This is a genomic window from Spirochaetae bacterium HGW-Spirochaetae-1 (genome assembly GCA_002839375.1).
In the GTDB taxonomy this organism is placed as follows: domain Bacteria; phylum Spirochaetota; class UBA4802; order UBA4802; family UBA5550; genus PGXY01.
This window is the reverse complement of record PGXY01000010.1, coordinates 115343-173013: the sequence shown is the minus strand read 5'-3', so window position 1 is coordinate 173013 and position 57671 is coordinate 115343. Positions and strand designations below refer to the sequence as shown.

Sequence of the window (57671 nt, the reverse complement as noted above, 5' to 3'; positions counted from 1 at the left end):
TTGAACCAGTCCACATCCATCATGGCTATGGAGCATCTCCTTTTATACCTGCGCCTTTTATGTATCTCTTCCTCGAGACGCCGGTAAGAATAATTATGATTATAGAGCCCCGTAAGCCCATCGGTAATGGCCATCTCCCCCAGGAGCTTATTCTTGTTCTCGATTTCGCTCATAAGAAGAAATGTTCTCACATGGGACATGATTTTGGCCATCAGCATGTTGGCATCCAGGGGTTTCATCAGGAAGTCATCGGCCCCGGCAGTGAGTATATTCGATATTGCACGATAATTATCTATTGTGGATATGGCGATTATCACACAATTCCTGTTCTGTTTTCGCACTTCAAAAATTATCTGATCACCGGAAATCCCCGGCAGAATGATATCGATTAAATATACCGAATATGCCGTTGCAACTTTTAAGAACTCACCTGGATCGGTGAAATAATCCGCCGTTAAAATGCCATGATCCTGAAAAATCCGTTCAATATAATTCAGTGATACGACACTGTCGTCCAGGACAGCGATTTTCATATTCATAAGCTTCTGCTTGATGCCGTCATCCTGCTTGAGTTTGTCGATGTAATTAAGTATCTGATTATAGGATATGCCCTTGGGCATAAAATAGGATATGCCATGGGAATATACTTCCGTTCTGAATTCCAGTGAATCATTGGATGAAAGCATGACAACGGGTATATGGGCATATTTACTGTCATGAAGTTTATCAATGAATTGAAAACCGTTCCCGTCATCGAGTTCATACGATGTAATTATCAGGTCGATCTCTTTTTCCTCGAATATTTTGAACGCATGTGCCATGGTAAAGACAGGCGTATAAAATATTCCCTTTTCCGAGAAAGCCTTTTCAAAAATAGTTATAAAAACAGTACTATTGTCGATGTGGAGCACATTTTTCATCGCCGACCATTTTACTTTATAATAATATAGCAAACCAAGGGTTGTGGTAAGATTGTACTACAGGATGTGCCCGTATGTCAATATGCTAAACGCAATTTTGATCTTGCGGGAGAAACCGGCACCGCTTAACAGGCCTGATTCCCACTCAGTCTCCCGTATGGCAGGGTATTATTGATAAAAACATGACAGGGCAAAAAGAAATTGTGCAGGACCGTAGGTTGCCCAGGTGATGACCGAGCTGTGAGGTATTTTCTTTTTAAAGGCATTGTAGGCAAGACAGGTATCGGAGATGGCAAAGAGTGCGCCTCCAATAGCTACGAGGATCCCGGCAGGATTGCCGTTACCCAGATGTGAAAAGGCAAAATATATCATTAAAGCCAGCACAACGCTGTACACAAAGACCGGAATTCTGAGCTTTCCACCATGGCGCCCAATGCGATAATAAAACAGTATCACGCTCGCTAACAGAAATGCGCCGATTACGGCATTCCACGGCTGAAACTGATACCCGACCGAGAAAGCGAATATGTACACGACATGGGCAAGGAGAAAATATACGATTCCGTATTTCAGGAGGTCTATTTCTACAATCATCAGCATAACATCGGCTATCATTGAAAGCATTAATGCGGTAATTATAAGTATACTGTACCGGTCAATGCCGGTATACCATACCGCCATGATTACCATCCCGGCAAGCATTGCCGGAATGGATGGCGTGAGCAGATATTTCAGGGGAAGAATATTCCTGAATGTTACGTACTCCCTGGCCAGAAAAACAATGGCAAGGGGTATGAACAGGTATATCAATGGCTCATGGATAATATATTTCATTATTTTTTATTCTTATCCTTCGGAAACAGATCTGAAAGATCCCGCAGTTTGGCAGGGTCGAACTGCGATTTGACGGCCTCTATATTCTGTCCCTTGATTTCATCGTAAATCTCTTTCCTGTGGACAGTCACTTTTTTAGGCGCCTTGATACCGAGCTTTACCTGGTCGCCCTTTATATCAATGATGACGACTTCGATTTCATCGCCAATCATGATGCTTTCATTCAGTCTTCTCGCCAGTACTAACATGCCCTCACCCCCCAGCCTCGGATGTTTTTTCCATCTCATCCAGAATTCTGTGACGGACATGATATTTATCACTGAGGGAAATAGCCTGCCTGCCGAGCTTTTTATCGGGATTTATTATAACGGGCCCCTGAAGGTTTGCCGTCATATCCGATGGGTTGGCGGGTATTGTCACAATGGCAAGAACCAGGAGCCCGTCGGGTTTTTCAGTTCCCACGGCTTCCAGGTCATTCTGCGAAATGACCAGTTCATACACACTGAGAAAATCCACTGGCCTGATCACGACAAAGGCCAGATCAGGTTCATCGAAGGCCTGAAGCCATTTAAATGGAGATCCTGAATCATCTGAGTCAATCAATACAAATTTTTTGATGTAATCAAATCCCAGAATCCCTTCGGGAAAATCAACGATCTGTTTCTCGTTGATTTCCATGTCCCCATAGGGTCTTGTTTTTATTATCATTCCCAATAAAAATACCTCTCAATAATTATTCTGACGCGTAACTATTCCTCGGGACACCATATACTTATCTGAGAAAATCCATCAGAGTGGGCATGATTGACTTTGCCCCCACCGACAGGGCATACTGGTGCACCGTCTCCAGCCATTTAAAATTCATGATCTCCTCGGCATAATCGACACCCTCCGATTTGGCTATCATTTCCAGAACGGTCCCCTTCTCATATTCCGATCTCCGGACCAGTTCCTCGGACCTGCTCTGCTTGGCCCCCACGGCAGCCACATGGCGGAGCACGTTGTCCAGGGCCATATCAATGAGGCCCAGATCGCGACCGCCCACCAGTTCCTGATCGCCCCTGATCAAGTCGTCCCTGAGGGTTATCACGGCCTCAAAGATCGACATGCCGCCCACAGTGACCGTAGGTGACAGGTTATTGGGTGGATGGGGAAAATTGGTATTGACCATTCCCAGGTCCTGGAGAACTTTACCGCTGCCCATATCCTCGAGCCATATCTGGTGGGGCGAAGTGGTTTCCATGATCAGGTTGTTTCTTCCGCCCTTGGAGGCACGGACACTGATCCCGGCATTATTTATCTTATCTATGATGATGTCAATATTGTCACCGGCCGAAATATTTATTTCCGTGCCGTCGATACGGAGGCTCTGATTGGCCGATACCGCATATCCCGTAACATCCTGGTTGGAGGTAAGGATCTGGTTAGTGGCCCAGAAGATTTCATTCCCCGGGACATTCACCGACATATATTCGCCCTTGGCGATTTCCCTCATCATTTTACCCGTATTTCCCCGGTACTCCACGCCAATCATGGCATCGCCCTGGTTCCCTGCAGTCAGGGTCTGGTAGATTGCAACAAAGGGATTGGGCTGATCTTCAGTCCCGGTCTGATGCCCGCCGAAAATAGGGCGGCCCGTGGCTCCCTTGGTGTTGGCGATGTTGACCAGTTCCTCCAGGAGCTGATTGATTTCCGTGGCCGCGGCTTCTTTTCTCTCGAAGTTTGAATAGATACCATGGGCACCCTGGACAGTGAGGACCCTGAGCCGCTGGAATATTCTCAGTGTCGACTGAACCGCCGTATCGACTTCATCGAGCCGGGATTTTCCTTCATCTATGTTCTTGATGTACTGTTCCACCTCGGTAAGCCTGGAGTTGTACAGCATCTGGTTTGTGGCGGCAATTGGATTATCCCGGGGCATCTGCACGTTTTTTCCCGTGGCAAGCCGGTTCTGCGAGGCATCCATTTCAGTCTGGTGCCTCTGCAGGTTATACACCATGGTGTTATTAATCATATGATTTGTTATGCGGTTCATGTTATGCACCCATCCTGTTTATAATCGTATCCAGCATCTGATCCATGGTATTGATGACCCTGGCAGCGGCATTGTAGCCGTGCTGGAACGCCACCATGTTTGCCATTTCCTCGTCGAGGTTTATGCCCGATACGGATTCCCGGAGATTGGTAAGATTTTTCAGAAGCGTTTCCTGGTTTTTTACACGATCCTTTGCCTCTTCCCCCTGTGTTCCTATCTGGGATACGAGTGCGACATAAAAATCGTTAAATGTCGTATTGTTGTCAACCATGCCATTTTTATGCCTGAGATGGGCGAGCCGGAGGGCATTGGTTCCATCTCCGATGCCATTGCCCGTGTTAACATCGCCCGTGCCGCCCACATCCCTGCCCTGGGCTGCAGCTATTTTATCTACATCATTAACGATTGAATCGGCAATCTGCATGTAGGAAGCCGGGTTGAATTTCGGAGCGATGGTGATATGCTCACGCGACGGAAGAAATTTTGCGATGTCATTCAGCCGGCGGTAATCAAAGGAGCCCTGGGGCCCGCTCTGCTTGAGTATGCCGGAGAAACCCACGAGAAACTGTCCCGAATCCTCCAGGTGCCGAATCATGAAGTTCTTCTTGTCCACATCCTTCGCCACGGTGGCCTTCATGGCCAGCTGGCTGTTATGATCCAGGTAGGCTACTACTCCCACCTTGGCGTCGTTTATTTTTTTAATGATGGAATTGACCGTGTCCTTGCTGTTGTAATCGATCTGGGCAGTCGATTCCAGCTCATCGTTTGTGACAAAGGTGAGGGTTCCCGTGATGCCTATTGCCGCCGATGCGTCGAGCTTGTTTGAGCCGGCGACCTTGAAAATGGCCGATACATCATCGACCCCGTCATTGTTCAGGTCAAAGTTACCTTCGGTATTATCACTCACCAGCATGTGCTTGAAAAAGTCCGCGTTGGTTTCACCGCGTCTGCCGAATCCGTCGCGGTGTACTTCATTGGTCATGTCCACGAGGTTTATGGCAAAGGAGTTCATATCGTTGATATTCTCACGAAGTATTTTATCCCGCACTTCTATGAGTCCGTAAATCTCACCGTTCTTGATAGTGACATCCCGTCCGCTCTCCTGCCAGACTACCTTGAACATGCCGTTATTTTCCATGTCCATCTTAGCCTCCAGGGGATGAAAAATCTCCCCCTGGACCAGATTTTCACCGCTGATATACACGAAAACCTCGTCCTTATCGTTTCTTCCCACGGACACATTGACAATTGTAGATAGTTTTTCGATGAGGGCGTCCCTTCGATCCTTCAGGTCATTGGGATTGTCTCCCAGGGCCTCGGCCTTGAGTATGCGCTCGTTCAGGTCGCGAACGTCTCTGGCGTACATATTTATCTGGTCAACCCGGTGAGCAACCTGGCGATTGGCATTGAGACGGAGGTCATAGAGCTGCCGATAGACAAGGTTTACCTCGTTTGAAAGATTCACCGCCTTCTGCTTCACCACCTCCCTTGTTGAACGCTCCTCGGGATATTTTGACAGCTCTTCCCATGACTGCCAGAGTTGGTCCAGCTTGCTCCGCACCGATTGATCCGACGGCTCATTATAGACAGCCTCGATCTGGTAAACAAAATCGTTCTTGGTCTGCCAGTAACCCATGGTGTTTTTCTCGGTAATTATCCGGTCATCGATAAAGGCATCGCGGATTCTCTCCACCGATGCTACAACGGATCCCTGGCCGATGTTTCCCGGCGTGTTGGCCCGGTTCAGGGCAGGAACATAGAGTGGGTCCGCCGAGGTTATCACCACCCTCTGCCGTGAATATTCCTTGTTTTCGGCATTTGATATATTATGCCCCGTTACATGAAGGGCCTGTTGATGGGACATGAGTCCCTTTTTTCCGATTTCGAGTCCCATGAATGTTGAATTCATAATGTATCCTCCTGGGCCGTCTCTTATGCTGTTTTGTTAAATAGAAGTGAACCGGCCGTCTTGCTGTTTTCCTTGCCCGCGCTGTTGTATCCGGCCTGTATGGACGTGCTGTTTCGCAGCCCCGACATGAGCATATTAAAAAAATCAATATTATCCTTGATCAGTATTTCGTTGGTATGCTGCAGATTGCTGAGCCGCCTGAGGGTATTCTTCAGGTCCATGCCAAGCTGCCTGAAATGACGGGATGAACCCTCATCCATGAGCCGTACTATCTCCTGCAGTGTAACGGTTCCCGAAAGGTCCTGCAGGTTGTTAATGCGGATATAATCCTCTATTACCCGATCTCGTTTTTTTTCCAATACGGAGAGATTTTCCAGTAGTTTTTCCTGTATCAGGGACAGCTTTTCAAGCTGACGTCCGTCTCTGTCCAGGATGGCGCCTTCTTTTTTCTCTTCAAGAGCGTATATTTCTTCATAAATCTGTTTTTCATCGTTAAGAATTGCTTCCAGGTCTATAACGGGCTTCATCATGTGGTATCCCTCCGTGGATTTCCGCAAATAGTATATGAATGCTCAGTAAATCTATCGGTCAGATGTAAATTTTTGATAAGAAATAAAGTTATATCACCGATATAACTTTTCCTTTCGTAACAAATCATCATCATCCATGACTTAATTAAGTGAAATAATATTGACATTTGCCCTCATTCCTCTTTTACTTAAACAAATCTCAAGGGCCAAAAGGAGAAATCACCGAAATGAACACAAAAAAAGCCGCAATACTGCTATTCTCAGCGCTGTTTTTATTTTCATGCGCATCCAAGGACAAAAAAAAACCCGATTCTGCAGCGGGTGACAAACCCCCGGTTTTCAAGGGAGAAGTCATGGAGCTCTACTATCCCTCGGGAGCCCTTCTCGGAAAAGGAGGATTCAGCAAAATGACCGAAGCGGGAACGGAAAAGGTCCTGAAGGAAAACGAATGGAGCTTCTATTACGAAGACGGCAAAGGAACCCTGGTGAAGCAAAAGGGAAATTTTAAGGCCAACAAACAGGAAGGCCCCTGGATTTCCTATTTTAAAAGCGGAAAAATCCAGGCCGAGGCCGTCTATGGCGGCGGCAAGCTCAACGGCCTTGTCACTACCTATGATGAAACAGGCCTGAAACAGTCGGAAATTTACTACGTCGACAACAAGGTAGCCGGAGAGAAAAAAACCTACTTCCCCAAAACTAAAATAACACAGAAAATTGAACACTACCTGGCGGGAAAGAAGAACGGCATCTGCCAGGAATTCTACATGGACGGCAAGTTGAAGTTGTCTTCATTTTATAAAGATGACAAGCTTCACGGAGCCTGGTATGAGAACTATCCCGACGGCAACAAAAAAATGCTGGGACAATATGCCGACGGCATGAAGACCGGCACCTGGACCGTATACCATGAAAACGGCAAGAGAAAAATGACGGGGAAATTCATCAATGATAAGATGGAAGGCCTCTGGCAGACATTTACGCCCGAGGGAACCCTGGAATCGGAAGGCCCCTATGTTGACAACTCCCAGAAGGGGATATGGAAGTATTATGAAAAGAACGGCAAGCTAAAAATACGCTATACCCTTGAAGGCGGCATGGCAAACGGCACGGGCTGGATTTATGAAAACGGGAAGCTCATCGGCGAGGGGAATTTTACGGGCCTGCCCCACAACGCTAAGATCAACGGTACATACAAGGAATACTATCCCAACGGAACAGTCAAATCCGAGGGTGAATACATGCTGAGCAAGAAAACCAAGGCCTTCAAGGAATACTATCCCACGGGAGCTCTCATGGCCGAGGGAGAATATATGAATGACAAACGCAACGGCCTGTGGAAGTTCTACCAAAAGGACGGAAAGACCAGGGACCAAGAGCTTTCAGGCTACTACATGATGGGGACCCTGAATAAAAAGCTGACCCCGGCCGATTTCTGACGGACCCATGAATGAAATAAAAGAATTTTTTTTTACTGCAAATATCACCACGATCCTGAAGTGGGTGATAACCATCCTGGTGTCGGGATTTATCGCCCACTTCGGAAGAATGCTGGCCGAACATCTTATCAATCGTTCCAAGCGAAACAAAATAAATCACGAAGAAAATTCAGGTGCGGGGGAAAACAAGTCTCCTGCTCCTGCGCCATTGACAGCGCCTGAGAGTAACGGGAAGCTGGAAAAGAAAATGATGAAGGCCGGACTAAAGAAAGAGAAAAAGAAAAAGTAATGGAACGGGCTGTCAGATGCCGGCCTGGTCGAGATATTCCTCCACATTAGCCCAGCTTGTTTTATCCATCTGGTTGACTTCCATGCCCACCTTTATCACGCCGCCTTCCATGAAGGTTATGTTGCGTATAACGGCTCCAATTACGGCCCTTTTCTGGGTAGGAAGCATGGTTTCAAAGCTGATGGTGCTGCCCTTCCTGAAATAACCCGTGAGTCGCCGGTCCTTGAAGACAATACCCAGACCGCTGCGTGAGATATCGGAAACCAGGAATTTGGCATTGATAGGGGTAAAAATAGTGTTTTTGATGAACAACTGATCGACAATAATGGCCATCCTCTTCACGACCTCGAATATACCGTCGCTCATGGCCGAGGAATTATTTACCTGGATGTATCCATAAGGAATGAGTTTCCGGAACATGATGGGCACCGTGGCCTCAGACACATATTTGTGCCCCCGGTTGAGCTGAAAATCCTTTTTATAGATCGTGTTCAGGTAATTATTGAAAGCCTCCTCCTGGTCCGGCGGCGGCTGGCTGTTCAGGTCGGGAATGTATATGTATTTCCTGGTAGCCAGGATATATTTCAGGCGCGAGTCATTGATCCCGGCTGCTATAAAGTTTATTCTGACATTCTCAAACTTCTTTTTCAGTTCAAACTCGGCAATCTCGATGATTTTCTCCACTTTCTTGCTCTGCATGCTGATGGCGTTCTGTATCACCGTATCGGATATGATATCATAGATGTAGAGCACGGTTTTTCCGCCCCCATCGTCGCCAACAAGCTTCCGGTCTTCCTTCCGTGATTCAGCCACGACCTGGATTTTCACCGGCACGAAAACAAAGGTATCCTCGTTTTTTTCAAAGAATTTCAGGCTCGCATAAATTGTATTGGTGCCATGGCGCGTCTGCACGGTTATTGTATCAGGTATGTTTTTTACCGAGGGGATGCGGAACGCCACATGGTCATTGCTGATACCGAGAAACTGCAGCAGCAGGTTGCCGTTCTTTGTCCGCAGGTATACTTCATTCCCGGCAAAATAGGTATTGAATATATGAGGGAAATGCTCCCTGTCGGTTATTGTTTTAATAACATCTGCCATATTTCACGGTTCCGGGACGGGGTGCTCCACGGGATTCATAATCTTTCCGTCTATGATTGAGATAGTCCGCTCCGTCCGCGAGGCTATGCTCATATCGTGGGTCACGATGACGATAGTGGTGTTCCGCTCCCTTCCCAGGTCCAGAAGGATATCCGTCAGGTTCTGGGAATTGGCACTGTCCAGGCTCCCCGTGGGTTCGTCGGCCAGGATAATTTCCGGTTCACCGATGATCGCCCGGGCAACGGCCACGCGCTGGCACTCGCCTCCCGACAATTCCGGCGGTTTATGGTGGGCGCGATCCGAGAGATTGAACCTCTCCAGAAAATACATGGCCTTCTCACGAGCCAGTTTCTTTTTTTCGCGCCGGATGAGTAGGGGCATCATAAGGTTTTCCACGGCGGTGAATTCCGGCAGGAGATTGTGGAGCTGGAATATGAAACCTATGTGTCTTCCCCGAAAGCTGGAAAGCTCATCCACGCTGAGATGAGACACATATCTGTCGAGTATTTTCAGTGTACCGTTCTGGAAGCCGTCAATACATCCCACCAGGTTCAACAGCGTTGATTTTCCCGCGCCCGACGGACCCACGATGGATACCACTTCACCGCGATTAATGGAGAAGGATACGCCCTTGAGCACCTTCAGGGCGCTGTGACCGTATCCGTAGATCTTCTCTACATTCTCCGCTTCTATTATTACCTCTCGTTCCACATTTCCTCCTTATTCATACCTTATCGTTTCCACGGGATTCTGCCGTGAGGCGTGCCATGCCGGAAATATGGCTGATACCGTGGCGAGGAAAACAGCGAAAATGGCAATAAAGGCCACGAACTCGGGTTTAACCTCCGTTGGGATGGAATCAATATAATATACATGGGTGGGGACGATGGATATTTTATAAAATATACCAAGATTGAAAGCCTGATAGATTCCCGCCATAACGGCATTGATGCTTTTTTCTATCCAGAGAATAATAGCCTCCAGATTAAGCGAAGCCGCAAGACCGGCTATGACGCCCGTTACGGCACCGATCACCCCGATGAGAAAGCCCTCCATGATAAAAATAACCATGATAGAGGTGGGCCTGGCTCCCATGGACTTGAGGATGCCGATGGCCTTCCTCTTTTCCATTACAACCATGACCAGGGTTCCCATAATGGTAAATCCCGCCGAAATGATGACCAGGAAAAGAATGATGGTCATGATGAGCTTCTCCAGCTTCAGGGCGTAGAAAAGGTTCTGATTCTTCTCCTCGGCGGTCATAGTCACGTACTGAAAACCGATGACTGACTGGATTTTGGACGAAATTCTGTTGAGCTGGTTATAAACATCTTTAACCTTGATGCCGATACCCCAGGCCACATTTCCCACCTCAAAGAGATTCTGCGCCTCAGCAAGAGACATGATGACAAGCTTTGTATCAAAATCATAGTATCCCGTTTTAAAGAATCCCAGTACCTTGAACCGTCCAATACCGGGTGTCACTCCCTCCGTAGCCGTGAGCTGACCCCGTGGAACGATAATTTCGATATACTGGTCCCTCTTTATATTATAGTTCAGGGCCATTTCAGAGCCGATATAGACGCCCTTTTTAACGGCAAAATCATCGCCGCCCTCGGTAATAAATTTTTTAACTTCGGCCGGGACATTTCCCCGTGAACCCATGCCCCTGATCATGACATAGCTGATATAAGAATGATGCCGCAGGAGCCCCTGCCCCTGGATGAAGGGATTAACGGAAACAATACCGTCGATACTCCTGATGCGCTCCCCCAGGCTGTTGTATTCGGTGATGGAATTACCTTTGATATCGCCATAGATATTGCTCACGGTGATATGGGAATCTACATCGAGAATTTTATCCTTGATCTGGGCCTGGAAACCGTTCATGACCGAAATAACCACGATGAGGATAAAAACCCCGATTCCCACAATGAGCACGGAAAGAAGCGTATTAAAAGAGATGAAACCCTGGCTCTTTTTCGATTTCAGATACCTGAAACCGATGAACAATTCATATAATTTCATTATATAATTCCTGGCATGTATTTGTTCTACTCCTGAGGAATATGCATGAGGGTCCTGTTGGCCATGAGCCAGCCTTCCTTCTTCCTCTCGCCTTCAACAAACCTGATAAAAAAAACCTCACCCTTGATGGGATGCTGCACTTTTCTGTCCCTGCGCTGAACCTGTTTGCATTCAAAAACCACATTTCTCTTTATAAAAGAATTATCGTCAGGGTCCTTCTTTATATCCTTCTCCGAAAGGGGGCCGATAGTTACCACCGAAATGCCGCTGAGATAGAAATCCCGGTACATCTCACGGAATACATCCTTTTCCTTGGGATAGGCCTCGCATTTCCGGTATTCAAAGTAATCCAGGCGTTCAATGGCACCGGCCCATTTTCTTAAAATAATTTCCGGCTCGAGAAATTTCTCCTTCTTTTTGCATGAAGGTAATACCACTACAAAAAGCATGAAAATGACAACAACTTTTTTCATATCGCACCTGCTCATTGATATTGTCTTATTTATACGGAAGGGAGAAACCACTATATCAGGCCAAGTTCCTTTTCGCCGAAGACCTGCGCGGAAAACTTTTCAATTTTCGTGGCTGGATCCTTCCAGGCGTTCCCGGGAAGCCCGGCCTTGTAGCAGGTATGCTCCAGGAACTGCGGCAGTTCCCATCCCTGCTCCGTGGCGACCTGTGGAAGAAGAAGTCCCTGGTGAGGTCCGCGGGAAATAATGATGCCGTCGCGTCCCACCGTGATATTCTTAACGTCACGTACCTCCTCAATAGGGGAAAGGACCGATATTTCAATATCAATGCCGGAATATTCGCCTTTAGACAGGGGACGAAACCGCGGGTCCCTGAATGCCGCCGACAGGGCCATCTCCTGTATAGTCTCCGGTATGGTTTTCATGCCGATTATATACCCGATGCATCCCCGGAGATTTCCCCCGATATGAAGCGTAACAAAGGCACCGCACTTTTCCAGGAAAACAGGGTGGGAAAAGTCGCCCGATGCTATTTCGCATTCAACGCCCAGCTGGTCCGCTATGGTCTTCCGTGCGAACCCCAGTAAGGCGATCTGCTGTTCACGATTCAAGTCCTCCATGGAGTCCTCCTTATATTGCTACCGCATGATGGCGGCGGAAAGATATCCCACCACCTGGTTTTTGTCCCCGGCCGTATCGCCCGATGTGGCATATTTCAAAATCTCAACCCTGCCGGCGCCCAATTTTTTACTGAGCATCACACCGGTCAGCACCGGCCCCTCACCACATGCCTCGGCCCCATGCTTCAGGGCCTCCTTTATCTTCTGCTCACTGAAGGTCCGAAGACCGTCCATAAAAATCGCATCCAGGCTCTTCGCCGATTCATAGGAGTGGTAATGGGACAGGTCCGTTGAAATTACGATGGCAATTTTCCGTGCATCCCCGTCAATGGCTTCGGCAATTCCCCCGGCCAGTTCCCGGCACACGTCCAGATCGATGGTCCCGATAACCACCGGTACCAGGGTAAAACTGTCAATAACGCTCTGGAGGAAGGGAACCTGCACCTCAAGGGAATGCTCCATCTGATGGGCCTCCTTGAGGAACGAAAAATGAGGCTTTTCCACGAGTTTGCGGCCTATGGTCTCGTCGATTTTTACATTTCCAAGAGGAGTCTCATATTCTCCCCCGGGGATAACCGAGGCACCGTTGAAACGGCCCCGGTGTGAGGGAGCCAGCACTATGACAACCTCGGGTTTCAGCTCTTTTAAAAGCCGGTACGAATAGGCCGCCACCGGCCCTGAATAAATATATCCGGCATGGGGGGATATGACCGCCACCACTTCACCCTGAACCTGCGACGCATCGGCATCGTCGAGATACCGTGTAATCACGTGCTGCAGTTCCGATTTTTCCGCAGGATAGAACGCCCCTGCCACAACGGGTTTTCTGTGCCACATGATCCGACCTCCTTCCGGTGAAAGATACCTGCACGCAGGGCATATACTACTTTCAATATACGGCACTACAACGATCTTTCCAAGAATTTGAAAGCATGACATTTTTCTTAGTGTGAAAGCTGCGTCTCGATCCGGTCAAATATTTTTACCGCCACATCGGCCTTGGACAGAATGGGAAGTTTTATCCTGACACCGTCGCGGTTGAATATGACGATTATATTGGTTTCCGTACCAAAACCGGCACCCTTGCGGGACACGTCATTGAGGCATATCATATCCAGGTTCTTGCTTTTCAGTTTACCCAGGGCGTATTCTTCAACATTGTCGGTTTCAGCGGCAAATCCCACGACAAAGAGGTGATCAAGGCCTCCCTCCTGTCGCTTTACGGCCACATTTTTGAGAATATCCGGCGTCTTTTTCAGTGTAAGGGTTAACTCATCTTCAGTTTTTTTAATCTTGGTTGCAGAAGGGGATGCTGCAGTATAATCGGCAGGGGCAGCCGACATGATGAGAAGGCCATAGTCCCTGATTTCATCCATTACGGCCCTGAGCATATCTCCGGTGCTCTCAACTTTCACGGTGCGGTACGGTTTGTCTTCCACGAGTTGCATATCGATGGGACCATGGATAAAGACCGTTTCACCGCCGCGCCTGAAAGCCTCGTCAGCCAGGGCGATGCCCATTTTCCCCGTTGAGGGGTTGGATATGAACCGAACCGGATCCAGCCATTCCCGTGTCGGTCCACCCGTTATTATGATTTTCCTGTCCTTAAAGTGCATTTTTTGCCGCCTTGAAGATGGTTTCAATGTCCGCCAGTTTCCCCTGCCCTTCATCACCGCAGGCCACGATGCCCGTTTCGGGTTCCACGAAGAGGACTCCCCATGACTTCAGCTTCGCCATGTTTTCCTGCACGGCCCGGTGTCCGTACATATTGGGATTCATTGCCGGAGCAATCATGACGGGACAATCAACGGAAAGGAACGTGGTGCTGAGCAGATCATCGGCGATGCCGCCCGCGAATTTCCCGATTACATTGGCCGTGGCCGGCGCCACCAGGAAAAGCGAGGCATTATCCTTCAGCGAGATATGTCCCATCTCACGCCTGTCCTGCGCGTAAGAATAGGTATAGACGGGATTCCCCGTAAGCGTTTCAAAAGTAAGGGGCGAGACAAGATTAAGCGCGTTCTCCGTAAGCACGGTATGAACGGAAAAACCGTCCTTGACGAAGAGACGCGCCAGGTCATAGGCCTTATAGGCGGAAATGGATGAGCTGACTCCAAGAATTATTTTTTTCATTATCTTTTAAATATCCTCTCAAGATCTTCTTTCCTCAGGGCATGCACGAAGGGGCGTCCATGGGGACAACGCAGTTCATGCTCGCCGCTGAATATCCTGTTTATCATAACGGTCATCTCGCTGCGGCTGAGCAGGTCCCCGGAACGTTTCGCCGCATGACAGGCCGCCGATGCCGCAATGGATTTTCTCACGTCCCTTTTCCCGCGCTCATCGCGTATCTCATCGATGCATTCATGGACAAAGGCTTCAATATCCACTTTGCCCGCAACGGCAGGAAAGGTCCGTATGGTGATTGTTTTATCAGAAAACTCCCCGATGTCAAACCCAATTTCGGAAAATCTCTCAATACTGTCCATGACAACATTGAAGTCATCCAGGGGCAATTCCATCATGACGGGAAACATGAGCTCCTGAATCTCCATGGTGTGACCAGGTTTCATGAGAGCATCGAAAATAAAACGTTCATGGGCTGCATGAAAATCGATGAAACTGAGAGAGTTATCCTTTTCCACCATGATATAGGTGTCAAAAACAGTTCCCAGTATGCGGTAATCTTCCTGCCCGGTGAGAGCCGTGTACAGGCCCGGAAGCTCTCTCAAAGGAAGAGACTCCGTTTCGACGGGAGAATCTGCAGTGAATTGGCGGTACGTCGGCTGTTCATCACGGCGCGGGCCTGCCGGCACGGAGATATCCTCGTCGCTTCTTCCGCCTTCTTCTTCCTCTATGGTGTCGGGCCTGCGAGCCGTTTCCCTGAAGAGGGAGGCATCCATGGCATGGGACCGGTTCAGGGCCTTTTCAGCCAGGTGCAGCACCAGACTGTCCATGTAGCGCTGATCAAAGAGTTTCACTTCCCGCTTGGCCGGGTGTATATTCACATCAACGAGCTGCGGATCGATTTCGGTAAAAATAATAGCGGCGGGATATTTGCCTTTCACGGCAACGGCCTCATAAGCCCGGGAAAGGAGAAAGCCCAGGTAACGGTTTTCCACGGGACGCCCGTTTATGTAATAGAGCTGCATGTTTCGTGATGACCGGAGAAAATCGGGCTTCGAAAAAAATCCGCCGACGGACACCTTCAGGTCCTGAAGCGTCTCATAGTACAGCTGACCGAAAACTTCATCGCCGTAAATCTGGCGGACCCTTTCATCGATGGTCCCGGCGGCCCTGAGGGTGATATTGCGCTTCCCGTCCACATCGAGAGAAAATTCGATGCCATGATTGGGCAGGGCCAGGCGAAGAAAGGTTTCGCGGAGAAGCTTCATCTCCGTATTGCGGGCCTTGAGGAATTTCTTCCGTGCCGGTACATTAAAGAACAGGTTCTCCACGATGACCGTGGTTCCGGCAAGACCGGCATAGGGGCTCACGGTATGCGCGCCTCCCTCGTTGGTGATACGTGTTCCCGAGGACTCCGACATTGAACGGGAAAGGATGGTCATTACTGAAATGGAGGCAATGCTGGACAGCGCCTCTCCCCTGAAACCGTAGGAACCGATATGCTCGATATCATGAACGTCGCGGATTTTGCTCGTGGCATGGTCGCACAGGGCAAGCTCCATATCCTCACTGAAGATGCCGTGACCATTATCGGTAACCGTGATCTTTTTTAAACCGGCCTCCAGGACCTGGACCTGTATGGCCGTGGCCCCGGCATCAATGGCGTTCTCCATCAGTTCCTTGACCACGGAAAAGGGTCCCTCGACGACCTCACCGGCGGAAATCTTATTCTTTATGTTTTCAGAAAGTAGCTGTATCCGTTCCAAGACATGTCTCCCGTCATGTACCCTTGACGGCCTGCACCAGGAGGGGAAGCATTTCACCGGCCCGCCCCTCGATGAAAATATCGGTTATGTGACTGGAGAAGGGCGTTCTTTCCACGTTGACCTCGATTATAACGGCGCCGTTCTTTTTTGCTTCAAAGGGGATTCCGGCGGCTGGATACACGATGGCCGATGTCCCCACGACAAGTACGGCGTCGGCCATCTGCGTGAGAACATTGGAATCCAGGAGCGCGCTGCGGGGTATCATCTCGCCGAAGAAAATAACCGCCGGTTTCAAAATCCTGTTGCACTTCGGACAGCGGGGGATTTCTTTTTCCGCGATATTGAAGGATTCCATGCCGAATCCCCCATGACATCCCAGGCATTCCAGCCTCGTGGCATTACCGTGGTATTCCACCACCCGGGTGCTCCCGGCGCGCTGGTGCAGGTTGTCGATGTTCTGGGTGATAATGCCTTTGAGGTAACCCAGGGATTCCAACTCGGACAGGGCATAGTGCCCCGGATTTGGTTCCGCTCCGGCCGTAACATCGATCATGTCAAAAATCATATCCCAGGACATGCGGGGATCTTTTTTGAAGGTTTCGATCGTGGCATAGATCGCGGGGTCGTATTTTTCCCAGAGACCTCCGGCGCTGCGAAAATCGGGGATACCGCTTTCCACTGAAATACCCGCCCCGGTCAGAGAGATAAGGTTTTCCGACCCCTTGATGGCCTCTGCGGCCTTTTTGATAGCGCTATCCATATATTTTTCCTGTGCTGGCCCTGATTTTTATATATTTTTAACAACATTCGAACTATCTTTATTAAAACGGATACTGAAATACCGGCGCCTTTTATCAATGAAAAACGATTCGGGCCGGAACAGGCCAACATATTTCCCATGACTGAAGTAATGTCAATGAAAAAAGCATGGCAGCCATGATTATACGTGATTATAAGAGAATATTGTTTAATCCTTTTTTAATTGACAATACAGCGATACCCTCGACATGCTCTTCTTCATTCTATATAATAGTGCAAGGAGATTCATATGCGCGTACGTTTCGCACCCAGTCCCACGGGATTTCTGCATATCGGCAACGCAAGGACCGCCGTAATAAACTACCTGGTTTCCAGGAAATACGGAGCTAAGATGGTGCTCCGCATCGAGGACACGGACATGGAGCGAAGCACCGGGGAATCGGAGCTTTCCATCATGGACGACCTGCGCTGGATGGGCATCAGTTGGGACGAGGGTCCCGACAAGGGCGGTGAATACGGGCCATACCGGCAGTCGGAACGATTCGATATATACCGCCAATACACGGAAAAACTGCTCGCCGGGGGCAAGGCCTATCACTGCTACTGCACCAAGGAAGAACTCGAAGAAACCCGCAAGGGCGCCGACGGCAGTACGGCCTCCTTCACCTACAATGGAAAATGCAGAAACCTGAGCAGGGAGGAAACGCAGCGCTTCATAGATGAAGGACGTAAACCCACGGTGCGTTTCCATGTACCCGAGAACGAAACTGTCACCATTAAGGACCACCTGAAGGGTGACACGCAGTTCAACTCCAATAATATAGGCGGCGATTTTATCATTGTCCGGTCCGACGGCGTACCGGTATATAACTACATCGTGGTCATCGACGATGCCCTGATGAACATAACTCATGTGGTTCGCGGCGAAGACCACTTGTCCAATACGCCCAAGCAGATACTCATCGGAAAAGCCCTGGGGCTGCCCATTCCCGAATTCGCCCACATGCCCCTCATCCTGGGCCCGGACCGCTCAAAGCTGAGCAAGCGGCACGGCATAACCTCCGTGGACCTCTACAGGAAAGAGGGATACCTTCCCGAGGCGCTCATGAATTATCTAGCCATGCTGGGATGGGCCACGGAATCGGGCGAGGAAATACTCCCCTTTGACGAACTGCTGAAACATTTTGAGCTGGACGGCCTGGGCAAAAGCGCTACGGTCTTTGATTTCCAGAAACTGCGCTGGATGAACGGCCAGTACATACGCAGCTACGCAATCCCGGCCCTCACGGATCTCATGATTCCATATATCGAGCAGGCAGGCTTTAGTCCCTCATCGGTTCCCCGGGAGAAACTGGAGTCCATCATCGCCCTCCTCCGGGGCAGCTGCGAGGTCCTCTCCGACATCGGCAGATTTATCCCCATCTTCCTTGAGGACGCGACCATTCCCGACGAAGAAGCCGATGCCATGCTCAGGGAGGATTACGCCCGGGAGATCATCACGGCAGCGGCGGATCTTATCGATAAAGAAATCAACGCTGAAAATTTCGCCGCGGAACTGATCCATAAAATAAAAGATAACAGCACGCAGAAGGGGAAAAAGCTCTTCATGCCCGTAAGGGCACTGGTTACGGGACGGCTCAAGGGCCCGGACCTGGAACAGGCCCTTCCCCTCATCGGCTATGAAAACATCAAAAAACGGATCTCATACTGCATTAAAACATATTGCTCGTAACGGGAACGGTTTTTATGCCAATCAACAGTGAATGGGACCTTCTTGACAGAATAACAAAGCAGATACGATCGGGACTGCCGGAACACCTGCCTGACCTTTTGACCGGCATTGGTGACGACTGCGCCGTGTACCGGCTCGGCCCGGACCGGTTCGGCCTTTTCTCTACGGACATGAGCGTCGAATCGGTCCACTTCATTACCGGTAAAAGCTCGCCGGAAGACATCGGCTACAAGGCCATGACGGGCAACATTTCAGACGTCAGCGCCATGGGCGGCGCCTGCAGGCTTGCCCTGGTGGCCCTGGGCGTACCGCCCGGCACCGAAGAGGATTATATCGCATCGCTGTACAAAGGAATGACCGAAGCGGCATCCATGGCAGGCCTGGCCATTGCCGGCGGTGATATTTCAAGTTCAAAAGAACTGGTCATCAGCATCAGCATCTACGGGGAAACGGCAGGATATGATCCTGTCCTACGAAGCGGCGCGCGCCCGAACGACACCATTTATATAACGGGAAGCCTAGGCGAATGCCGGGCCGGACTGGACCTCCTCATGAACGACGACCCTGCGGGAATGACCGCGTACCGCGGACTTACGGAAAAACATGACCGTCCGCCCTGCCGCGCATCCATAGTGGAACCGCTGATGAAACTCTTTAAGCCCACGGCTATGATCGATATATCCGACGGCCTCCTCTCGGACCTGGGTCATATTGTGAAAGAGAGCGGCAGGGGTTTCCTGCTAAAAGAAGAATTATTTCCCTGTACGCCCCTCTTAAGGTCCTATTGCGCCGAAAAGGGCCTGGAGCCGGAAAATATCTTTCTCAACAGCGGCGAAGAGTATGAGCTCCTTTTCACCTCAGCGGCAAGACCCGGCGAGGCGGCAGGTGAAATAAATGGAGTAGCCGTGACCCCCATCGGCACTATCCTGGACAAGGAATATTTTATCGAAAAACAGGGCGCCAAGATACCGGTGACGCTTTCGGGTTTTGACCACTTTAAGAAATGACCGTGGAGAAGATGTCATGTTAAAAAAATTATCATTCATTATTATACTGTTCCTTGCGGCCCTGCAGTGCGGGAAAAGCGCCCCAACAGCCATCCCCATGGGATCATGGAACTACCGACTGCTCATGAACGGCGTGGCTATCGGCAAAGCCACCATATCGAATGAACTTAAAAACGGCATATACACCTCGGGCATGGAGATGACCATGGAAATGGGCCGCATAAAAAACACGGCCCGGCAGGTAACGGTTGAAACCGATTCATTCCAGCCCATAAAGCTGGAAATACTGAACACGGTCGTTAACGGCAGCGACGTACAGAAAATGCATACCACGGCACTTTTCTCGGGTAAAAACGTGACGGTCAACACCGATGGGATGGAATCGACCGTCACTATTGAAAAACCCTTTATCCTGGACGGCAACTTCTTCATGTCGCAGCTGCTGAAAGAAAAGTTCAAGCCGGGAGCCAGGGTCTCGGCATACCTTTACGATCCGACGTTTGAACTTGAAGAACCCGTGCGGGTCATTGCCAGGGTCATGGGCAGTGAGAATATAAGCATTGATGGAAAAACCATTTCCGTCATTCATATTGTACAGGCCATAGAAAACTTCAAGAATATCGATATATACATCGATGAAAGCGGCGTCACACAGAAGGCAGTCATCGTCATGCTCAACAACAAAATTGAGCTTCTGAAAGAACAATAGCAATGAAGACCCTGGCTATCATACTTTCCTCTCTATGCTGCGCCTGCGCTCTCACAGAGGCATCGCCGCAGTCCGTAGACTTCTCATCCTTTTCCGTGGAGGTAAAGGATTTCACCGCGAAAGTCTATGGAGAAAAAATATCGGAATACATGCTCCATTCCACAGACGAAGCCTTCGAACCCGAGACAACGCCCTTCCAGAAAATTGTAAAGCAGTATAAAAGCAACGGTAAGACCGTAATACTGCGCTGCGGCGATTTCTCTTCGCATACCAGTGCGGGCACTGATATGAAAAAATACCTGGGCGATACGAGATTCCTGAATCTAACCTCGCCGGAGGTAAAAAACCTGGCCCACCGGTTTCTTGCGGGCAAAAACCAGCCTGTTAAAGTAGAACGCTTTGTCTCGGAATTTATCGATAGGAAAACCCTGGGCATTCCCCTGCTTCCCGCCGTAAACGTCATACGGAGCCGCAGCGGCGACTGCACGGAACACACGGTTCTCACCGTGGCCCTGCTGCGGTCCCTGGGTATCCCTGCCAGGGCCGTCATGGGCATGATTCTCGTTCCCGAATTTGGCGGCCGCCGCAATATCTTTGTCTACCACATGTGGGCCGAGGCCTTCTACGGAGGCCGCTGGCATCTCATGGACGCCACGAGGCCCGGAGAAAAGGACCACAACCGATACATTGCCTTCGCCTTCCACAGCCTTGCCTCGGAGATGCCCCTCTCCTATTTTCGCGTAATCGCCGCGATCCAGGACCTGGAAGTGCGTTACCTGAAAGGGAAGTAAGCGACAGCATTCTACCAACATGCTTTCATAACTTCATTCCCTCACATGCTTTTGAAATGAATTTTTTAAAAGAGCACCACGGGGAAAGCACAGGGAAAGAAAAAGAAAAAAGAAGAAGTGTGGTTTTTCTATTCATAGCTAAATCAATTTTGGTTTATAAACTACAGGTATCCGGAAGCTTGATTTTTTTTGGCTCATTCCGTATTGTTGGAATTTTGCCATAATACCTGAAATCAGGTATAAATTAAAGAATGTAATCACGCAAAGGCGCTAAGACGCAAAGTGTTATGCTGGATACAACATGCGTATATCGCATCCTGATTTAAAGGTTATCAAATGAAACCATTTAAAAACTTTGCGCCTCTGCGACTCCGCGTGAATTATTATTACCTTTTTTACCCGGGTATAGTTAAATGCAAAGCGATATAATTATTCTTTACATTCATTGGCATCTATCCCTCTCCGGTGGAATCAAAAATCCCAGGAATCCGGAATGAGTTATTTTTTTAGATATATTTTTTCAATGGCGTTTTTTCTGGCTGCAGACTATAAACCCACTCTCCCCACCCCCTGTGCCTCTGTGACCCCGTGGTTGCATTTAAAAAGTTTTATATTTTTAATAATTTTATTGCAATATCACCGGTTTTCTGCAAGCATGTCTAAAAAATGGCGAATCACAACAACAGCCAATGCCTGCAGTGCGGGAAATGCTGTCTTGCCAACGTCTTTTCTCTGTATACCGAAAAAGATCTGGAGCGATGGAAACAGGAGAAAAGGTATGATATACTTCATGTGATGGAACACTGGCAGCCCATATGGGCCGGGGACCATCTCATTTCGGCGGGAACGGGCATGTACCTCCACGGGTGTCCCTTTCTGAAGTATATGGAAGACCACACAGCCTGTTCCATATATGAGACCCGGCCCAAGATATGCCGCGACTATGAGCCGGGTTCAAGCAGGATATGCCCTACCTGGGAAGCCGGGGACAGTGAATAGATCCTCCGGCCCCGCTGCCTTAACTATCGCAGGCGCATATCCATAGGCTTGCGTTTCTCGTCTTTTTTCCTATCCTGCGTATTATCAACATTGCTGCCGGTAAAGAATACATATTCCGCACCGAGGCCCACGGCCAGAATTTTCTTCTGGAAGGCTTCCTGTCCTGTGACCTCTTTCTGTTTGGCAAAAATCGTGGCTGAAAAACCCGCGTTCAGCGTCAGGTCCTGCAGGGGCTTGTAAGCCACGCCCACACCCACGGTATGGCACGACAGGGAAAATTCCAGGTCATTATAGGTATTCTTGTTACCCGTCGTATTGGTGTACTGGTATCCCGTGCCGAACTTCAGCCAGTTGAAGGGCTTGTATTCTATACCGAAGGAAACATCAAAAGGGTTGCCGTAATCGTCGTCGTAGACGTTCACATCTTCGGCCGTATCCTCGGCGTTGTCGGCCATCTTGAGGAAATAATAGGTGAAGCTCACGCTGGCCGAGAGCCACGACATGATGTCGTAATGCACGCCCGCGGCGATGAGCATGGGCAGGTCACGATTGGTCTTGCGGCCGTCGACGAACATGCCGGCGAAGTCCTTTCCATCATTTACTTTCTCTTTGAACTTCAGCACCGTGGCGTCCTCGAAACGGAGACCCACGAGCAGGCTCTCCAGATTGAAAGCCTTTATACCGAAGAGCTGAAAGGGACGCACATCTAATCCGATGATCTTGCCGAAACCCAGGGCGCTCGTGGAAGCGTCCAGTTCCACGCGTTCGGTTTCATTTTCTGCATCATTTATACCGTTTGCAACGGTAGGACCGTAAAGTCCGCTTCCAGAGGCAATAGGATCTATAATATATGCTGAATATCCCTTATACGTGTTGAGGGCATACATGACGCGAACACTCAGAGACAATGACAGCGCATCCATGGGTTTCACGGCCATCCCAACAGTGCCTGCCAGATACATGGAGCTGCCTTCGATGGCGCCGCCATCCCAAGTAACTGTTGTGCCGGACAAATCAACATTATTCTGGACTTCTTCCAGGGCGGATTCATAGGTGAATAATGCCCCGATTATAGGGAAAGTATCAAGTTCTTGAGCAGCCTGATCCTGAATGATGGGAATCGCCGCCTCTTTCACCAGCGATACATACATGGGCATCATGGGTACCCCGCTTTTATAATTCACAGAACCGCCGCCGGCCGGGACATTGAAGGCGCCGAAAAAGGCGATGTTCCCCTTCTTGTACACGGCATAGAGGTCCGGCAGGAGCCACACGGGCTTCTCGGACTTATACTCCTGTCCCTGGTAGGTGATGATATAATCGAGTTTGGGAACGATCTGGTTCCCGGCATTGATATAGAGACCGTCCCTCAGGAAAACCGTGCCTGCCGGGTTGTAGTTCACGATGTCTGCGGCATCCGTAGCGGCGTTCCTGCTTATGGTGCGGTGATATTCGGCGCTCTGATTGGGAAGATAATCGATATTCGCGAATCCATGCTGCACAGATATCAGCGCGGAAAAAATCAGTAGAATTAATAGTACCTTTACATACATTTTGCTGCCCATACACATCCCCTTTTTCTGTTTGATTGAAAATTGACCCTATAATGTCATTGATGCACCATACGGCCGGTCTTTTTTTTCAATAATGTAAACACTGTTCATTTTGTCAATTCTCTTTGTCCTCATTGGAAATGCCATTTTCTGATTTCAATAAAATTTTTCAAAAATAGAAATCACCGATAAATCTTTATGTCCCCTCAATTATGCTTGATTTTATGCCGGGTCTGGTCATCTATTGCACATCATTTCAGGGGCAGAAAAGGCGCCGCGGCATTTTCCCGTCGTTCCCATAGACATCGCTGCACCCCTGCCATGTTTCGGGGGATGTATGATAACAAAGCAATCCACTCCGGCCTCGGGCTCGGGGCTTTACACTGACGAAGCCATTAAAAAGGGGACTATCCTCTTCAGCTATGATGACTGGGTCGAGGATGAGAAGGAGGGATGGGTAACCCTCACAACTACGGAGATGCAGTCACTTACCGGTGAGAAGAGATCGCTTTTTCTCCGGTACTGTTATGACCTGGATTTCGGCAAAATCATCGGCACCTTCGACTGGACCTGCGCCCGGCACATAGCCAATTACATGAATCACAGTTGCGACCCCAACATGATCTACGATTCCCGCGACAATATTATCGCCCGCCGCGACATAGCACCGGGCGAGGAACTCACCGTGGATTACGGAACCTTCATCGCCAATTTTGACCAGGAATTTGTCTGCTCCTGCGGCGCACATAACTGCAGGAAGAAAATAACGAAAGATGACTGGAAAACCCTGGTGCCCGTCTACGGCATCCATTTCGCCGCCTTCATGCAGGAAGAAATCAAAAAACTGCGGAAGGAAAGGGCATAGGAAAAGGAATCTTTTCATGGGCCCCCGGGAAGAAAACTCCATGACAGACCACGCCTTCGGAATTTTCAACATTGAACTGACCAACCGGTGTCCAATGCGCTGCGTCATGTGCCCCAGGACAAAATCTATGACCCGCCCGCAGGGATTCATGGATTTTGAGCTGTACAGAAAGGCCATCGATGAACTGATCAGCGTGAATCCCCGGTTCGCCGGAACACAGATTCTCTGGCTTCACCACTTCGGCGAGAGCCTGCTCCACCCCAGTTTTGATCTTTTTATCAGGCATGCCAATGCACAGGGTATACACACGGGCCTCTCCATTAATCCCTGGATGCTCACAGACCCCGTTTCAGAGAAACTGATCCATGCCGAACCGCATACACTGTACATTTCCCTGGACGGCCATGACGATGAATCCTTCATGAAAATCCGCGGCATGGAAAAGGCCTATACCGTATCCCATGAACGGCTCATGCGCTTTCTTCACCTTAAAAAAGAGATGAAGTCCGAAACCACCGTCATTCTTTCCATGATTGATTTTTACCGGAACAGTAAAAGCATCGATGCACGCAGGGAATACTGGGAGTCCATGGAGGGAATTGATTCCTTTCTGCCGAAGACTTTCATAACCTGGGACGGTTCCTGCAAAGAAATCAATGAGCTTACGGAAGGGGAAAGCGGTTATAACAAACCGGAAAAATCTCCAACGGTGACCTGCACATTCCCCTTCGAACGGATGACCATCACCTGGGACGGCACGGTCGTCCCCTGCTGCTTTGATTTCAACAACAAGTATGTCTGCGGCGACCTCAAAATACAGTCTCTCCGGGAAATCTGGACCGGTGAGAGGATGGAATCGCTGCGGAAAGAATTCCGCGAAAACAGGGTCACGAACCCTCTCTGCCGCAGTTGCGAAAAGCTGTATGAAAAAATTTAGAGTAATTATTTACTTTACTATTGGCAAAATTATGATTATATTTGTCGCGGTCAGAGGCGTCTGGACATGTTAAAAGGCCGACACATAAAAACACTTATTGCTTTCTTTACAGCACTGTACCTGTTGGGGTACAGTCTTGCATCGGCCTACCCTGTTGAGAACTCCCGGCAGCACAGAGACGACCACAGTTCCGAAATTGTTTTCATCAGCGAAGCGGCGCCGGCGTCAATTGTTTATCTGCATAAGCTTATCATAACCGTGCATGCCTTAGCCGATACTGTCCCGATGCCCGCTCCTTCGATAAAAAGCAGAAAGGGATTTTCAGCAACTATTCAAATATTTCTTCAGAATAAATATCCCCGATGGAGCTCCTCCACTTTTCTCTGACTCATCTTCATGTTTCCCTGCAATTATAACTATTAAAACATGGAGAAAACATATGAGTCCTCTTGGCGTAACACTGTTTACAGCGGCCTTTGCCGCAGTGTGTATTTTATTTGGAGATTATTATGGCAAGCTTCATTTCTCATACGGGGCATGGCTTATTATAACCATTATAACCGCTGCTGTTTTTGTAGCAGATATAATCTTCGAACAATTTATACAGAAGGATAAAAAGGAAATAAAAGAATAATGTTTCAATGACGCCGTAGACGCTTTAAAAGCGGCTGCGGCGTTAAAACAATCCGGCTCTTAACCCACTGGTCCTTATCGATTTAAATACTTGACCGTTCCCCCTTTTCACTGTATACTTCAAAGCAGCCGAAAGATAGGGGCTCCAATCAGGAAATGAAAATGAAAACGGCCTTAACATTACCCGCCATAGTACTACTGCTTGGCATTGCCATAACCCCGGCCCGGGTCATGGCATCGACAATAGAACTTACCGGGGAAGAAAAGCAGTGGCTCCATGAACATGACGGTAAAATAATCCTGGCCCCCGAAACCAATTATCCTCCTCTCCATTTTCTCGATGAATCAGGCTCTTTCACCGGTATGGCCGAAGATTATCTAATTATACTGGAAAAGCGGCTGGGGTTCCATTTTAAAAAGGTGACGGTACATGAGTGGGCATCCATGCTGAGTATGGCCAAAAACCGGGAAATCGACGTCATCATGACCATTGTTAACACACCGGAGCGGCGGGAATACTTCAACTTTACCACGCCTTTCTTTCATTCTTCCACCATGATAATCGTACGACAGGATGACCAGTCCATCAACAGCATGGAAGATCTTCCCGGTAAAAAAGTAACCGCGACAAAAGGTTACCAGGTAATCAATTATGCAAGCGAACATTTCCCAAAACTTGACATAATCCAGGTACCCGATGAGCAGACTTCACTGAAGATGGTGTCTGAAGGAAAAGCCAGGGCAGCTCTTGTGCAGCTTGATGTAGCCTCGTATTATATAGAAAAGCTGAATATAAAAAATCTGCGCGTGGCGGGGGAAACGGGACACACATACGATTTTTCCATCGGTTCCAGGAACGACTGGCCTATACTGAACCGTATACTGGAAAAAGGACTCGCTTCAATTACACCCGATGAACGCGAGGAAATCTACAGGAAATGGATACATCTTGAACAGGCATCGTCCCATATGGAACGAAACCGGCTCAGGTCACTGGTCATACTCTTGTCTGCCGGCATAGCAATGATCCTGGCCATAATCCTTTTCCTTAAATTTCTAAAAAAATCCATGCATGTTGCGCGCCGAAATGATGGGCCCGCGAGCATTGTATCCATCCGGCAGCTTCTGTCGGGCAAATATCTTTATCTCACCGTTCCCTTAATTGCCAGCATGTTCATACTGGCCTTTCTGATCTTAGCCGGTTTTTATTATTATATGACTGCGGACAGCCCTGAAATAAAACTCACCGACGAAGAACAACAATGGCTGATGAACAATAATAACAAGACAACTCTTGCCGTGAATCCCGTATGGGCGCCTATAGAGTTTATCGATGAAAATGGCGTCTACACCGGTTATACCGCCGATATAATAAACAAAATTGAAAAAAAACTTCAGTTTTCCTTTAAAATCGTCCCCATGAGCAGTTGGGATAATACAATCATCAGCGCTAAAACCGGTAAAGTTGATGTCATTGGGTTAATCAGCCAGACTCCGGATCGTTCCCTCTATCTATCCTTTACCAAACCTTATTTAACGGTTCAGAATGTCATCCTGGTCAGGAAAAATTTAAAAAATAATCTCACACTCGCCGATCTCAGAAATTTCAAAACAGCTCTCGTCAGAGGAACAGCTCTTGAGGGTTACATTAAATCCCGCTTCCCCGGGGTGCCGATCAATCTCGTCAACAATGAAACCGAGGGTTTGCGAAAATTGTCTTTCGGTGAGGTTGACGCAATGGTTACCAGCCTGCCGGCAGCGTCATGGATTATAGAAAGAGAAGGACTTATAAACTTCCGTATTGCCGGTGACGCAGAATTCAGCTACAGCCTGTCAATAGCTTCGCGGAAGGATATCCCCATACTGCACAACATTCTCGAGAAAGCCATGAACCACATAACTACCAATGAACAACAGCAATTGAAAAAAAAATGGTTGGGCCTGAACTATGACATTGAATCGGACCATAACTTCTTCATTATGCTGATGGTATCTACCGGCATTTTTATATTCATAATAATCTTAATCCTCCAATGGAACAGGAGCCTTAAAAAACTGGTGAATATCAGGTCGCAGGAACTGGCCCGGGAACTGGCTGAACGGACCAAGGCTCAACAGGAAGCGATGCAGCAAAGCGATTTCAATAAAATATTCATTCAAGCCTCGCCGCTATTTTATGTGGCCCTGGACGGGAACGGCCGTATACTGATGATGAACGATGCGGCGCTTAGGGCCCTGGGATACAACCTTGATGAGGTAATGGGCGGTGATTTCATCTCCCTCTTTGTTACTGAAGAGGACAGGGATGCTGCGCAGGAGGTTCAGTGCGGGCTATCTTCCTGTCCGTCGGAATCGACAAGACAATTCGACATCATTTCTCGGAGCGGCCGCATTCTCACCGTGGAATGGTATTCCTGCTCACTTTTCAGGAGGGACGGATCGTTCGATTTTTTATTCAGCATGGGAACGGACATCACGGAACGTAAACGCACCGAGGAAATAATGCTCCAGACGGAAAAAATGATGACAGTGGCCGGACTTGCCGCGGGCATGGCCCATGAGATCAACAACCCACTGGGAATAATAATGCTGGCTGCTGAAAGCGTCAAGCGACGCTTTGATATAAACAACGCCCAAAACCTTAAGACAGCTGAATCGCTCCACCTTGACCTCCCGCAGATGCACGGTTATCTGGAGAAACGTGAAATTTACAAATACCTTGAGAGCATACAGAATGCCGGTTCCCGCGCCGCAAAAATCGTAAGCAATATGCTTCAGTTCAGCAGAACGGCCGGCACGGAAAAGACATCCACGGATATAAACAAGCTCATCAATGATTCCATCGAACTGGTTTCCAGCGATTATGATATGAAGAAAAACTATGATTTCAAACACATTATTATAAAAAGGGAATACGACATGGCCCTGTCCAGGGTTCTTTGTATAAGAAATGAGATCGAACAGGTTATTTTTAATATACTAAAAAACGCGGCCCATGCTCTCAATGAAAAAAGAGATGAAGAATTCGAACCCCGTATTACCATCAGGACCATGGAGCAGGCGAACAGGGCCGTCATCCATTTATCAGATAACGGCCCGGGCATGGAGGAGACTGTGCGCTACAGAATTTTTGAGCCCTTTTACACGACAAAACCCGTGGGCGACGGAACCGGCCTGGGACTCTCGGTGTCCTATTTCATTATAACGCAAAACCATCACGGATCCATCAGCGCCAGTTCACAGCCCGGCGAAGGAACCACCTTTACCATCACCCTGCCCTTCAGCTGACAGGCAGCTTTGCTACGCCTGCGGGGTTTCCTTCATGGACTTCTCTATCTTGGCCCAGGTATCACGCAGCGCCACGGTCCTGTTGAAAACAAGCCGTTCACCGGTTGAATCGGGATCAACACAGAAATATCCGTGCCTTAAAAACTGGAACCTGTCTCCGGTTTTGGCACTGCCCAGTCCCGGCTCCAGCATGCAGTTGTCCAGCACGACAAGAGAATCGGGATTGATATTATCCAGGAATGTCTTCCCCTCTTCCGCTTCATCGGGATTCTCTTTGATGAAAAGGTGCTCATAGAGCCGCACCTGGGCATTCACGGCATGGGGAGCCGATACCCAGTGCAGCGTCCCCTTCACCTTTCGTTCCACGGCCCCCTCACCGCTTTTCGTGGCAGGATCATAAGTACAGCGGAGTTCCGTGATGCGGCCCTGGCCGTCTTTTATCACTTCCTCGCACCTGATGAGATATGCGTGTTTAAGCCGGACCTCCGCTCCCGGGGCCAGCCTGAAAAATTTCTTCGGAGGATCCTCACGGAAATCATCCTCTTCAATATAGATTTCCCTGCTAAAAGGAATTTTTCTCGTTCCCATTGACGGGTCTTCGGGATTGTTTTCCGCCTCCAGTTCCTCCACTTTCCCTTCAGGATAATTTGTGAGCACCACTTTCAAAGGACGGAGTACGGCCATGGCCCGTATCGCTTTTTTATTCAGATCTTCCCTCAGACAGAATTCAAGAAAAGCAATATCAACGGTGCTGTCCGCCTTTGCCACACCGATCCTCTCGGCGAAATCCTGGATGGCTTCGGGAGTATATCCACGCCTGCGGAGCCCGGCGATGGTAGGCATGCGCGGATCGTCCCATCCCTTTACATGTTTTTCCTTAACGAGTTGCAGGAGTTTCCTCTTGCTCATGACCGTGTAGGTGAGATTGAGACGAGCGAATTCTATCTGCTGGGGATGATGTATACCCAACTCACGGCAAAACCAATCATAAAGAGGACGGTGAATCTCGAACTCCAGGGTGCAAATGGAATGGGTAATATTTTCAATGGAATCGGATTGCCCGTGGGTATAGTCGTACATGGGATATATGCACCACGTATTCCCTGTGCGGTGATGTTCGGCCTTCAATATGCGATACATTACGGGATCGCGCATATTGATATTACCCGATGTCATGTCTATTTTAGCCCGCAGGGTCTTTGACCCGTCGGGGAACTCTCCGTTTTTCATTTTCTCGAAAAGATCGAGGTTTTCCTCCACGGACCTGTTCCGGTAGGGGCTCTCTTTGCCCGAAGAGGTGAGGGTCCCGCGGTGCTCCCTGATTTGATCGCCCGTAAGATCACAAACATAGGCCTTCCCGGCCTTTATCATCTGTACAGCCCATTCATAGAGCTGCCCGAAGTAATCCGATGCAAAATAGAGATGCTCTCCCCAGTCGAATCCCAGCCAGCGAACATCGGCCTTGATGGATTCCACATACTCATCCTCTTCCTTCACGGGATTGGTATCGTCAAATCGAAGGTGGCAGCGTCCCTTGAACTCCCGGGCAAGACCGAAGTTCAGGCATATGGATTTGGCATGACCAATATGAAGATACCCGTTCGGTTCCGGCGGGAAGCGCGTAACGACCTGCCCATTGTTTTTATTGTTCCTGATATCTTCGCGGATAATATCCTTGATAAAGTTGGAAGGAGTGGTTTTCTCTTTCTCAGCTTCACCTGCGGCATCGGTTTCACCGATTTTCCCATCACCGTCGGATTTCATTTGGCACCTCTTTTACAGCAATTTATTAGAAAAATCAACAGGGACTTTACATAAACAACTATGAGCATGTCCCATTTACTACAAAGGTATTATACGGCTAAATATTATCAATAGTATTGTCCGTATCCTGTGTTACAAATTTGTAAAAAGAAAGGGCTGTGCTGCCGTAATCCCTTCTTTTTATGAAAGAAAAGCCCCGTATATTCCGGTCAAGCTCATTGGCGCTGAAATGCTGGAGTACGACAACGGCCTTTTCACAAATATCGCGGTAGCGCCCCACTTCATCGAGAATTTCAACATAGACCGGAACCTTGCCGCTGATTTTTTCATAGGGCGGATCGATATAGATAAAATCGAAATACCGTTCACGGTTGTGGAGAAACCTGAGAGCCCGGAACGCCGGGTAATTCAGGACCTGGGGCCTTTCAGCTTCAGGGAACTGCGTGGCATAATGCCGGATAAACTCATATCGCCGGCGGTCCGATTCATTTATGACCACCCCTTTGGCACCCCTGCTCACGGCCTCAAAACCGACCTGTCCTGAACCGCCAAAAAGGTCGAGGAAATATTTCCCGTTTATATCGCCCAGAATGGAAAAAAGGGCCTCCTTTACCTTCTGGGGGGTGATATCAGCGTCATTGAACTTCCTCACGTCGAAGGGAATAACTCTTCCCCGGTAGCTGCCGGCAATAATACGAACCGACTTCATGATCCCGGTCGCATGGCCTTATTCAGTTCTTCGACAAAAACCTTCACATCAATTCCGTTATTGACGGCCACCTTCATGATGGTATCCTCGGCAGCCCCTTTACAGCCGATACAGTAAAGATTATATTTCCTGAACACCTCGGCAGCCTTCTTCGATTGCTTCAGAACATTTGCCACTGTCATATCAGCCGTTACCTTCATGAGCCCCATACCCCTGCATATTTTTCAAAAATATCTTATCTCTTGTATAGCAATAAAAAAAATGCAATGGAAAAATGCAATACAAAAGATATTTTCCCGCATCTTTTTACAAAGATCCCTGGATAAAATTCACGAAATCTTCATATTTCCCTGAGAATATCATGACATAAAAGAATTATTTATCAGGTAAATAAAGACTTTTAATAAATCTTTATACTTTTTTAACAAATGCGGAGACCCAATGGAATTCAACCAGACTTTTAACAAAACTCTCCTTACGGCACTGGACAGCTATCTCACTGAACAGCGAAACCGTTTTCCCGTGGAAAACACCCTCACCATTGACCTGCACTGTCACGACCACAACAGCAATGTCCCCGATGAAATACTGGGACGGATACTGAGAGTGCCCGAAACCTGGCTCTCCACGGAACAGTTGCTGACCACGTTGCAGAACCATGGCTGCGACACCTTTACGGTCACGAACCATAACAATGCCCGTTCCTGCTATGAACTGCGGGACAAGGGACACGACGTGGTTACAGGGGCAGAATTCAGCTGTACAGTTCCGGACTTCAAGGTGGGTATTCATATCCTTACCTACGGGTTCACGCCGAAACAGGAAATAGAACTGGAAAAACTGCGCCGCGACATATACAAATTCCAGGAATATACATTTGAACACGACATTCCCACCATCTGGGCCCATCCCCTCTACCATTACAAGGCAAAGGGGCTCCCGCCCATGGAATTCTTCGAAAAAATGGCGCTGATATTTGAGCGCTTCGAGGCAATAAACGGTCAGCGTGACACATGGCAGGATATGCTGGTGAAGACATGGGTTGATACGCTCACCACTTCAAAAATCGATGACCTGGCAAAAAAACACCGCCTAGCTCCGGATCGATACTGCCGCGACCCCTACAAAAAAAGCCTTTCAGGGGGATCGGACAGCCACATGGGCATATTTGCCGGACAGACTGGAACCAGGCTGTACATACCGGATCTGAGTGAGAAACTGAAAATTTTAAGCAGATCAAAACTCGCCCTGGAAGCCATTAAAAACGGAGATATGGCCCCCTATGGTTCCCACAATGATTTCGAGAAAATGGCAGTCACGTTTCTCGACTATTTTTGCCAGATCGGCCTCAACATGGAGGACCCGGGCCTGCTTCGCATGCTTCTCCACAAAGGGGACGCTTCGGATAAAATGCTGGCCTTCGCTGTTTCCAACGCCTTCATGGAACTCAAAAGGCACAAGGTTACAATAAATTTTCTCAGGATATTCCATGACTGTTTCAGCGGACGGGTCCCGGGATTTGCCAAGCGCCTCATGGTTCCCCGGGTCTACAAAGATATTTTTAATGAGGCAACAAAAATGGCCGAAATGCGCCGCGACAATCAGGATCGCACTGCCATGGCCTTTGACGCATCCATACGGAAAATTTATACCAGCCTCAACGATATTCTCTTCAGCCGTCTTACTACAAAACTGGGGGAACTGAATGAAACAGAAAACCTGGTACAGAAAAACCTCAATGAGCTGATTGATCACTTCGAACTTCCCATTTCCATACGAAAAATCCTGGATCAAAAAAGCAGTTGCGAGGGTAACGGAAAACACATGAGCAGCGTTGATTTCAACAGCTTCCTTGACAGCCTCAGCTTCCCCTCCCTGGCCTCGGGCGTAATCCTGGGGTCCTATTTTACCAGTGCCCGGGTCCTCTACAATTCACGCCCCCTTCTTAGTCAATTTTCGGATTCACTGAACGCCTTCAAGCATCCGCACCGCATGTTATGGCTCACTGACACCTTCGAGGATAATAACGGCGTGGCCATGGTGCTTAAATCCATGCTGGATGAAATCCGGAAACGCGACCTTCCCATTGACCTCCTGGTCTGCAGCAGTACACTGGAGCCCGGTGATCATCTCATAGTGGTACCGCCCGTTTCGGAATTCAAACTTCCCTTTTATGAAAATCAGCCCTTCCGCTTCCCCAACATGCTGGACATCCACCAGATTTTCAAACTTGGAGAATACGACCGCATCATGTGTTCCACGGAAGGCCCCATGGGACTGGTGGCCCTGTTCCTTAAAAACGCCTACACCGTACCGGCCCACTTCTATGTACACACGGACTGGATGATGTTCGCGCGCCAGGTCCTAAACTTTGACCAGCAGAATACTGACAGGCTAAGACGTCTTATCCGGGCCTTTTACCGGGGCTTCGACGGTCTTTTCGTTCTCAACACGGACCAGCGGAAGTGGCTCACGGGCAGCTCCATGGGTTTTGACGAATCCCGCGTATTTCTCACGGCGCATTGGGCCGAGGATATATTCACACCGAAAAAGGGTAAAAAAACCGAACTCTTCGGTGTGGCGGAAAATGATCCGGTACTTCTCTTCGCGGGACGCGTGAGCGAAGAAAAGGGAGTCATGGAACTTCCTTATATCTTTGATAAAATCAGGGCCGTCCACCCGAAGGCGAAACTTGCCGTAGCCGGAACAGGCCCTGCCGAGAAAAAACTCAAAGAAGCCCTGCCCGAAGGCATCTTCCTCGGATGGGTTGATCACGACAGGCTCCCGGAGTACTATTCGGCAGCGGACATGCTCATTCTGCCATCAAAATTCGACACCTTCGGATGCGTGGTGCTGGAGGCGATGAGCTGCGGCTGCCCCGTGGCGGCGTACCGGACCAAGGGACCGAAAGATATAATTCAGAACAATATCAACGGTTTCGTTGTCAACAATCGCATAGAAATGGCCGCACAGATAAACGGCCTGCTGAACAATAAAAAGCGCAACCAGGGTTTTAATAAAGCCGCACTTAAACGGGCCCGTGATTATAATGCGGACTCTATCATAGAAAAACTCCTTATTGACCTTGACCTTTCAGCATGAATGACACAGGCCGGTTCCGTATGATGAAAGAAAATCGAATCTGGTGGAAACATGGAGTCATATACCAGATATATCCCCGAAGCTTTTACGATTCCAATGATGACGGTGTGGGAGATATTCCAGGAATAATCATGAAACTTGACTATCTTCATGATCTGGGCATTGACGCCGTGTGGCTTTCTCCCATCAACTGTTCTCCCATGTATGATTTCGGGTATGATATCAGCGACTATCGTTCAATAGATCCCATTTTCGGCTCCATGAAAGATTTTGACCATCTTCTGAAAGAGGCACACCAACGCGGGATAAAAATTATCCTGGACCTGGTTATGAACCATACCTCACACCTCCATCCGTGGTTCCTTGCCTCCCGCTCCTCGCGCCGGAGTCCCAAGCGGGACTGGTATATCTGGCGCGACGGTAAAAAAGGCATGCCGACCAATAACTGGATGTCGGCCTTCGGCGGTTCGGCCTGGGAGTGGGACGAGATGACCGGTCAGTACTACCTTCATTCATTTTTGAAGGAACAGCCCGATGTAAACTGGCGGAGCATAAAACTGCGCGAAGCGATGTTTTCCGAAATACGATTCTGGCTCGGCAGGGGCGTTGACGGTTTCAGACTCGATGTGGTGAACTGGTTCATCAAGGACAAGCATTTCAGGAATAATCCCCCTTCCTTCCGCCCCCACCAATTGCAGAAGCACCGCTATGACCGAAACAGGTCTGAGACTCATGACATACTCAGAGAACTGAGAATCCTTCTCGACGGATATGACGACAGGATGGCCGTTGGGGAAATATTCACCATGCCTCCCGGAGACCCGGAGCTTTCGGCCCTATATCTCGGCAGCGGTATGGACGAACTGCACCTTGCCTTTGATTTTTCCCTAATCTACCGGTTCTGGAATTCACGCCAGGTCTTCAATGCAATCAACAACTGGATGCATGCCATTCCCATGGAAGGATGGCCCTGTCATGTTCTTTCCAATCATGATCAGCCCCGCAGTATGAGCCGCTTCGGCGGCGGAATCGATGCCATGAAAAGGGCCCGCGTGGCCGCAGTTTTGCTCATGACTCTCAGGGGAACTCCCTTCATCTATTATGGAGAAGAGATCGGCATGAAAAACAGCAGGCTTACCCGCCAGGACCTTCACGATCCCCTGGGAAAGAAGTACTGGCCCTTTTTCAAAGGACGCGATCCGGCCAGAACCCCCATGCAGTGGAGCGGTGATAAAAACGCCGGTTTCAGTAAAAACCGCTCATGGCTCCCCGTATGCGAGGACTACCGTGAAGTGAACGTGGAAAACAATCTGCACGACCCGTATTCCATGCTGAATTTTTACCGCTCCCTCATTCATCTGCGCAAAGAAAAATCGGCGATGCATAGCGGCACCTGGGAACCATTGGTAAAGGGTAGAGACTCCATTATTGGCTATATACGCGAAAGCAGCGGGCAGAAAATCTTTGTGGCTTTGAATTTCTCTCCAAAGCCGAAAAAAGTTCACATCCATGAACGCGGACAATGGAAAGTAATTTTCTCCACGCATCGATTCCTCCGTGAACATCTGACCGATCTTTCCTTCCCTCTTTCGCCCTATGAGGCGACAATACTGGAAAAAATCGGAAATTTATGACCGTAAACAAGGGTGCATATTAATTTTTGAGGAAAATACTATTTGAAATATTGACTAAATGAAATCATTGCATCGGATATTTTCCTGTTCCGAACCCTCGTAAAGTCTACGATGGACCTGAGAAGCACGAGAAACAGGCGGGGTTTGTTCCCGGGAACGCCCCCGCCTGATAGAAAGGATTTATGTTGACTGGTCCAACAGCTATTAGTAGAGATAACTGCTTACTACTCTTGTCCTGTTATTATAATCGAGTTCCAAAGATTCCCCGTTAAGGCTGAAGCTCACGACGCTCATATCTTTGCCAGGGGCATCAGATGTGCTGCAGGGATTATCATACCTGCCGTAGCCGTTCACATTTACTGCGACACCGTTCTGTGTCAGGGCTCCTGTCCATCCCATGACCAGGTTTCCCTGTGAGGGTGATGTGTAGTCCACGGTGAGAGCATCAGCATCAACGGTGAGGGCCGCATTTCTTATGGCAGTTTTAAAGGATTCAAAATCGCCGTAATCTGCAGCCCGGCCAAGCTCGGTGATCCAGATTGTTTTTTCACCACTCGCCTTGATCTCGTACTGTCCTCCCTTCGTTGCGTCATCGGTATTTGTCACCCAGTCCGCTGCGGCATCCGATGAATAGAGCGCAAGGTAGGCGTCATTTTTCCGGGCGAAGAACCAATTGCCGTCCTTAACAGCCTCATCATATTTACCTTTGGGAAGATATGCATGGGTGTACAGGGGTTGTCCTGTAACGTAGAACATTGTCGTGGCATCTACGTCATACAGGGAAATAACGACATTTTTTACCTGGATGGCACGCGGGAGTGTGCCGTATCCCGTCCAGTAGCTTGGCGAAGGATTGCCGGTGATAGAGGAATCATCAATACCGGGATGTGTGGTGAAACAGGTGGCGTCCATGCCCAGTGTCGCCTGCCAGATTGATTGCTGGTCTCCGCCGTATCCCGGTCTCCAGTCCTGGGCGGTGCTGAGCATGTGATCAGGTGTCCGGTAGGTATAGATATTCACTTCGGTTCTCATGTTTCGAGTCAGGTCAGGTTCAGCGATTGCGGCAAGTTCAGGAAGGGTATCGGTTCCGCCCGGTGTCGGATCAAAACCCAGGTAGGTGCCTGTAAATTCAGGGTGCTCCAGCAACAAACGGGAATCCTTGAATGAAGAAAACATACTGTTTCCCCACCATGAATAGTCATCCAGCATTTTTTTAAAAAGATCAATGGTGAGCGGGTGTGCGTAGGCTTCCAGTGTGAGAAGAGTCATGCCGTCCTCAATATCGGTCAGATTACTGCAGTTGAGCCCCCACTGTGATTCCGCCTCTTCGATTTTTATCCCCATGCGCTGTTTATTAATAAAATACTCACGATCCAGATCATTGGCCATTTCATAGATTACCCGTGGCAGCCGGTATTTTTCACTCATGGCCAGAAGGCTAGCCGTCATGTTTCCCGTTCCCTGGTTATTCAAACCAAATAGAAGGTTCATGGCGGCTCCAGTGCTGTCAGAGTATCCGCTCATTTTCTGGGTATAGGTACGTCCATGAGTACTGCCGAAGTTCCCCCTGAACTGGTTGAGCGCCATGTCGGCCATCATCAGGTCCAGAACCATTGTGGAGAGCTGAACAATTTCCTGGTCTTCACACAATTCGATAAGAGCCAGAAGAGCCGGCATGTCTTCATTGAAGTAAACGTTGGAAAGCCATTCACTGAAGCCGCTTTTATACCGCAGCTCAAGCCATTGCATGATACGGGCCTTGAATTTTGCCAGTCTTTCCGAGCCGGTCTCTCCGCTGGCGATGAACGTTTCATCCGGATAGAGCTGTGCCGCGAGGTAGGCGCCGGAGCTGAAAAGTATAAAATGGTTTTCCGACCAGTAACACATGTCATCCATGGCATCAACCGCGTTAAACGCTGCCAGATATGTTGCTGCATCGGCATCGTTAGAGGAATCACCGTCATTGAACAGGGAGTAAATATAGGCCGAATCCATATAGGGCTGGTAGGTCCAGGTCCACCCTGCCAGTTCATCGGGCCAATATTTAAAGTTGAGCACCGCAGACTTCATGTCCTCTACGAGAGCGGCATCCATGAGGTCAGAGTCCGAGTACCCGTAGAGAATGCCCAAAAATGCCGGCAGCCTGAAGTCGGCTGTATCCTCGCGGGCATTGAGTTTGGCAATCCCCTGAGATCCCCGAATAGTGGCTTCATCAGGGGCGATGCCCATTTTCAGGCGGATAAGCTCTGTGTAACAGTTTGACGGAGATGCATTAATAGTTCCTTCAATGAAGGCGGTACGCCGGGCGATAAAGTCTGGTTTGGCGCTGTCATTGCTTGTATCAGTACCGCATCCAGCAAAAAAAGCAGATAGAAGCACCAAAATGATTAGAGTTATTTTTTTCATTTCTCCCCTCCCAAGTTTTTTATGATGTGGTTATTTGCTGCTAATGCATTATTTTTTATAAAGATACTCCTTAAGGGGGTCTTCTGTTAAAAGATGCATAATCCCCTTACCAGGAGTAGGTCAAAATAATCTGTACATTGCCCGGCATATCCTTCCCTTCCTTTACCGGGCGAGCCATCCGCCGTCCACGGCCAGGGTAAACCCGTTGATATAATCGGAAGCGGAGCCGGCAAGGAAAACCGCCGCTCCCTGGAGATCCTCGGGAACTCCCCAGCGGCCCGCCGGGATTCGGTCCAGTATCTCGGTGCTCCGTTTTTCATCGGCCCTCAAGGGTGCGGTATTTTCAGTGGCCATGTATCCCGGGGCGATGGCGTTCACCTGGATGTTGTGTTTTGCCCATTCGTTGGCCAGGAGACGGGTAAGGCCCATGACGCCGCTCTTGCTGCTGGTGTAGGAGGCGACGCGGACACCCCCCTGGTAGCTCAGCATGGAGGCGATATTGATAATCTTGCCCCCCCGGCCCTGGATGACGAATTGCCGGGCCGACGCCTGGGAGAGAAAGAAGAGACTTTTCAGGTTGATGTCCATGACAGCGTCCCAGTCCTCCTCGGTGAAGTCCAGGGCGTCATTGCGCCGGATGATGCCGGCGTTGTTCACCAGGATATCCAGGGAGCCGAAGGCCCGGAGTCCTTCACTTATGATTCCCGGTATCCCCGCGGTGGTTCTCAGGTCCACCTGGAGTTCCAGGTACCGGCCGCCGTTCTTTTCGATTAGTAAACCGGTCTCCTGGGAACTCTCGTTGCTCACACCGACAATGTTTGCCCCGGCTTCAGAGAGTCCCCGGGCTATGGCCTGGCCGAGGCCCCGAGAGGTACCGGTGACGATGGCTGTTTTACCCTTAAGTTTAAATGTGTCCAGAATCATGGTCTATATCCCCCTTGTGTTATAAATTATTGATTTCATGTGGCTATATGCGGCGGAGATGTCTTCCCAGGGTAGCCCGGAGTCCTGCTCCACGGCCATGTAGGCGACCCGCGCCTCGTTACAGGCATGGTAAATATCGGTGAAATCAAGGCGTCCCTTCCCCACACAGGTGTCCGACGCCTTTATAGCTGTGAATTTCAGTGTAAGAGCATAGTCTCGCAGATGTACGCCCCCGGCGAGCCCCATCCCGCCGATGCGGCGGATAAAACTTCCGGGGTTTTCTCCGCCCCGCTGGAGCCAGTAGGTATCCAGGACCAGCTTTACCAGATGGGGATCGAGACACTTAATCAGAATATCCATGCCTGTTTTCGTTTTTTCGTCCTTCAGGGGAAGGAATTCAAAATGATGATGATGGAAAAGCAGTTCCAGTCCGGAATCCCTAAGTTTCTCTCCCAGGCGGTTCAGGCGTCCGGCGAATTCATGGTATGCCGCAGCGCCGGCGCCCGCCAGTCTCAGGGGAAGGACTGATATCACCACCCGGCGGCATGGCAGGCTCCGATGCATCTCTATGGTTTTACCGAGGTCAGCCTCTATCTCCCTGAGCTTTATCTGGGTGCTTTCGATACTGATCTCCGCCTTCGCAGCGGCCCTGCCGATATCTTCCCATATTTCCGGATCAAAGGGCGCCCGGGCGAGCTCCAGGTGCCGGTACCCCTTTTTACGGATGTCTTCCATAAGCCTGAAGAGTCGGGCCTCACGTAATAATGACCCACCCCGGCATGCTTTTTTTAGGTCTTTCCGTATGGTAAAGGTCTGGAGACTTACGAGGGGCGCCGGTGCAACCGGGGTTTTTGCATGACGACCCGGTCTTCCACGAGTGATATCTGATGAAGCCATCAGAACAGATCCTCCATGGCGGAGTGATCCATGTCATCGAAGGTCTGATTCTCGCCGCACATTCCCCAGATAAAGCTGTAATTGCTGGTTCCCACACCGGAATGTATGGACCAGCTTGGTGAGATTACAGCCTGTTCATTTTTCATGACGATGTGACGGGTCTCCCGGGGCCGGCCCATGAGGTGAAAGACCCGGGTCTCATCGTTCATGTCGAAATAGAAATAGACCTCCATCCGCCGTTCATGGGTGTGGCAGGGCATGGTGTTCCAGACATTATGGGGTTCCAGGAGGGTCATCCCCATGACCAGCTGGCAGCTCTTACAGACCTTCGGGTGGATGTACTGATAAATGGTCCGCTTGTTCAGGTTCGCCTGGTCTCCCATGTGCAGGGGATTGGCGTCCTTGAACCGGATCAACGCGGATGGATATTCCTGGTGGGCCGGGGCTGAATTCAAATAAAATTTCGCGGGATTTTTTGGATCGGCACTCTTAAGGATTACCTCTTTAATCCCCATACCGATATACATTCCGTCCCGGGATTCAAGCCCATATTCCTTTCCGTCCAGGGTGATGCTGCCGGCGCCCCCTATATTGATAATCCCCAGCTCGCGGCGTTCCAGAAAGTATTCGGTGCCGAACTCTTTCCCGGCCTCGAGCCTCAGGCCCGACCGCAGGGGCATGGCACCGCCGGCGATCATCCGATCCTGATGGCTGTAGGTAAGTCGCAGAGTCTCGGCCTCAAACACCGATTCAACAAGGTAATGCTTCCGTAGCTCTTCGGTGTCATATCTTTTACTGTCATTGGGATGGTTGGCATAGCGAACGTCAAGTTTCATAGGTTTCACCTCGTGTTTTTTTACCTATATTTCTTTGATTTTTATCCACGGTATTCATGATTACCATTGCTTTTATGCAAGCACGCGAATAAGCTCCTCTTCATCGGCTTTGATTGCCGGTGTTTCCGGCTGTTCGCCTCTCTTAAATTTAAGGACATTAACGAGGCGCGTATGAAGTTCCCTGGTGAGTGGATAACGGCGGGCGGCAAAGAACACCACTCCAAGGAGGAACAGGGGAATCACCGCCACGATGAGCCTCAGGGAGATAATAACGGATTCAGGCTGAAGGAATTTTGTCACCACAAGCTTTCCCCCCGTCATCTCCTGGATGGGGATGCGGTAACCGGCAAACTGAAGTATCTGGCCGACGATAAAGATGGCCAGGGCACCGCTTAATTTCCGGAAAAAGGTCATGAGACCGCTGAAGGAACCGCTCACCCGTTTACCAAAGACCAGCTCCCCCACATCGGTGACATCGGGATACATGATCCAGGGAGTAACAATTCCGCCGGTTGTGCCTATACCCATGATGGCCGCGATAACATAGATACTCCAGTTCGGCCAGTTGGTGTTTACCTGGGAAATGAGCGCTATCCCCAGGAGCCAGACGGCGAGAAAGATAAAAAAAGACTTTGCCTTGCCCAGTCTGTTGGCCAGATAGATGACCAGGGGCACCAGGCAGGTGCTGACGATAAGCAGTGTTCCCAGGACGTATTCGAGCTCTTTTGGACGAAGGAGAAAATAGTCCATGTAGTAGGTGAAGACCGCAGAAATAATATCCATCATCAGGAAGGCGCCCAGATACATGGCAATAAGGAGTCGAAAGGACCGGAGTTTCAGGGGTTTGACAAAAAGCCGGATATCAAACCTTGCCTTTTCTCCCGGCTCCGGCACCCGTTCATTGCAGATTAAAAAGATTAACAGAAAGGGGAGAGCGTAGAACACGCCAAAGACCAGGGCCATGACATTGTAGCCGATCCTGGCGTCGGCAAAGGCGCTAACAATAGTCAGAGGAAGCACTGCAGCCAGGAGGGTTGACAGCTGTGAGAAAAGGAGACGGGACCCGTTGACAAAGTTACGTTCCTCATAATCCATGCTGATCTCAGCGCTCATGGCCGAATAGGGAACCATGATAATGGTCTGTACCGTTGAATAAAAAAGATAGGAAAAAAGAACGAAGGCGGCCCTGAAACTGGTGTTTTCGAATTGGACAGGAAGCCAGAGGAGAAACATGGCGATGATTATGGCGAAGAATCCCACAAGAAACCAGGGCTTCCGGCGGCCCCATCGGCTCCTGGTATTGTCCGTGATGACTCCCATGAGGGGATCGCTCACGGCGTCCCATATCTTGGAAATGGCGATGATGAGAGCGGCCAGTCCCGGCTGCAGGCCCACCATATCGGTGAGAAACCGGAGATAAAAAAAGGCGATCATGGTCTGGGCGCCGCCGCCGTAAAGATCTCCCGAGGCAAAGCTTAGGCCCTCGAAACGGGTAAGTTTTTTATGTGGGTTATTGCCGATCATTATTCTCCTCCTTCGGGAATAAGGCCCTTGTCGGCCAGGGTCTGGTAATTGATCCCCGCCATAATCGCCGCCGCCAGTCCGTAGGACCAGTTGTTTCCCCGGGGCGTGAACCGGTACCCCGTGTAGGGAAGGAGCGGGAGTGCGATGGTGGGCGCCGAGATTTCAGGCATATATATTTCACCGTCACGGTACTCGAAATTATTCACTACGGCCCGAAAAGCCCTGACGGCCGGAGCCAGAAAATCCCGGGGCAGGTACTCTTTGTGTACTGCTTTGAGCCATCCCGCGGCGATAAGCATAGTTGCCGATGATTCCCTGTAGGTTTTTCCCCGACGGTTGAATACCGTTTCCCAGTAGCCGTCTTCCCGCTGGTAGGGCAGAAGGGCATGGCTGGTGCTTCTTAAAATTTTCATGATACCTTCCCGTTCGGGATGATCCCCGGGAAGATAGTCCAGAATCAGGGGAAGGGATGCAATGACCCATCCGTTTCCCCTGCCCCAGTATATCTTTTTCCTGGGGTAATGGCTATGGGCCTTTACCCAGTAACAGTGGTACCAGAGGTGGTCTTCCCGATCCTGCATGTATCCTGAATAAAGCCGTGGCTGCCGCGCCGCGAAGTCCAGGAGTTCCCTGTCGCCCTTTTCAGCAGCATAGCGGGACGGGAAGACCGAGAACATCATAAGGCTGTCCACCCAGATGGACCGGGGATAGAGCCTGCTCTCGGGGCTGTTACCCAAGTGGTTCACTGCATCGTCCAGAATCCGGGGTTCGTGTTTTATGTAATTCAATACTTTCTCCGTGAGGGCCGCGTAGGCCGGATTGCCTGTGCGCTTCTCCATGGCATAAGTAATGAGGGCCGGGGCCGAGGTGTCGGACTGGTCCACCCGGGGGTCCGCGGCTGCCCAGTAATCGCAGTAGGCCCTGGTGAAGTCAAAGTACCTTTCCTCTTTCAGGAAGGCGTCCAATTCAGTAAGGGCGTATCCCAGGAGGGCCTCGCCCCACATCCACTTCATCCTGGGAGGAAAGCGCCGGATGACGCTGTCCCCCAGATCGATTATCTTCTGAAAGTACGTTGTTTTCATCTCCATCTCCGGATCGTTTTTTTCAGGTTCATGTAAAGCTCCGAATCCCCGAAAATAATAGAAATTTCTTCGGGCTTGCGTTGGATAGCGCCATAGGGGGATTCCAGGCGCTGGTAATCAAGTTTCTGCTCCTCTCCGTTTATGCAGAATCCTCTTTTATACTTCAGGCGAAAGTTGCGTCCAGGGGTGATATAGGTCAGTTGCCGGCCGGTAAAGAAGACTTCCCGTTTTTCAATCGCTTCAATAAAGGAGTTGAAGTCCCGGTGAATATCCTGATATGTTCCTCCGCCGTTTTCCGGCTCGCCTTCCCGGCCGAGCTCACAGATCCAGAAGTGGTTCCTGCCATCCTGTATAAGCTCATTCTCCTTCCCCGGCTCCCTGCGAAGCTCCGAGGCGCCCGTCATGGCGATGAAGGCCTTCCCTTTCCGGCCAAAGGCGCAGCGTCCCCGGAGCGCCACCTCGTCAAAGCGTGAAAAGGGGAACCAGGCATGGGTGAACAGGTGACGATGCTTTTCCAGGTATCCCCGTCGTACCCCCAGGCGGTAGATACTGAGGTGGATGTTCCTGTCCTGAACGCTGTGGGGATTGATGCCGTTGCCCACCCAGTAAGAAGGAGAAAAATTACGGGCGTTGTCGTCGAACATGGCAGCGGCCGGGTGGGTGGTAAAGACGGTCAGTTCCTCGGAAAGAGTGGCCTGCCAGATGTGCTGCTGGTCCCCGAATTCCCCGGGATGATAGGCCTGGGACGTAGAAAGCATATACTCCGGCGTTTTATAGGTGTAGCTGTTGGAACGCTGGATGGCGATTCCGTCCGTAGAGGGATGGAGGACCCGGCTGAACAGGGGATATAGTCTGAGCTTTCTGAGAAGGAAAATGTTCAGGGGACCAAAATCCTTCAGAAAAATATTTTTCTCCAGGCTCCAGTCATTGAATATCTTCATGGTCATGGAAATGCTTTCCGGATTGGTGAAGGCCTCCATGGCCCAGAGGAACATCCCCGTGGTGTCGATATCCCTGGGATCGGAAAATTCCCGGCGGATCTCCGCGAGGTCCAGGCCCATGGAGTCCCGGATCTCCACGATAGCACCGTCTTCACCGATTCTGCGGATCACTTCAGGGAGATCATAGTTTTTACATAAAAGGAAGTTCGCGGAAAGGCGCTCCCAGTTGTACTGGCGGATGTATCCCCTTGCCCATATTTTTTCCGCGATCTCCAGGGTTTCCTGTTTCAGAGGAAATCGTTTCTGATCTTCGTAGCACCGGCCACTCGAGGCCGAGAAGAGTCCCTTCCAGCTGTGCATGGCTATATCAAGGAGCAGAAGGTCCAGGATCATTTTACACTGCTCCACAAGTGCCGTGTCCCGGGCATAGTCGATAAGGATAGTCAGGGGAGCAATGTCTTCTTCGTAATAAACATTGGAGTGCCATTCGGTGAAACCGTAGAGGAAGCGATATTCTATCCAGCGCTCTATTCTGATCCGGGCGCGCTCCTGCTTCTCGGCTCCTTTTCGGTTATCATTGGTGAATATCTCACGGGGATACAACTGCCCCGCCAGGTATTCGCAGGCGGCGAAAAGGATCTGGTGGTTCTCGCTCCAGTAGCACATGCTGTCATCGCCCGGTTCATCCATCCAGTATTTAAAGTTGATGATCACCCGGCGGGCCCGATCGATGCAGGCCTGACCAAGCAGGTGGGGCCATTCATAGACAGTTCTCAGCAGGCTCACCATGCGGAAATCGGCGCAGTCCAGTCTCATGTCGATGTATTTGCAAAAATCATTGAAGTGCTTTGTTGACGACATGGGCCTGCCTTCCGCCAGTTCCCGTATCTCGGGGAAACACTTGGGTCCCATCTTGATATCCATGGAGATGTCTTCTTCGTTTGTTATATTCTTTACCGGTCCCATAGTTTTACCTCTGGACCCTGCCAGTGCCGTCGCCGGAAAGGAGTTCCTGCACCTCGCTCAGGGTGGACAGGTTGATGTCCCCCGGAATGGTGTGTTTCAGGGCCGAGGCGGCCACGGCGAAGTTGATCGCCCCGGCAGTATCACCATCGAGAAGACTGTGAATGAGGCCCGCGGAGAAACTGTCGCCTGTCCCCACCCGGTCGATGATGTGGATATGATATTGTCGCGAGGTAATAAATTCCGTACCGTCATAGAGAATACCGCTCCACCGGTTATCGTCGGCAGAGATGCTCTCCCTCAGGCTGCTGGCGATGGTGGAAAACCCGAAGCGATCGCGCATTCCCTGAAACATGGTACGGTATCCCTCGAGGTTGAGCTTCCCGGCGGCAGCATCGCTTCCTTCCGGCGTGAATCCCAGGCAGTTCTGGGCGTCCTCCTCGTTCCCGATGCAGACATCCACGTATTCCATAAGGGGTGTCATCACTGATATGGCCTTTTGCGGACTCCACAGCTTTTTCCGGAAATTCAGGTCTACGGAAATTACGGCTCCGGCGGCCTTCGCCGCCATACAGGCTTGCCGGGTAAGTTCAGCTGCGCTGTCCGATAGTGCCGGAGTAATACCGGACCAGTGAAACCACCGGGCTTCGCGGAAAATGGACTCCCAGTGAAAATCCCGGTGGTCCGCTTCAGCCATGGCCGAGCGTGCCCGGTCATAGATAATCCTTGACGGCCGCATACTTGCCCCCGGTTCCAGAAAGTAGATTCCCATCCGTTCACCGCCCCGCAGAATATGACGGGTTCCCACTCCATGACCCCTGAGAAATTTTATAGCCCCGTCGGCCAGGGCGTTGTCCGGAAGCCGGGAGATAAACTCTGTTTCATGTCCAAAATTGGCAAGGCTGGCAGCCACATTCGCTTCGCCGCCTCCATAGGTGGCGTAAAAATCCCGGGCCTGAGAAAAGCGCTGGTTTTCACGGGTGGAGAGACGCAGCATGATCTCCCCCAGAGTGATTATTTTCGCCATGGTTTATTCCTCACCTTGTTTTTTACCCGGGCGAGGACCGCTGTATCCCAGTGTCTGGGAAAGCTCATGAGCGATGTCCCGAATAATCTTTATTTCCTTTTCCAGACTTATATTTTCAGAATAAATATATGAAAGGCTTACTGCCATTTCAGCCACCCCTTCGTTATTAAGGACCGGCGCGCTCACACAGAAGGTATGATCATCGTTTTCTCTTATATCAAGGGCATAACCCCGATCGAAGCACTCTTGTATTTCCCTGGAAAATTCCTCTCGGTCGGTGATGGTATAGTTTGTAAGGCGGGAAAGGGGAAGGCTCGCTATGAGGCGACGGCACTCATCAGGTTTCTGGAATGAAACCAGAACCTTGCCAAGGGCGGTGCAATGGAGGGGCTTTTTATCCCCCAGGCCCGCGGCAGTGAGAATGGATTTCTTCGGCTTGTATTTATAGGCATAAACCAGTTCATCGTTCTCCAGAACTCCGGCGTATGTATTATAATGAGTGGCCTCGGCAGTCTCCTGAAGACGATCAATAAGAATCTTCAGGATCGGAAGACTTTCAGGATAGCTGTTTCCCATGAAATAGAGCTGCCTTCCCGGTGCGTAGAGGGTGGTCTTTCCCGGAATCTCCCGGAGAATATTCCGTTTCACCAGGGAGCGGACAATGTCAAAAGCGCTGCTTTTAGGCATTCCGGTTTTAATGAGGATATCCCTGAGGCTTACTCCTCCCCGGTTTTGTGTGGCAAGTTCGATGATGTCGATTGCTCGGTCAACTGATCTGTTCATAACACCATTTCCTAAAGTCCGTATATACGGACGTTGTTCATATATGCAATCGTAACACGACTATTCTTATTGTCAAGAAAAAAAGTGGTTTCTGTCGGGCTTTCCATATTCCATAGAACAAAATTGGAAAAAATGAATATAAAATGCTTGCAAAAATAAATGAGCATATTTAGATTGCCAACCTGATTGTTTTCAATCATGAAATCATTATTTTTATCCCCCTCGGCCGGGAAAATACAGAAAATCACGTCTGACAGAATCAGAGCGTATAGAAGGAAGGACAGTGTTATGGCAAAATGTGAAGTTTGTGGAAAATCGGTTCAATTTGGCAACAATGTGAGCCATTCCAATAAAAAGACACCAAAGATGTGGAAACCCAACATCAAGAAAATACGTGTACTGGAAAACAAGAAGGTGACACGGAAATATGTATGCACACAGTGCATCAAATCGGGAAAAATAGCCAAAGCTGTATAGAAGAATAAAACATACGAAAACAGCAAAGGCGTTCCCGAAGGGAGCGCCTTTTTTATTACAAAAAAAAATGCCAGGAGGAAACAGAGAATGCTGAGCAATTACAAAATCATCAGGAACAAAATTATCATGAAAACCCGGGGACGGTTATGTGAAACCCCTGAGGATATCCTTGAAAGCCGCCTTTTCAATGAGCTCCTCCATCGCGCCGTCAGTGAATTAAAGGAAAAAAAATCGATCCTGCTCAATATATTCGGCAATACATCTCCCGCCGAAACGGATATCGCCCTGCTGTTGAGAGTTCTTTCCCAGCTAACGAGGAACACCAGTAGCGAGGTTGCACGCCTGTTGCCCGAAGCCTCTCATTTTTTCAGTGACATCCCGCTCCTGGGAAATTTTGTGGAATACATCTATAACTACTGGCGGGGATATGAACGCTACGTTATTGCCGACTCCGAGGGAGACAACCTGGACAAGCGGCCCTATCGCACATTCAACGATACGGTATGCGAGCTTGCCGAAATCGTACGCAAAACATATCGCGACATCGAGGAAAATATAACCGGGGCCCATCCGCGGGTCTACCGGCAGGTCGAGGCCGGTGCGGAATTCGCAGCCATATCGCTGCCGAAACACATCCCCTTACCCGGTGATCTTTACGGCAAACTCCGTTCAGTGCACGTCATACGGCAGATACTCATGAACCCGCCGCTCATCCTGGAGCCTACCATGAACAAGAGGACCGGTGAATTCATGAAAATCGATGTAAATCCCCTTTCGGTGATAAACATCAATCCCGATGAATGGCTCTGTTATCCGGCCAAAGTAGGCAAACTCCTCATTCATGCTTTTTTCCATGAAAAATTCTTTGAACTGGGTTTTACCCTGTGCAACCTCTTTGAACTTGCCGATGACAGTGACTTGATGGAAAAACCCGATGCGGTCTTTCTCTTCGGCGTCCCCGGTGATGAACTGGACGGGCTATCCGAGTATCCCACGCTATTTTTTGATGATAATGAAAACAACATCCTCATCGGCGCCTGTCCCAACCGAGATGAATTCGGCTATTTTGGATATCTGAAAAAAATGGTCCTGACACTTCACAATGCCGCTGTCATGAAACGGGGCATCATGCCCTTTCACGGCGCCCTGGTAAAAATGCATTTTAAAACCGGTAACGATGCAACTATCCTCCTCATGGGCGACACGGGTGCCGGAAAATCCGAGACCCTGGAGGCCCTCCGCAGTATCGGTTCCGACACCATCAGCGATATTATAATAATTGCCGATGATATGGGCTCACTTGAGATAGACAGCAGGGGGAACATCATCGGTTATGGTACGGAGATCGGCGCATTTCTCCGTATTGATGATCTCAAGCCGGGATATGCCTTCGGACAGATCGACCGATCCATCATCATGAGCGCCGGCATGGTCAATGCCAGGATAGTACTTCCCGTTGCAGGATATGAAACGGTCATCCGCGGATTCCCGATCGACTATGTGCTCTACGCGAATAACTATGAGGAAATTGATGAAAATCATCCCCATGTTGAACGTTTCAGCAGCGCAGAAACGGCCTGCTCAGTCTTCCGCGAAGGGACTGTTATGAGCAAGGGAACCACTACCACAACAGGACTGGTACACTCCTACTTTGCCAACGTTTTCGGACCGCCCCAGTACCGGGACATCCACGAGAATATCGCTACTAAATATTTTGAGAGTTTCTTTAAAAACAATCTCTTCGTGGGACAGATGAGGACACGCCTGGGCATTGCCGGTTTTGAAATGAACGGGCCCGAAGAAGCGGCACGGGAGCTCCTCCGTGTTATTGCCGGGTAATGCGGCACAGTACGACATCGGGTCATTGACGGCCGATACGGATAGTTTATTCAAACCGTACGGCCGTCTTCATGGCCCGGTGCTTTGACTTCGCGAGATTAACTTCCATCATTTCTTTGTACTTTTCCAGGGAAAAAGTATGAGTCAGCATATCTCCCACAAGAACTTTTTTCTCGGCGATCATGTCAAGGGCGATCCCAAAAACGGGACGCGAGATTCCCTTCCATGTATTCCATCCATAGGCGTAGCATCCCTTCAGCGTCTGAAGCTTTAACCACAGGGGCGTCATATCCAGTCGTACATCATTACCGATGCCAAGAACCGACAGTGTCCCGCCCGCAGCCAGGACGCGCATGGAGCGGGACAGGGTTTCCTTAGATCCCACCGTGTCAAAAATACGGTGAAAACCTCCCATAATGACGCGTTCTCCCAGGAGAGGTTTGTAGGCCCGTCCCCCCGTTATTTCCACTGCTGCATCGATGATATTCCCTGAAACGACATCATCGGCCCCGCTCATCCGGGCATATTCCGCTGCCAACGATGAAGGATCGGCAACGGTAACATGACAAGGGAGCCCCATACCGCGCATTACCCGCACTATGAGAGCGCCGATTACTCCCCCGCCGATGACCAGCACCTTGTCGTCCTTCTCCGGTATGTTGTCCAGAACGGCCTGGAGAGCCACGGCCAGGGGCTCCGTGAGAACAGCCTCTTCGGGTAAAACACCTTCCGGCACGGCAAAGAGCTGGCTCCGGTGAGCGACCAGGTACGGTGCGAATCCGCCGTTAATATCCCTGCATATCCCCGTGAAGAGGCCGGGGGCCAGGCTTCCCTCGGCGTAATTCTCACAATTGGACGTCTTACCCTTTTGACAGCTCTGACAGGGTGGACATATCCCCCTTGTCTCACAGTTCAACTGGGGAGATACGACCACCATCTGACCCTTCTTCCAGGTCCCGGCACTACCGCCGGTTTCCACGATACGGCCGCATATCTCGTGGCCGGGAACGCAGGGAAAGGAGGTAAAAGGCATTGCCGTGGGCGAATCCTTCATCAATATCAGGTTTAGATCACTGCCGCAGAAACCGCACAGAACGGTCTTTATTTTTACCCATTCCGGCGAAGGAAGACCGGGATCGGGAATATCGCCAAGCCCGATGGATGCAAAAGGGCCGCTGTAGCAGAACCTCCTGCTTACGGGCCTGAGGGCCTGCAGCACGGCGTACCTGGCCGGTTCTGCCTTGAAAACAAGTGCCTTCATACAATTTCCTCCATGCAGTCTTTCATTCCTGTACGCTCCTTACATCTTCAACGACTGGTAAAAAAGCGGCGTCGCCGGGCTCGTGACCGTAGGGTCAGTGACGACATTTATACATGCCGGCTTTCCCGAAGCGAAGGCCCTTTCCAGGGCGGGAATTATATCCTCATCCCTCTCCACCAGCTCTCCGTAACCACCGAGCCCTTCAACCATTTTCTCATAATGTCTCATGCCCAGTTCTGAACACTGAAGCCTGTCTTTCCCTATTGAGAGTTCCTGGCTGTGCTTGATCATTCCCCAGGCGCAATCGTTGTTAATAACGCATACAATGGGAATATTATGGCGGACCATGGTGTCGAATTCCATACCGTTAAACCCGAAAGAGCCGTCGCCGTTCAAGAGAAGCACCTTCATATCGGGTCGGGCAAGCTTAGCCGCCATGGCAAAGGGAATCCCGGTCCCCAGGCATCCCAGGAGCCCCGAGGCAGTGCCGATGACGCCGGCCCGGTGGCGCGAAGAAAATCCCGTGAGCCCGAAGTAGACCGTATCTCCACCGTCGGAAAGGTAGAGCGCGTCATCTCCCAGGTATTTGAATATCTGCGCCGCAAGGCGGATTGGATGAATGGGCGATGACACGGTTTCACGCATCCTCAATTCATAATCGAGAAGAGACCTGCCTGCCGACTTCAAAGCGGTTACCCACGATATATGATCACCTTTTTCGACAAGAGGTGTCAGCTGGGCCAGGACCGAAGCGGCATCACCCACGAGTCCCACATCGGCAACACGGTTCCGGTCGATCTCGTGGGGATCGATATCAATGCGTATCACCTTTGTTCCCGCCGGTATTATGGCCCCGGACTGGAGTATCCAGTTGAACCGCAGTCCCGCGGCGATGATAACATCGGCCTGCTGTATGGAAGTCATGAGGCCGATACTGCCGATGTCTGAAAGGGAAAGGGGATGATTATCAGGGAGCTCTCCCCTGCCGTAATTGAGGAGTTGAAAAGGAATGCCCGACTTTCCAATAAATTCCCCAAGGCACTTCGAGCAGGAACTGAATCCCACGCCGGTACCGCCGATAAACAGGGGTTTTTTTGCCTCATTGATGATTCGTGCAGCCGACCTTAGCTCCGCATCATCGGGATGAACGGTATATTTCCGGGCAGGCCGTGCAGGCATGGGAGCCTCTGATTCTTCAATTTTTATATTCAGAATATCGGGAGGCAGTTCAAGAAATACCGGGCCCGGCCTTCCCTCTACGGCCTGTCTGAAGGCTATGGAAAGATATTCGGGAATTCTCCTGATGTCATAACAGGTGGCTACCCATTTTACCACGGGCCTCACCATATCGATCTGGTTAATCTCCTGCAGGGCGCCTTTCAGATCATCACGCAGTGGATGCCTTCCGCACAGAACCACGAGAGGAGCATTGTCGAGAAAAGCATTGGCAATACCCGTAATTGCATTGGTAAAACCGGGCCCGGCCGTTACAAAGCACACTCCCGGTCTGCCCGTATATACCGACCAGGCATGGGCCATCATTGCCGCTGCCTGTTCATGACGCACATCAATGGTGCGTATGCCGTATTCGGTGAAACCGTCAAGCATAGACTCGATGTGCCCTCCCGAGATACCGAAAACAATTTCGGTTTTCTCCACTTCCTTGAGATATTTCCCCACAAGGTGTCCGCCGTTTATGATCGTCATATTTTCCTCCGTAATATTTTCATAACAACTGTCGATTAGCGTGGTCTTTACTGCATTGCCAGTTTTACTCCATCATTGAACCACTGGGCAAAAAATGCCATTCCATCCAGTTTCATCTTACCCGCTGCTGCGGCCAGAAAAACGGCCTCATCGCTCATGGAAGACATGACCCTGAAGGCTGTTCCCGCATCGGACCAGACAATGGCAGCATCATAGGGATGCCCTGCCCCCCTCAGTGATGATACAGTCCCGCGATCGAAGATAAAGAGCCTTCCCTGCTTTCCCTTGCCGGTCTTTATCATGATCCTGACCTTATGAATATTGCCCACATAGTTGCGGTAGGCCTGTTTCTTTTTCGCGGCCCTTTTCAAAATCCGGGACAGAATAAAAAGAAGTATGGAAAATCTCATGACGTTCTCCTTTTATCATTTTTACTTGTTATGCCGACAGCTACCGGGGAATCCTGTAGTTTTCAAGGATCCATTCACCGGTCCTTTTCATAGCCTCTTCATATGATACGACGGTTTTCCATCCCAGATCCTTTTTTGCCTGTGATGTATCAACGTCATTATCCCTTCCCATGACTCCCACGGAAAGCCTGGTCACGGGAGACCGGGCGTGAATCAGGTTAAAAAACTTTTCCATAATCCACCCAACTGTCCAGGCCAGCCCGAAGGGGATGCTGCCCTTCGGTTTCTTCCCTATATAACGGCCCAGGTCCTCGATATACCGTTTCCAGTTCACTTCCCAGTCGTCACGGAAATGATAGGTTTTCCCGGCGGCCACGGGCGATACGCCTGCACGTATGATGCCGTCCACCAGGCTGTCCACATAGACAAAGCTTGAACTGTATTTCCCCCCATCAAGAAGAGGCACACCGGTCCTACCTTGAAGCCTGTCCAGAATGTCGCGAACCCATACACTGCCGGGACCGATAACATTGGCAGGACGAACTATAATGCTCACGATTCTCCCCTCTGCGTGATAGCGCCTCACCAGGATTTCTGTGTCGGCCTTGGCGTCGTTATAGGGAACGCCCGATTTCCGTGGATCGTCCGTTTCCAGCGCTCCCTTCAAATGGCGGCCCATTCCCAGGGCGGCGATTGAGCTGAGATAAACGAAACGCGATGCTTTCCCCGCCGCTTCATCCAGCAGATTGGCCGTGGTATCATAGATGGCCCGGTAGAACTGTTTTCCGGTTCCCCAATCGGTGACACGCGCGGCGCAGTGGAAAATTGTATCAATGCCGTCGCAGAGACCACGCAGGGTTTCTTTTCCGGTAAGGTCTCCCCGCCGGATTTCCACACCGATTTTCTCCAGCATGCCCGTATCCTCACTGATCATGGCCAGCGCCCGCACAGCATGGCCCTGCCTGACCAATTCCCTCACCAGGACCGATCCGATAAATCCCGTTGCCCCCGTTACCAGTGCTTTCATATCCCCTTCCTGTATTACTAATCAGATGGATTCAGTGTCACCCGTGATACGGCCCAGGTTCACCACCCATTGGGGCATCCCCAGGTTTATCCCGAATGCCCTGGTTTCAATAAGCTCCAGAATGAAACCGGCTCTCTCCAGTGTATCGAGATAGGCATATTTTGTCACTCCACCCCTGCCGAAACGTATTGTTCCGGTCTGCAGAGCTTCTATGCCTCCTTTCTTAAACAAGGCGACTTTCTTCTCCAGGTCAGCCACGGTCACTCCCAGATGGTGAAAACCCTGGCCGCCAATACCCAGTACTGCATTGTACACATTTTCTTCACCGCAATCCTGCCGTATCAGCTCCACCTGCGTTTTTCCCCAGTAGCCCACGGCGATATCGAGCCTCTGTTCAACGGGTTTGCCCCGATAAAAACACTCCTCCCCGTTGATCCTGGTGCTGTACCATTTTTTAATATTCAGGAGCGACCGGTAATACCGGACGGCCTTATCCAGATCATTGACTATTACCCCAACCTGAGAAATGGCTGGCAGACCCATGGAGAGCAACAGATGACTCTCCCCGGCGGAAATTTCATTGAATTGCATTGAGAATCCCCCTGTAGAATATTGTTCTCCGATCCGGAAGAATTCCCGGCATGAACAGTAGAAAACCTATCATGCGCTGATGATCGCGTCGACCGTTCTTATAAATTCGAACATAAAACGACAGTTATTTTTCAGCGCTGGCGGAATTCCGTTGGGGTTTTACCGGTTATTTTTTTAAATGCCGTGTTAAAGGATGATTTGGAATTGAATCCGACCCGGTAACAGATCGAGGTGACGCTGGCTTCCCTGTGCTCCATGAGAAGTTTCTGAGCCTCTTCAATGCGGTACCTGTTGATGCAGTCATGAAAACCGGAACCCTTATGTTCATTGAGGAATTCCGATAACTGGTGCGGTGTCAGGGATAACCTTCGGGCCACGGAAGACAGGGAAATCTCGCAATCGAGAAAAAGCTTATCCTCCCTCATAAGATTGTCCAGGCCTTCATGGATTGCGGCAGTGTCGATGCCACTGAGCATTGATTTCTCATAGCGTTTTTTTCTGATCTCCATTTTCAGAGAATTGAAAAACTGCGGAACTATACGCAATCCCAGGTAGATGTAGATATGTACGCATACATTCAGCACACTGCCGCCGATAAACAGACCGGGAATATCAAAAACAAAGCCGAAAAACAACATGGCGACTATGAGAAAAACAACAAGCGCGATAGACCCGATAAAATGAAATTCTCTCTGGTTTTTTTTAAAACCCGTGTCGAGGAGGAATACCTTCAGAATAATTAACATGTATACCAGCACATGGAGAGAAATGAACGCAAAAGGCACAATCAGAAAATGTCCGTCCCGCCCGTTGAAAAATGCCGTGAGCAATTCATGTTTAAAAGCAAAGGGCTGGACCTGAAAAAATATCTCGACGAACAGGCACAGGAAAAAGGGAACCAGGTGCAGGTGCGTCCGGTAGAGAACTGGCTGCCCCGGATACAGCAGGTAGTGGTAGTAGAAAAGATTCAGCGGCCCAATGATGAGCAGCGAAGAGGGAAAGAGAAATATTGACGATGGATATTCCAGCGGCAGACCAAGAGCGACAAGCCCGGTACCGAGAAGGATGAAACTGTTGAAAACATAAAACAGGACCGGCATGGAAATAATTTTCTTTGAAGACAGTATCGACTCAAAAGCCCGAAGGAGGCAGAGGCCGAAACCGAAGAATGTAATCTCTATGCCGATATGCGTGAGCATGATAACCTGCGGGAAGCTTTCCCATTCCTGAAACGGCAGTAATTTGTTTTATCCAGGCTGGACATAGGCTTCCACCCTCTCGTTACAATCGCCCGCATGCAGTTCAAACAGATGATTGTCGTAGTCATAAAAATACAGCGACTCCCCCTCGCCGGGTACTCTGGGACGGGACTGCATGATTTCAAGTTTCAATTCTTCAACCATATCATGATAGCGGGGAAGATCATCGCTGGAAACCCGGAATGCAATATGATTATACGTCTTCTCCGCCACGGGATCACCTTCCATCAGGGCTATCCATAGTTCACCTATCATCAGAAATTTTTCCCGTGTGAGAGAATGATACCTGTCACCGCTGGAATAAACTTCCCTGGCGCCGAAAAGATAAGTGAAAAGATGTGCCGATCTCTCCAGATCCCGGACGATGAAAGTAATATGACTGATTCCCTGTATCTTCATCATCCCATCAATCAATAGTCAACGTTCTTCCAGCCCTTGATATAATAGGTATAGAGGACCGGCCGGTTAAAGGTATTAATTTCCGTTGATATTTCTCCACAGTCGGGTGGAAAGTGCTGTGACTGGACAAACGTCTCCCTCGTAAAAAACCGGAGTCCCTGCCGCGAAACATCGGCATCTTTCGGTTTTATTTCCGAGAAGGAAGCCATGTTATACCCCCAGTCACCGAAGGTGGGAACAAAAACGTGATAGGGAACTACATGGGGAAAGACCTTTTTCATAGTGTTGTGAATGCACCAGAAGGCCTCGCGGGCAAAGAGAGGCGACGTGGACTGGGAGACGAAAATGGCCCCCGGGGCCATGGAACGCTTCACCAGCTTGAAAAACTGTACCGTATAGAGCTTTGAAATGGTCTCATCATGGGGATCGGGGAAATCAGCAATTATAATATCAAAGGTCCGTCCGCTTTTCACAAGAAAATCATAGGCATCGCCCGCCACGACATTCACCTTTGGGTGGACCAGGGAATTCCCGTTAATTCTTTTCAGGCTTGAATTGTTCCGGGCCAGGTCGAGCATCATGGGGTCCAGTTCCACCAGGGTCACGGAGCGTACATCGTCCTGCTTGACGAGCTCCCGCAACGCCAGGCCGTCACCGCCACCCATGACCAGAACCTGTTTATCGCCCTTTCCGTTGAACGCCAGGGGAGGATATACCAGCATCTCGTGATAACGGTATTCATCGTATGTTGAAAACTGCAGCGATCCGTCG

At 49.8% G+C, this 57671-nt stretch carries 53 protein-coding genes and 1 pseudogene (2 of these 54 running past the window's edge); 16 read left to right on the top strand and 38 right to left on the bottom strand.

The window, feature by feature from the left end:
* The 7 genes from CVV44_19635 to CVV44_19605 form a co-directional block, all read right to left on the bottom strand.
* On the bottom strand, positions 1 to 920 hold the 5' portion of the coding sequence (locus CVV44_19635; GenBank protein PKL35742.1) for a diguanylate cyclase response regulator. It extends 343 nt beyond the left edge of the window; the window shows 920 of its 1263 coding nt (coding positions 1-920); its start codon is at positions 918 to 920; the stop codon falls past the left edge of the window.
* A gap of 168 nt (positions 921 to 1088) precedes the next feature.
* Positions 1089 to 1754: a hypothetical protein gene (locus CVV44_19630; protein ID PKL35741.1), complete on the bottom strand. Its 666-nt coding sequence runs from the start codon at positions 1752 to 1754 to the stop codon at positions 1089 to 1091.
* Positions 1754 to 2002 (bottom strand): carbon storage regulator, encoded by a 249-nt coding sequence (gene csrA / locus CVV44_19625; protein PKL35740.1) that lies wholly within the window; start codon positions 2000 to 2002, stop codon positions 1754 to 1756. Before csrA ends, CVV44_19630 begins: the two co-directional genes overlap by 1 nt.
* A gap of 4 nt (positions 2003 to 2006) precedes the next feature.
* Positions 2007 to 2468: a flagellar assembly protein FliW gene (locus CVV44_19620; protein PKL35739.1), complete on the bottom strand. Its 462-nt coding sequence runs from the start codon at positions 2466 to 2468 to the stop codon at positions 2007 to 2009.
* 58 nt (positions 2469 to 2526) lie between these two features.
* A complete protein-coding gene (gene flgL, locus CVV44_19615) occupies positions 2527 to 3789 on the bottom strand; it encodes a flagellar hook-associated protein 3 (GenBank protein PKL35738.1) in 1263 nt (420 codons plus the stop codon).
* A 1-nt stretch (position 3790) separates the two neighbouring features.
* Positions 3791 to 5698: a flagellar hook-associated protein FlgK gene (locus tag CVV44_19610; protein PKL35737.1), complete on the bottom strand. Its 1908-nt coding sequence runs from the start codon at positions 5696 to 5698 to the stop codon at positions 3791 to 3793.
* A 23-nt stretch (positions 5699 to 5721) separates the two neighbouring features.
* Positions 5722 to 6228: a hypothetical protein gene (locus tag CVV44_19605; protein PKL35736.1), complete on the bottom strand. Its 507-nt coding sequence runs from the start codon at positions 6226 to 6228 to the stop codon at positions 5722 to 5724.
* A 227-nt stretch (positions 6229 to 6455) separates the two neighbouring features.
* Between CVV44_19605 and CVV44_19600 the strand changes: the two genes are divergently transcribed.
* Together CVV44_19600 and CVV44_19595 are read left to right on the top strand one after the other, a co-directional pair.
* Positions 6456 to 7664 carry a hypothetical protein gene (locus CVV44_19600; GenBank protein PKL35735.1) on the top strand — a complete coding sequence of 403 codons (1209 nt, stop codon included), beginning with the start codon at positions 6456 to 6458 and terminating at the stop codon, positions 7662 to 7664.
* Between the two features lie 7 nt (positions 7665 to 7671).
* Complete coding sequence (locus tag CVV44_19595; GenBank protein PKL35734.1) at positions 7672 to 7953, top strand: hypothetical protein; 282 nt, start codon at positions 7672 to 7674, stop codon at positions 7951 to 7953.
* Positions 7954 to 7965: 12 nt separating this feature from the next.
* Here CVV44_19595 and CVV44_19590 read toward each other — a convergent pair whose 3' ends face one another.
* From CVV44_19590 to CVV44_19550, 9 genes and pseudogenes are all read right to left on the bottom strand, one after another.
* Entirely contained in the window at positions 7966 to 9054 is a 1089-nt protein-coding gene (locus CVV44_19590) for a hypothetical protein (protein PKL35733.1), read from the bottom strand.
* Between the two features lie 3 nt (positions 9055 to 9057).
* Positions 9058 to 9750, bottom strand: a complete 693-nt coding sequence (locus CVV44_19585; GenBank protein PKL35958.1) for a lipoprotein-releasing system ATP-binding protein LolD — start codon at positions 9748 to 9750, stop codon at positions 9058 to 9060.
* A 24-nt stretch (positions 9751 to 9774) separates the two neighbouring features.
* Positions 9775 to 11082: a hypothetical protein gene (locus tag CVV44_19580; GenBank protein PKL35732.1), complete on the bottom strand. Its 1308-nt coding sequence runs from the start codon at positions 11080 to 11082 to the stop codon at positions 9775 to 9777.
* Positions 11083 to 11108: 26 nt separating this feature from the next.
* On the bottom strand, positions 11109 to 11606 hold the full coding sequence (locus tag CVV44_19575) for a hypothetical protein (protein PKL35731.1): 498 nt from the start codon (positions 11604 to 11606) through the stop codon (positions 11109 to 11111).
* Entirely contained in the window at positions 11606 to 12172 is a 567-nt protein-coding gene (locus tag CVV44_19570; protein ID PKL35730.1) for an AMMECR1 domain-containing protein, read from the bottom strand. Before CVV44_19570 ends, CVV44_19575 begins: the two co-directional genes overlap by 1 nt.
* A gap of 18 nt (positions 12173 to 12190) precedes the next feature.
* On the bottom strand, positions 12191 to 13111 hold the full coding sequence (gene amrB / locus CVV44_19565; protein ID PKL35729.1) for an AmmeMemoRadiSam system protein B: 921 nt from the start codon (positions 13109 to 13111) through the stop codon (positions 12191 to 12193).
* A 5-nt stretch (positions 13112 to 13116) separates the two neighbouring features.
* Positions 13117 to 14305: pseudogene (gene coaBC, locus CVV44_19560) on the bottom strand (bifunctional phosphopantothenoylcysteine decarboxylase/phosphopantothenate--cysteine ligase CoaBC).
* Positions 14305 to 16122, bottom strand: a complete 1818-nt coding sequence (locus CVV44_19555; GenBank protein PKL35728.1) for a hypothetical protein — start codon at positions 16120 to 16122, stop codon at positions 14305 to 14307. The pseudogene coaBC and the gene CVV44_19555 overlap by 1 nt, the downstream one beginning before the upstream one ends.
* Positions 16079 to 16825 (bottom strand): RNA polymerase subunit sigma, encoded by a 747-nt coding sequence (locus CVV44_19550; protein PKL35727.1) that lies wholly within the window; start codon positions 16823 to 16825, stop codon positions 16079 to 16081. Before CVV44_19550 ends, CVV44_19555 begins: the two co-directional genes overlap by 44 nt.
* A gap of 282 nt (positions 16826 to 17107) precedes the next feature.
* On the opposite strand from CVV44_19550, the gene CVV44_19545 reads away from it, so the two are divergent.
* From CVV44_19545 to CVV44_19525, 5 genes are all read left to right on the top strand, one after another.
* Complete coding sequence (locus CVV44_19545; GenBank protein ID PKL35726.1) at positions 17108 to 18556, top strand: glutamate--tRNA ligase; 1449 nt, start codon at positions 17108 to 17110, stop codon at positions 18554 to 18556.
* A gap of 14 nt (positions 18557 to 18570) precedes the next feature.
* Positions 18571 to 19563 (top strand): thiamine-phosphate kinase, encoded by a 993-nt coding sequence (gene thiL, locus CVV44_19540; protein PKL35725.1) that lies wholly within the window; start codon positions 18571 to 18573, stop codon positions 19561 to 19563.
* Positions 19564 to 19579: 16 nt separating this feature from the next.
* The gene (locus tag CVV44_19535; protein ID PKL35724.1) at positions 19580 to 20272 is read left to right on the top strand and encodes a hypothetical protein; all 693 of its coding nucleotides are present in this window, start codon (positions 19580 to 19582) and stop codon (positions 20270 to 20272) included.
* 2 nt (positions 20273 to 20274) lie between these two features.
* A complete protein-coding gene (locus CVV44_19530) occupies positions 20275 to 21063 on the top strand; it encodes a hypothetical protein (GenBank protein ID PKL35723.1) in 789 nt (262 codons plus the stop codon).
* 666 nt (positions 21064 to 21729) lie between these two features.
* Positions 21730 to 22062, top strand: coding sequence for a hypothetical protein (locus CVV44_19525; protein PKL35722.1), 333 nt, complete (start codon positions 21730 to 21732; stop codon positions 22060 to 22062).
* A 23-nt stretch (positions 22063 to 22085) separates the two neighbouring features.
* Here the strand turns inward: CVV44_19525 and CVV44_19520 are convergent, their stop codons facing one another.
* Positions 22086 to 23627 (bottom strand): hypothetical protein, encoded by a 1542-nt coding sequence (locus tag CVV44_19520; protein ID PKL35721.1) that lies wholly within the window; start codon positions 23625 to 23627, stop codon positions 22086 to 22088.
* A gap of 325 nt (positions 23628 to 23952) precedes the next feature.
* On the opposite strand from CVV44_19520, the gene CVV44_19515 reads away from it, so the two are divergent.
* The 5 genes from CVV44_19515 (at position 23953) to CVV44_19495 (ending at position 29338) form a co-directional block, all read left to right on the top strand.
* Positions 23953 to 24480 carry an SET domain-containing protein-lysine N-methyltransferase gene (locus tag CVV44_19515; GenBank protein PKL35957.1) on the top strand — a complete coding sequence of 176 codons (528 nt, stop codon included), beginning with the start codon at positions 23953 to 23955 and terminating at the stop codon, positions 24478 to 24480.
* A complete protein-coding gene (locus tag CVV44_19510) occupies positions 24389 to 25417 on the top strand; it encodes a hypothetical protein (protein ID PKL35720.1) in 1029 nt (342 codons plus the stop codon). Before CVV44_19515 ends, CVV44_19510 begins: the two co-directional genes overlap by 92 nt.
* Positions 25418 to 25483: 66 nt before the next feature.
* Positions 25484 to 25804, top strand: a complete 321-nt coding sequence (locus CVV44_19505; GenBank protein PKL35719.1) for a hypothetical protein — start codon at positions 25484 to 25486, stop codon at positions 25802 to 25804.
* Positions 25805 to 25856: 52 nt separating this feature from the next.
* Positions 25857 to 26051, top strand: a complete 195-nt coding sequence (locus tag CVV44_19500; GenBank protein ID PKL35718.1) for a hypothetical protein — start codon at positions 25857 to 25859, stop codon at positions 26049 to 26051.
* A 155-nt stretch (positions 26052 to 26206) separates the two neighbouring features.
* Positions 26207 to 29338 carry a hypothetical protein gene (locus CVV44_19495; protein PKL35717.1) on the top strand — a complete coding sequence of 1044 codons (3132 nt, stop codon included), beginning with the start codon at positions 26207 to 26209 and terminating at the stop codon, positions 29336 to 29338.
* A 12-nt stretch (positions 29339 to 29350) separates the two neighbouring features.
* On the opposite strand, the gene CVV44_19490 is transcribed toward CVV44_19495, so the two are convergent.
* From CVV44_19490 to CVV44_19480, 3 genes are all read right to left on the bottom strand, one after another.
* A complete protein-coding gene (locus CVV44_19490; GenBank protein PKL35716.1) occupies positions 29351 to 31102 on the bottom strand; it encodes a glutamine--tRNA ligase in 1752 nt (583 codons plus the stop codon).
* Positions 31103 to 31199: 97 nt separating this feature from the next.
* A complete protein-coding gene (rsmD, locus tag CVV44_19485) occupies positions 31200 to 31811 on the bottom strand; it encodes a 16S rRNA (guanine(966)-N(2))-methyltransferase RsmD (GenBank protein PKL35715.1) in 612 nt (203 codons plus the stop codon).
* A complete protein-coding gene (locus CVV44_19480; GenBank protein PKL35714.1) occupies positions 31808 to 32020 on the bottom strand; it encodes a disulfide oxidoreductase in 213 nt (70 codons plus the stop codon). Before CVV44_19480 ends, rsmD begins: the two co-directional genes overlap by 4 nt.
* A 232-nt stretch (positions 32021 to 32252) precedes the next feature.
* Here CVV44_19480 and CVV44_19475 point away from each other — a divergent pair, with 232 nt between their 5' ends.
* Positions 32253 to 34913, top strand: a complete 2661-nt coding sequence (locus tag CVV44_19475; GenBank protein ID PKL35713.1) for a glycosyl transferase family 1 — start codon at positions 32253 to 32255, stop codon at positions 34911 to 34913.
* Positions 34910 to 36547 (top strand): glucohydrolase, encoded by a 1638-nt coding sequence (locus CVV44_19470; GenBank protein ID PKL35712.1) that lies wholly within the window; start codon positions 34910 to 34912, stop codon positions 36545 to 36547. Before CVV44_19475 ends, CVV44_19470 begins: the two co-directional genes overlap by 4 nt.
* Positions 36548 to 36751: 204 nt before the next feature.
* On the opposite strand, the gene CVV44_19465 is transcribed toward CVV44_19470, so the two are convergent.
* The 10 genes from CVV44_19465 to CVV44_19420 all read right to left on the bottom strand — a co-directional run bounded on the left by CVV44_19465 (position 36752) and on the right by CVV44_19420 (position 48130).
* Positions 36752 to 38953 (bottom strand): hypothetical protein, encoded by a 2202-nt coding sequence (locus CVV44_19465; GenBank protein PKL35711.1) that lies wholly within the window; start codon positions 38951 to 38953, stop codon positions 36752 to 36754.
* A gap of 162 nt (positions 38954 to 39115) precedes the next feature.
* Positions 39116 to 39877 (bottom strand): 2-deoxy-D-gluconate 3-dehydrogenase, encoded by a 762-nt coding sequence (gene kduD, locus CVV44_19460; protein ID PKL35710.1) that lies wholly within the window; start codon positions 39875 to 39877, stop codon positions 39116 to 39118.
* A 3-nt stretch (positions 39878 to 39880) separates the two neighbouring features.
* Positions 39881 to 40774, bottom strand: a complete 894-nt coding sequence (locus CVV44_19455) for a hypothetical protein (protein ID PKL35709.1) — start codon at positions 40772 to 40774, stop codon at positions 39881 to 39883.
* Positions 40774 to 41610: a 5-dehydro-4-deoxy-D-glucuronate isomerase gene (locus CVV44_19450; protein PKL35708.1), complete on the bottom strand. Its 837-nt coding sequence runs from the start codon at positions 41608 to 41610 to the stop codon at positions 40774 to 40776. Before CVV44_19450 ends, CVV44_19455 begins: the two co-directional genes overlap by 1 nt.
* A 72-nt stretch (positions 41611 to 41682) precedes the next feature.
* Positions 41683 to 43134 (bottom strand): MFS transporter, encoded by a 1452-nt coding sequence (locus CVV44_19445; GenBank protein PKL35707.1) that lies wholly within the window; start codon positions 43132 to 43134, stop codon positions 41683 to 41685.
* Positions 43134 to 44222, bottom strand: a complete 1089-nt coding sequence (locus tag CVV44_19440) for a hypothetical protein (GenBank protein ID PKL35706.1) — start codon at positions 44220 to 44222, stop codon at positions 43134 to 43136. The genes CVV44_19445 and CVV44_19440 overlap by 1 nt, the downstream gene beginning before the upstream one ends.
* Positions 44213 to 46123 carry a hypothetical protein gene (locus tag CVV44_19435; GenBank protein PKL35705.1) on the bottom strand — a complete coding sequence of 637 codons (1911 nt, stop codon included), beginning with the start codon at positions 46121 to 46123 and terminating at the stop codon, positions 44213 to 44215. The genes CVV44_19440 and CVV44_19435 overlap by 10 nt, the downstream gene beginning before the upstream one ends.
* 4 nt (positions 46124 to 46127) lie before the next feature.
* Positions 46128 to 47147, bottom strand: a complete 1020-nt coding sequence (locus CVV44_19430) for a 2-dehydro-3-deoxygluconokinase (protein PKL35704.1) — start codon at positions 47145 to 47147, stop codon at positions 46128 to 46130.
* Between the two features lie 3 nt (positions 47148 to 47150).
* A complete protein-coding gene (locus CVV44_19425) occupies positions 47151 to 47930 on the bottom strand; it encodes a hypothetical protein (protein PKL35703.1) in 780 nt (259 codons plus the stop codon).
* 11 nt (positions 47931 to 47941) lie between these two features.
* Positions 47942 to 48130, bottom strand: a complete 189-nt coding sequence (locus CVV44_19420; GenBank protein PKL35702.1) for a hypothetical protein — start codon at positions 48128 to 48130, stop codon at positions 47942 to 47944.
* Positions 48131 to 48218: 88 nt separating this feature from the next.
* Between CVV44_19420 and rpmB the strand changes: the two genes are divergently transcribed.
* Both rpmB and CVV44_19410 read left to right on the top strand, forming a co-directional pair.
* Positions 48219 to 48407, top strand: coding sequence for a 50S ribosomal protein L28 (gene rpmB, locus CVV44_19415; protein PKL35956.1), 189 nt, complete (start codon positions 48219 to 48221; stop codon positions 48405 to 48407).
* A gap of 87 nt (positions 48408 to 48494) precedes the next feature.
* Positions 48495 to 50246 carry a phosphoenolpyruvate carboxykinase gene (locus CVV44_19410; protein PKL35701.1) on the top strand — a complete coding sequence of 584 codons (1752 nt, stop codon included), beginning with the start codon at positions 48495 to 48497 and terminating at the stop codon, positions 50244 to 50246.
* 46 nt (positions 50247 to 50292) lie between these two features.
* Here the strand turns inward: CVV44_19410 and CVV44_19405 are convergent, their stop codons facing one another.
* From CVV44_19405 to CVV44_19370, 8 genes are all read right to left on the bottom strand, one after another.
* Positions 50293 to 51507, bottom strand: a complete 1215-nt coding sequence (locus CVV44_19405; GenBank protein PKL35700.1) for an alcohol dehydrogenase — start codon at positions 51505 to 51507, stop codon at positions 50293 to 50295.
* A gap of 39 nt (positions 51508 to 51546) precedes the next feature.
* Positions 51547 to 53214: a thiamine pyrophosphate-binding protein gene (locus CVV44_19400; protein ID PKL35699.1), complete on the bottom strand. Its 1668-nt coding sequence runs from the start codon at positions 53212 to 53214 to the stop codon at positions 51547 to 51549.
* 47 nt (positions 53215 to 53261) lie between these two features.
* A complete protein-coding gene (locus CVV44_19395) occupies positions 53262 to 53624 on the bottom strand; it encodes a hypothetical protein (protein PKL35698.1) in 363 nt (120 codons plus the stop codon).
* 40 nt (positions 53625 to 53664) lie between these two features.
* On the bottom strand, positions 53665 to 54651 hold the full coding sequence (locus CVV44_19390) for a hypothetical protein (GenBank protein PKL35697.1): 987 nt from the start codon (positions 54649 to 54651) through the stop codon (positions 53665 to 53667).
* 21 nt (positions 54652 to 54672) lie between these two features.
* Positions 54673 to 55242 carry a hypothetical protein gene (locus CVV44_19385; protein ID PKL35696.1) on the bottom strand — a complete coding sequence of 190 codons (570 nt, stop codon included), beginning with the start codon at positions 55240 to 55242 and terminating at the stop codon, positions 54673 to 54675.
* 131 nt (positions 55243 to 55373) lie between these two features.
* Positions 55374 to 56441: an AraC family transcriptional regulator gene (locus tag CVV44_19380; GenBank protein PKL35695.1), complete on the bottom strand. Its 1068-nt coding sequence runs from the start codon at positions 56439 to 56441 to the stop codon at positions 55374 to 55376.
* Positions 56442 to 56489: 48 nt separating this feature from the next.
* The gene (locus CVV44_19375) at positions 56490 to 56900 is read right to left on the bottom strand and encodes a FosX/FosE/FosI family fosfomycin resistance thiol transferase (protein ID PKL35955.1); all 411 of its coding nucleotides are present in this window, start codon (positions 56898 to 56900) and stop codon (positions 56490 to 56492) included.
* Between the two features lie 11 nt (positions 56901 to 56911).
* Positions 56912 to 57671 carry the 3' end of a spermidine synthase gene (locus CVV44_19370; protein ID PKL35694.1) on the bottom strand. The gene runs 767 nt beyond the window's last position, so 760 of the gene's 1527 nt are visible here — the last part of the coding sequence; its start codon lies beyond the right edge, outside the window; it ends in the stop codon at positions 56912 to 56914.

Bases quoted from the DNA above. Each gene is read 5' to 3' on its own strand.
- CVV44_19395 (PKL35698.1), bottom strand. From the start codon at position 53,624: ATGAGATTTTCCATACTTCTTTTTATTCTGTCCCGGATTTTGAAAAGG.
- CVV44_19605 (PKL35736.1), bottom strand. From the start codon at position 6,228: ATGATGAAGCCCGTTATAGACCTGGAAGCAATTCTTAACGATGAAAAA.
- CVV44_19570 (PKL35730.1), bottom strand. From the start codon at position 12,172: ATGGAGGACTTGAATCGTGAACAGCAGATCGCCTTACTGGGGTTCGCA.
- CVV44_19390 (PKL35697.1), bottom strand. From the start codon at position 54,651: ATGAAAGCACTGGTAACGGGGGCAACGGGATTTATCGGATCGGTCCTG.
- CVV44_19380 (PKL35695.1), bottom strand. From the start codon at position 56,441: ATGCTCACGCATATCGGCATAGAGATTACATTCTTCGGTTTCGGCCTC.
- rsmD (PKL35715.1), bottom strand. From the start codon at position 31,811: ATGAAGTCGGTTCGTATTATTGCCGGCAGCTACCGGGGAAGAGTTATT.
- CVV44_19595 (PKL35734.1), top strand. From the start codon at position 7,672: ATGAATGAAATAAAAGAATTTTTTTTTACTGCAAATATCACCACGATC.
- CVV44_19410 (PKL35701.1), top strand. From the start codon at position 48,495: ATGCTGAGCAATTACAAAATCATCAGGAACAAAATTATCATGAAAACC.
- rpmB (PKL35956.1), top strand. From the start codon at position 48,219: ATGGCAAAATGTGAAGTTTGTGGAAAATCGGTTCAATTTGGCAACAAT.
- CVV44_19475 (PKL35713.1), top strand. From the start codon at position 32,253: ATGGAATTCAACCAGACTTTTAACAAAACTCTCCTTACGGCACTGGAC.
- CVV44_19515 (PKL35957.1), top strand. From the start codon at position 23,953: ATGATAACAAAGCAATCCACTCCGGCCTCGGGCTCGGGGCTTTACACT.
- CVV44_19470 (PKL35712.1), top strand. From the start codon at position 34,910: ATGAATGACACAGGCCGGTTCCGTATGATGAAAGAAAATCGAATCTGG.
- CVV44_19495 (PKL35717.1), top strand. From the start codon at position 26,207: ATGAAAATGAAAACGGCCTTAACATTACCCGCCATAGTACTACTGCTT.
- CVV44_19520 (PKL35721.1), bottom strand. From the start codon at position 23,627: ATGGGCAGCAAAATGTATGTAAAGGTACTATTAATTCTACTGATTTTT.
- CVV44_19630 (PKL35741.1), bottom strand. From the start codon at position 1,754: ATGAAATATATTATCCATGAGCCATTGATATACCTGTTCATACCCCTT.
- CVV44_19445 (PKL35707.1), bottom strand. From the start codon at position 43,134: ATGATCGGCAATAACCCACATAAAAAACTTACCCGTTTCGAGGGCCTA.
- CVV44_19455 (PKL35709.1), bottom strand. From the start codon at position 40,774: ATGGCTTCATCAGATATCACTCGTGGAAGACCGGGTCGTCATGCAAAA.
- csrA (PKL35740.1), bottom strand. From the start codon at position 2,002: ATGTTAGTACTGGCGAGAAGACTGAATGAAAGCATCATGATTGGCGAT.
- CVV44_19510 (PKL35720.1), top strand. From the start codon at position 24,389: ATGACTGGAAAACCCTGGTGCCCGTCTACGGCATCCATTTCGCCGCCT.
- CVV44_19450 (PKL35708.1), bottom strand. From the start codon at position 41,610: ATGAAACTTGACGTTCGCTATGCCAACCATCCCAATGACAGTAAAAGA.
- CVV44_19425 (PKL35703.1), bottom strand. From the start codon at position 47,930: ATGAACAGATCAGTTGACCGAGCAATCGACATCATCGAACTTGCCACA.
- thiL (PKL35725.1), top strand. From the start codon at position 18,571: ATGCCAATCAACAGTGAATGGGACCTTCTTGACAGAATAACAAAGCAG.
- CVV44_19385 (PKL35696.1), bottom strand. From the start codon at position 55,242: ATGCAATTCAATGAAATTTCCGCCGGGGAGAGTCATCTGTTGCTCTCC.
- CVV44_19430 (PKL35704.1), bottom strand. From the start codon at position 47,147: ATGGCGAAAATAATCACTCTGGGGGAGATCATGCTGCGTCTCTCCACC.
- CVV44_19420 (PKL35702.1), bottom strand. From the start codon at position 48,130: ATGATTGAAAACAATCAGGTTGGCAATCTAAATATGCTCATTTATTTT.
- CVV44_19400 (PKL35699.1), bottom strand. From the start codon at position 53,214: ATGACGATCATAAACGGCGGACACCTTGTGGGGAAATATCTCAAGGAA.
- CVV44_19590 (PKL35733.1), bottom strand. From the start codon at position 9,054: ATGGCAGATGTTATTAAAACAATAACCGACAGGGAGCATTTCCCTCAT.
- CVV44_19435 (PKL35705.1), bottom strand. From the start codon at position 46,123: ATGGGACCGGTAAAGAATATAACAAACGAAGAAGACATCTCCATGGAT.
- flgL (PKL35738.1), bottom strand. From the start codon at position 3,789: ATGAACCGCATAACAAATCATATGATTAATAACACCATGGTGTATAAC.
- CVV44_19465 (PKL35711.1), bottom strand. From the start codon at position 38,953: ATGAAAAAAATAACTCTAATCATTTTGGTGCTTCTATCTGCTTTTTTT.
- CVV44_19500 (PKL35718.1), top strand. From the start codon at position 25,857: ATGAGTCCTCTTGGCGTAACACTGTTTACAGCGGCCTTTGCCGCAGTG.
- CVV44_19610 (PKL35737.1), bottom strand. From the start codon at position 5,698: ATGAATTCAACATTCATGGGACTCGAAATCGGAAAAAAGGGACTCATG.
- CVV44_19375 (PKL35955.1), bottom strand. From the start codon at position 56,900: ATGAAGATACAGGGAATCAGTCATATTACTTTCATCGTCCGGGATCTG.
- CVV44_19480 (PKL35714.1), bottom strand. From the start codon at position 32,020: ATGGGGCTCATGAAGGTAACGGCTGATATGACAGTGGCAAATGTTCTG.
- kduD (PKL35710.1), bottom strand. From the start codon at position 39,877: ATGATTCTGGACACATTTAAACTTAAGGGTAAAACAGCCATCGTCACC.
- CVV44_19490 (PKL35716.1), bottom strand. From the start codon at position 31,102: ATGAAATCCGACGGTGATGGGAAAATCGGTGAAACCGATGCCGCAGGT.
- CVV44_19580 (PKL35732.1), bottom strand. From the start codon at position 11,082: ATGAAATTATATGAATTGTTCATCGGTTTCAGGTATCTGAAATCGAAA.
- CVV44_19440 (PKL35706.1), bottom strand. From the start codon at position 44,222: ATGGAGATGAAAACAACGTACTTTCAGAAGATAATCGATCTGGGGGAC.
- CVV44_19530 (PKL35723.1), top strand. From the start codon at position 20,275: ATGAAGACCCTGGCTATCATACTTTCCTCTCTATGCTGCGCCTGCGCT.
- CVV44_19600 (PKL35735.1), top strand. From the start codon at position 6,456: ATGAACACAAAAAAAGCCGCAATACTGCTATTCTCAGCGCTGTTTTTA.
- CVV44_19505 (PKL35719.1), top strand. From the start codon at position 25,484: ATGTTAAAAGGCCGACACATAAAAACACTTATTGCTTTCTTTACAGCA.
- CVV44_19405 (PKL35700.1), bottom strand. From the start codon at position 51,507: ATGAAGGCACTTGTTTTCAAGGCAGAACCGGCCAGGTACGCCGTGCTG.
- CVV44_19550 (PKL35727.1), bottom strand. From the start codon at position 16,825: ATGGATAGCGCTATCAAAAAGGCCGCAGAGGCCATCAAGGGGTCGGAA.
- amrB (PKL35729.1), bottom strand. From the start codon at position 13,111: ATGTCATGCTTTCAAATTCTTGGAAAGATCGTTGTAGTGCCGTATATT.
- CVV44_19535 (PKL35724.1), top strand. From the start codon at position 19,580: ATGTTAAAAAAATTATCATTCATTATTATACTGTTCCTTGCGGCCCTG.
- CVV44_19525 (PKL35722.1), top strand. From the start codon at position 21,730: ATGGCGAATCACAACAACAGCCAATGCCTGCAGTGCGGGAAATGCTGT.